Annotated in this window: 58 protein-coding genes (2 of these 58 only partly in view); 2 read left to right on the forward strand and 56 right to left on the reverse strand. The window is 48.7% G+C overall.

Annotation, left to right across the window (positions count from 1 at the left end):
- The 33 genes from WG68_RS03315 to ccmA all read right to left on the reverse strand — a co-directional run.
- On the reverse strand, nucleotides 1-1,295 hold the 5' portion of the coding sequence (locus WG68_RS03315) for a GspE/PulE family protein (RefSeq protein WP_046556223.1). It extends 373 nt beyond the left edge of the window; 1,295 of the gene's 1,668 nt are visible here — the first part of the coding sequence; it begins with the start codon at nucleotides 1,293-1,295; the stop codon falls past the left edge of the window.
- The gene (gene gspG / locus WG68_RS03320; RefSeq protein WP_046556224.1) at nucleotides 1,292-1,693 is read right to left on the reverse strand and encodes a type II secretion system major pseudopilin GspG; all 402 of its coding nucleotides are present in this window, start codon (nucleotides 1,691-1,693) and stop codon (nucleotides 1,292-1,294) included. Before gspG ends, WG68_RS03315 begins: the two co-directional genes overlap by 4 nt.
- 95 nt (nucleotides 1,694-1,788) lie before the next feature.
- Entirely contained in the window at nucleotides 1,789-2,667 is an 879-nt protein-coding gene (locus WG68_RS03325; protein ID WP_046556225.1) for a glycosyltransferase family protein, read from the reverse strand.
- Nucleotides 2,664-3,545: a glycosyltransferase gene (locus tag WG68_RS03330; RefSeq protein ID WP_052748935.1), complete on the reverse strand. Its 882-nt coding sequence runs from the start codon at nucleotides 3,543-3,545 to the stop codon at nucleotides 2,664-2,666. The genes WG68_RS03325 and WG68_RS03330 overlap by 4 nt, the downstream gene beginning before the upstream one ends.
- 177 nt (nucleotides 3,546-3,722) lie before the next feature.
- Nucleotides 3,723-4,280, reverse strand: coding sequence for a sugar transferase (locus WG68_RS03335; RefSeq protein WP_046556226.1), 558 nt, complete (start codon nucleotides 4,278-4,280; stop codon nucleotides 3,723-3,725).
- Complete coding sequence (locus WG68_RS03340; RefSeq protein WP_046556227.1) at nucleotides 4,274-5,230, reverse strand: UDP-glucose 4-epimerase family protein; 957 nt, start codon at nucleotides 5,228-5,230, stop codon at nucleotides 4,274-4,276. Before WG68_RS03340 ends, WG68_RS03335 begins: the two co-directional genes overlap by 7 nt.
- Nucleotides 5,227-6,381: a glycosyltransferase family 4 protein gene (locus tag WG68_RS03345; RefSeq protein WP_161796347.1), complete on the reverse strand. Its 1,155-nt coding sequence runs from the start codon at nucleotides 6,379-6,381 to the stop codon at nucleotides 5,227-5,229. The genes WG68_RS03340 and WG68_RS03345 overlap by 4 nt, the downstream gene beginning before the upstream one ends.
- Before the next feature lie 124 nt (nucleotides 6,382-6,505).
- Nucleotides 6,506-7,627 carry a glycosyltransferase family 4 protein gene (locus tag WG68_RS03350; protein WP_046556229.1) on the reverse strand — a complete coding sequence of 374 codons (1,122 nt, stop codon included), beginning with the start codon at nucleotides 7,625-7,627 and terminating at the stop codon, nucleotides 6,506-6,508.
- Between the two features lie 307 nt (nucleotides 7,628-7,934).
- Entirely contained in the window at nucleotides 7,935-9,890 is a 1,956-nt protein-coding gene (gene asnB / locus WG68_RS03355) for an asparagine synthase (glutamine-hydrolyzing) (protein ID WP_324292072.1), read from the reverse strand.
- A 202-nt stretch (nucleotides 9,891-10,092) separates the two neighbouring features.
- Nucleotides 10,093-11,034, reverse strand: coding sequence for an EpsG family protein (locus WG68_RS03360; protein WP_083981783.1), 942 nt, complete (start codon nucleotides 11,032-11,034; stop codon nucleotides 10,093-10,095).
- 8 nt (nucleotides 11,035-11,042) lie between these two features.
- A complete protein-coding gene (locus WG68_RS03365; protein ID WP_052748937.1) occupies nucleotides 11,043-12,332 on the reverse strand; it encodes a glycosyltransferase family protein in 1,290 nt (429 codons plus the stop codon).
- A 2-nt stretch (nucleotides 12,333-12,334) separates the two neighbouring features.
- Nucleotides 12,335-13,741 carry an oligosaccharide flippase family protein gene (locus tag WG68_RS03370; protein WP_046556231.1) on the reverse strand — a complete coding sequence of 469 codons (1,407 nt, stop codon included), beginning with the start codon at nucleotides 13,739-13,741 and terminating at the stop codon, nucleotides 12,335-12,337.
- The gene (rffA, locus tag WG68_RS03375) at nucleotides 13,738-14,868 is read right to left on the reverse strand and encodes a dTDP-4-amino-4,6-dideoxygalactose transaminase (protein WP_046556232.1); all 1,131 of its coding nucleotides are present in this window, start codon (nucleotides 14,866-14,868) and stop codon (nucleotides 13,738-13,740) included. Before rffA ends, WG68_RS03370 begins: the two co-directional genes overlap by 4 nt.
- Nucleotides 14,855-15,427 carry an acyltransferase gene (locus WG68_RS03380; protein WP_046556233.1) on the reverse strand — a complete coding sequence of 191 codons (573 nt, stop codon included), beginning with the start codon at nucleotides 15,425-15,427 and terminating at the stop codon, nucleotides 14,855-14,857. Before WG68_RS03380 ends, rffA begins: the two co-directional genes overlap by 14 nt.
- 1 nt (nucleotide 15,428) lies before the next feature.
- Nucleotides 15,429-16,304, reverse strand: a complete 876-nt coding sequence (gene rfbA, locus WG68_RS03385) for a glucose-1-phosphate thymidylyltransferase RfbA (RefSeq protein ID WP_046556234.1) — start codon at nucleotides 16,302-16,304, stop codon at nucleotides 15,429-15,431.
- Nucleotides 16,304-17,374, reverse strand: coding sequence for a dTDP-glucose 4,6-dehydratase (rffG, locus tag WG68_RS03390; RefSeq protein ID WP_046556235.1), 1,071 nt, complete (start codon nucleotides 17,372-17,374; stop codon nucleotides 16,304-16,306). The genes rfbA and rffG overlap by 1 nt, the downstream gene beginning before the upstream one ends.
- Nucleotides 17,371-18,336, reverse strand: a complete 966-nt coding sequence (locus WG68_RS03395; RefSeq protein ID WP_052748938.1) for a Wzz/FepE/Etk N-terminal domain-containing protein — start codon at nucleotides 18,334-18,336, stop codon at nucleotides 17,371-17,373. Before WG68_RS03395 ends, rffG begins: the two co-directional genes overlap by 4 nt.
- Nucleotides 18,337-18,351: 15 nt before the next feature.
- Nucleotides 18,352-21,072 carry an SLBB domain-containing protein gene (locus WG68_RS03400; RefSeq protein ID WP_235357660.1) on the reverse strand — a complete coding sequence of 907 codons (2,721 nt, stop codon included), beginning with the start codon at nucleotides 21,070-21,072 and terminating at the stop codon, nucleotides 18,352-18,354.
- A gap of 256 nt (nucleotides 21,073-21,328) precedes the next feature.
- Complete coding sequence (rfbD, locus tag WG68_RS03405; RefSeq protein WP_046556236.1) at nucleotides 21,329-22,240, reverse strand: dTDP-4-dehydrorhamnose reductase; 912 nt, start codon at nucleotides 22,238-22,240, stop codon at nucleotides 21,329-21,331.
- Nucleotides 22,233-22,808, reverse strand: a complete 576-nt coding sequence (rfbC, locus tag WG68_RS03410) for a dTDP-4-dehydrorhamnose 3,5-epimerase (RefSeq protein WP_046556237.1) — start codon at nucleotides 22,806-22,808, stop codon at nucleotides 22,233-22,235. The genes rfbD and rfbC overlap by 8 nt, the downstream gene beginning before the upstream one ends.
- Before the next feature lie 110 nt (nucleotides 22,809-22,918).
- Complete coding sequence (gene tviB / locus WG68_RS03415; RefSeq protein ID WP_046556238.1) at nucleotides 22,919-24,196, reverse strand: Vi polysaccharide biosynthesis UDP-N-acetylglucosamine C-6 dehydrogenase TviB; 1,278 nt, start codon at nucleotides 24,194-24,196, stop codon at nucleotides 22,919-22,921.
- A 19-nt stretch (nucleotides 24,197-24,215) separates the two neighbouring features.
- On the reverse strand, nucleotides 24,216-25,238 hold the full coding sequence (locus tag WG68_RS03420) for an SDR family oxidoreductase (RefSeq protein ID WP_046556239.1): 1,023 nt from the start codon (nucleotides 25,236-25,238) through the stop codon (nucleotides 24,216-24,218).
- Between the two features lie 108 nt (nucleotides 25,239-25,346).
- Nucleotides 25,347-26,483, reverse strand: coding sequence for a non-hydrolyzing UDP-N-acetylglucosamine 2-epimerase (wecB, locus tag WG68_RS03425; RefSeq protein WP_046556240.1), 1,137 nt, complete (start codon nucleotides 26,481-26,483; stop codon nucleotides 25,347-25,349).
- A 93-nt stretch (nucleotides 26,484-26,576) separates the two neighbouring features.
- Nucleotides 26,577-27,410 (reverse strand): MlaA family lipoprotein, encoded by an 834-nt coding sequence (locus tag WG68_RS03430; RefSeq protein ID WP_152663018.1) that lies wholly within the window; start codon nucleotides 27,408-27,410, stop codon nucleotides 26,577-26,579.
- A 1-nt stretch (nucleotide 27,411) separates the two neighbouring features.
- Nucleotides 27,412-28,617, reverse strand: coding sequence for a c-type cytochrome biogenesis protein CcmI (gene ccmI / locus WG68_RS03435; protein ID WP_200897528.1), 1,206 nt, complete (start codon nucleotides 28,615-28,617; stop codon nucleotides 27,412-27,414).
- On the reverse strand, nucleotides 28,614-29,087 hold the full coding sequence (locus WG68_RS03440; RefSeq protein WP_046556241.1) for a cytochrome c-type biogenesis protein: 474 nt from the start codon (nucleotides 29,085-29,087) through the stop codon (nucleotides 28,614-28,616). Before WG68_RS03440 ends, ccmI begins: the two co-directional genes overlap by 4 nt.
- A complete protein-coding gene (locus WG68_RS03445; RefSeq protein ID WP_046556333.1) occupies nucleotides 29,084-29,671 on the reverse strand; it encodes a DsbE family thiol:disulfide interchange protein in 588 nt (195 codons plus the stop codon). Before WG68_RS03445 ends, WG68_RS03440 begins: the two co-directional genes overlap by 4 nt.
- On the reverse strand, nucleotides 29,664-31,655 hold the full coding sequence (locus WG68_RS03450) for a heme lyase CcmF/NrfE family subunit (protein ID WP_046556242.1): 1,992 nt from the start codon (nucleotides 31,653-31,655) through the stop codon (nucleotides 29,664-29,666). The genes WG68_RS03445 and WG68_RS03450 overlap by 8 nt, the downstream gene beginning before the upstream one ends.
- Nucleotides 31,656-31,666: 11 nt before the next feature.
- On the reverse strand, nucleotides 31,667-32,197 hold the full coding sequence (ccmE, locus tag WG68_RS03455) for a cytochrome c maturation protein CcmE (RefSeq protein WP_046556243.1): 531 nt from the start codon (nucleotides 32,195-32,197) through the stop codon (nucleotides 31,667-31,669).
- On the reverse strand, nucleotides 32,197-32,397 hold the full coding sequence (gene ccmD, locus WG68_RS03460) for a heme exporter protein CcmD (protein WP_046556244.1): 201 nt from the start codon (nucleotides 32,395-32,397) through the stop codon (nucleotides 32,197-32,199). Before ccmD ends, ccmE begins: the two co-directional genes overlap by 1 nt.
- Before the next feature lie 2 nt (nucleotides 32,398-32,399).
- On the reverse strand, nucleotides 32,400-33,134 hold the full coding sequence (locus WG68_RS03465; RefSeq protein WP_046556245.1) for a heme ABC transporter permease: 735 nt from the start codon (nucleotides 33,132-33,134) through the stop codon (nucleotides 32,400-32,402).
- Nucleotide 33,135: 1 nt separating this feature from the next.
- Nucleotides 33,136-33,798 (reverse strand): heme exporter protein CcmB, encoded by a 663-nt coding sequence (gene ccmB / locus WG68_RS03470; protein ID WP_046556246.1) that lies wholly within the window; start codon nucleotides 33,796-33,798, stop codon nucleotides 33,136-33,138.
- Nucleotides 33,792-34,451 carry a cytochrome c biogenesis heme-transporting ATPase CcmA gene (ccmA, locus tag WG68_RS03475; RefSeq protein WP_046556247.1) on the reverse strand — a complete coding sequence of 220 codons (660 nt, stop codon included), beginning with the start codon at nucleotides 34,449-34,451 and terminating at the stop codon, nucleotides 33,792-33,794. Before ccmA ends, ccmB begins: the two co-directional genes overlap by 7 nt.
- Nucleotides 34,452-34,554: 103 nt before the next feature.
- Between ccmA and WG68_RS03480 the strand changes: the two genes are divergently transcribed.
- A complete protein-coding gene (locus tag WG68_RS03480) occupies nucleotides 34,555-36,465 on the forward strand; it encodes a flagellar hook-length control protein FliK (protein WP_052748940.1) in 1,911 nt (636 codons plus the stop codon).
- A gap of 12 nt (nucleotides 36,466-36,477) precedes the next feature.
- Entirely contained in the window at nucleotides 36,478-36,801 is a 324-nt protein-coding gene (locus WG68_RS03485; RefSeq protein ID WP_046556248.1) for an EscU/YscU/HrcU family type III secretion system export apparatus switch protein, read from the forward strand.
- A 19-nt stretch (nucleotides 36,802-36,820) separates the two neighbouring features.
- Here WG68_RS03485 and WG68_RS03490 read toward each other — a convergent pair whose 3' ends face one another.
- The 23 genes from WG68_RS03490 to WG68_RS03600 all read right to left on the reverse strand — a co-directional run.
- Nucleotides 36,821-37,267, reverse strand: coding sequence for a DUF2802 domain-containing protein (locus WG68_RS03490; RefSeq protein WP_046556249.1), 447 nt, complete (start codon nucleotides 37,265-37,267; stop codon nucleotides 36,821-36,823).
- Nucleotides 37,268-37,281: 14 nt separating this feature from the next.
- A complete protein-coding gene (locus WG68_RS03495) occupies nucleotides 37,282-37,776 on the reverse strand; it encodes a chemotaxis protein CheW (RefSeq protein WP_046556250.1) in 495 nt (164 codons plus the stop codon).
- 29 nt (nucleotides 37,777-37,805) lie between these two features.
- Nucleotides 37,806-38,588: a chemotaxis protein CheW gene (locus tag WG68_RS03500; protein WP_046556251.1), complete on the reverse strand. Its 783-nt coding sequence runs from the start codon at nucleotides 38,586-38,588 to the stop codon at nucleotides 37,806-37,808.
- Entirely contained in the window at nucleotides 38,588-39,367 is a 780-nt protein-coding gene (locus WG68_RS03505) for a ParA family protein (RefSeq protein ID WP_046556252.1), read from the reverse strand. Before WG68_RS03505 ends, WG68_RS03500 begins: the two co-directional genes overlap by 1 nt.
- A 2-nt stretch (nucleotides 39,368-39,369) precedes the next feature.
- Nucleotides 39,370-40,332, reverse strand: a complete 963-nt coding sequence (locus WG68_RS03510; RefSeq protein WP_046556253.1) for a flagellar motor protein MotB — start codon at nucleotides 40,330-40,332, stop codon at nucleotides 39,370-39,372.
- A 5-nt stretch (nucleotides 40,333-40,337) separates the two neighbouring features.
- On the reverse strand, nucleotides 40,338-41,081 hold the full coding sequence (locus WG68_RS03515) for a flagellar motor protein (protein ID WP_046556254.1): 744 nt from the start codon (nucleotides 41,079-41,081) through the stop codon (nucleotides 40,338-40,340).
- Nucleotides 41,074-42,231 (reverse strand): protein-glutamate methylesterase/protein-glutamine glutaminase, encoded by a 1,158-nt coding sequence (locus WG68_RS03520; protein WP_046556255.1) that lies wholly within the window; start codon nucleotides 42,229-42,231, stop codon nucleotides 41,074-41,076. The genes WG68_RS03515 and WG68_RS03520 overlap by 8 nt, the downstream gene beginning before the upstream one ends.
- An 11-nt stretch (nucleotides 42,232-42,242) precedes the next feature.
- Nucleotides 42,243-44,423: a chemotaxis protein CheA gene (locus tag WG68_RS03525; RefSeq protein WP_046556256.1), complete on the reverse strand. Its 2,181-nt coding sequence runs from the start codon at nucleotides 44,421-44,423 to the stop codon at nucleotides 42,243-42,245.
- A gap of 15 nt (nucleotides 44,424-44,438) precedes the next feature.
- On the reverse strand, nucleotides 44,439-45,197 hold the full coding sequence (locus WG68_RS03530; protein WP_046556257.1) for a protein phosphatase CheZ: 759 nt from the start codon (nucleotides 45,195-45,197) through the stop codon (nucleotides 44,439-44,441).
- 25 nt (nucleotides 45,198-45,222) lie between these two features.
- A complete protein-coding gene (gene cheY, locus WG68_RS03535) occupies nucleotides 45,223-45,594 on the reverse strand; it encodes a chemotaxis response regulator CheY (RefSeq protein WP_008898490.1) in 372 nt (123 codons plus the stop codon).
- A gap of 59 nt (nucleotides 45,595-45,653) precedes the next feature.
- A complete protein-coding gene (locus tag WG68_RS03540; protein WP_046556258.1) occupies nucleotides 45,654-46,373 on the reverse strand; it encodes an RNA polymerase sigma factor FliA in 720 nt (239 codons plus the stop codon).
- Nucleotides 46,370-47,248: a MinD/ParA family protein gene (locus WG68_RS03545; RefSeq protein ID WP_046556259.1), complete on the reverse strand. Its 879-nt coding sequence runs from the start codon at nucleotides 47,246-47,248 to the stop codon at nucleotides 46,370-46,372. The genes WG68_RS03540 and WG68_RS03545 overlap by 4 nt, the downstream gene beginning before the upstream one ends.
- Complete coding sequence (gene flhF / locus WG68_RS03550) at nucleotides 47,241-48,683, reverse strand: flagellar biosynthesis protein FlhF (protein WP_046556260.1); 1,443 nt, start codon at nucleotides 48,681-48,683, stop codon at nucleotides 47,241-47,243. The genes WG68_RS03545 and flhF overlap by 8 nt, the downstream gene beginning before the upstream one ends.
- A 9-nt stretch (nucleotides 48,684-48,692) precedes the next feature.
- A complete protein-coding gene (flhA, locus tag WG68_RS03555; protein ID WP_046556261.1) occupies nucleotides 48,693-50,798 on the reverse strand; it encodes a flagellar biosynthesis protein FlhA in 2,106 nt (701 codons plus the stop codon).
- A 177-nt stretch (nucleotides 50,799-50,975) separates the two neighbouring features.
- Nucleotides 50,976-52,106, reverse strand: a complete 1,131-nt coding sequence (gene flhB / locus WG68_RS03560; protein ID WP_046556262.1) for a flagellar biosynthesis protein FlhB — start codon at nucleotides 52,104-52,106, stop codon at nucleotides 50,976-50,978.
- A gap of 12 nt (nucleotides 52,107-52,118) precedes the next feature.
- On the reverse strand, nucleotides 52,119-52,892 hold the full coding sequence (gene fliR / locus WG68_RS03565; protein WP_046556263.1) for a flagellar biosynthetic protein FliR: 774 nt from the start codon (nucleotides 52,890-52,892) through the stop codon (nucleotides 52,119-52,121).
- Nucleotides 52,892-53,161, reverse strand: coding sequence for a flagellar biosynthesis protein FliQ (gene fliQ, locus WG68_RS03570; protein ID WP_046556264.1), 270 nt, complete (start codon nucleotides 53,159-53,161; stop codon nucleotides 52,892-52,894). The genes fliR and fliQ overlap by 1 nt, the downstream gene beginning before the upstream one ends.
- On the reverse strand, nucleotides 53,158-53,901 hold the full coding sequence (gene fliP / locus WG68_RS03575; protein WP_046556265.1) for a flagellar type III secretion system pore protein FliP: 744 nt from the start codon (nucleotides 53,899-53,901) through the stop codon (nucleotides 53,158-53,160). The genes fliQ and fliP overlap by 4 nt, the downstream gene beginning before the upstream one ends.
- A gap of 7 nt (nucleotides 53,902-53,908) precedes the next feature.
- On the reverse strand, nucleotides 53,909-54,442 hold the full coding sequence (fliO, locus tag WG68_RS03580; protein ID WP_046556266.1) for a flagellar biosynthetic protein FliO: 534 nt from the start codon (nucleotides 54,440-54,442) through the stop codon (nucleotides 53,909-53,911).
- Nucleotides 54,442-54,834, reverse strand: coding sequence for a flagellar motor switch protein FliN (gene fliN, locus WG68_RS03585; RefSeq protein ID WP_046556267.1), 393 nt, complete (start codon nucleotides 54,832-54,834; stop codon nucleotides 54,442-54,444). Before fliN ends, fliO begins: the two co-directional genes overlap by 1 nt.
- Before the next feature lie 4 nt (nucleotides 54,835-54,838).
- Nucleotides 54,839-55,927, reverse strand: a complete 1,089-nt coding sequence (gene fliM, locus WG68_RS03590; protein WP_046556268.1) for a flagellar motor switch protein FliM — start codon at nucleotides 55,925-55,927, stop codon at nucleotides 54,839-54,841.
- Between the two features lie 12 nt (nucleotides 55,928-55,939).
- The gene (gene fliL / locus WG68_RS03595; protein WP_046556269.1) at nucleotides 55,940-56,470 is read right to left on the reverse strand and encodes a flagellar basal body-associated protein FliL; all 531 of its coding nucleotides are present in this window, start codon (nucleotides 56,468-56,470) and stop codon (nucleotides 55,940-55,942) included.
- A gap of 88 nt (nucleotides 56,471-56,558) precedes the next feature.
- Nucleotides 56,559-57,671: the 3' portion of a flagellar hook-length control protein FliK gene (locus tag WG68_RS03600; protein WP_046556270.1), read on the reverse strand. The gene runs 690 nt beyond the window's last position; the window shows 1,113 of its 1,803 coding nt (coding positions 691-1,803); its start codon lies off the right edge, out of view — the gene reads right to left on this strand; the stop codon is at nucleotides 56,559-56,561.

Consider the following 57,671-nt stretch of genomic DNA (forward strand, 5'->3'; position numbering starts at 1 on the left):
ATGGCCGCGTTGAGCAGGTACTCTTCAGCACCTAAATCAAGCAGGCGGGTGTAAGCACTGGGCGCATCGTTGGTATGCACCGTAGAAAACACCAGGTGGCCGGTCAGGGCAGATTGCATAGCAATTTGGGCCGTTTCTTTATCACGAATTTCACCCAGCATAATAATGTCAGGATCCTGGCGCACGATACTGCGCAGCCCAGCCGCAAAATCGAAACCAATAGCCGATTGCACCTGTACCTGATTAACCCCTTCCAGTTGGTATTCAACCGGATCTTCCAGGGTAATAATTTTGACACCTGGCTCGTTAATCGCATTTAAAAAGGTATACAAACTGGTGGTTTTACCGGAGCCGGTGGGGCCGGTTAACAAAATAACGCCAGAGGTTTTTTTAATATCTTCGCGGATAAAGGCTTCGGTATCCGCAGACAGCCCCAGTACATCCATACTGTAATTTATTGAGTCCTGACGCAAAAAACGCATTACGATGCTTTCGCCATCATGTAACGGCAAAGACGACACCCTGATATCCAGATCTTCATTGGAAATTCGCATGGCAATTTTGCCATCCTGCGGCCGGCGTTTCTCGGCGATATCCATACCAGACAGAATTTTTAAACGTGATGCCACAGGTAAGCGCATGCGTGGCGGGATCCAGTCTGCCTCCTGTAATACTCCGTCAATGCGGAACCTTACCCGATAGCGATTGCCCATCGGCTCCAGATGCATATCAGATGCTCTGGCACGCAATGCTCTTGAAATTAATGAGTTGAGCAAATTGACGGTAGGCGCTTCACCTGCCAGTTCACGCAAGCGATCTTCTTCCACGTCGCTCATCAGATCGTCAGTAATATTCAGAGCCGAACTGTTTTGCGCATAATGTTGTCGCAACAGTTGAACCTGCAGTAGAGTGGCAACATAAAAGTCAGCGGCAACATTGCGTTCTGTCAGCTGTTGATTCGCTGCTACTGCCAACGGGTCGAGCATTGCGACACTATACTTACCGCTCGTGTCGTCGTGAGCCAGCACAAAGCAGTCGTGCGGGCTAAGCAAGCAATTTAAATCATGACTTTGCAAACTCTCAGGTGACACCTGTTGCAACATGTCATCGGACAGTAACGGAATATCCAGCAGGTTGGAAAAATAAAGCGGCAAACTATCTTCAGACATCGCCCCCATATTAATCAGAATTTGCTCAAGACGACCACCATACTTTTTTTGAAATACGACAGCTTTTTCAATATCAGTTGTTGATATCTGGAAGTGTTCCTGCAGCAGGATTTGCGGCTCTGTCATTGATAGATAACATCCTCATCTTCACCTTCGCCACCTGGTACGCCATCGCGACCGTATGACATTAAGGAGAAGGGTTCACCATTAGTACCCGGCACAGCATACACATAGGGGTTGTCCCATGGGTCCAGTGGCACATCTCTTGGTAAATAAGGACCGTCCCATTTTGGGTGGGTTGACCTACGCAATTCGCCAAGGGTGGCGGGATACTGGCCAACATCAAGCCGGTAAGTATTAAGTGCGGTGGTAATCATTTCCATTTGCACCGCTGCTACTTTACCTTTATTGGAACTGACTTTAGAAAACATTTGTGGCGCAACTAAAGACATCAGTAAGCCCAAAATAACAATAACTATGAGTAGCTCAATCAGCGTAAAACCGCGAGTGTACTTAACCTTCATCTGTGATCCTGTGTTGTAAACTGCCTGACTACAATGCTGTTGCATATTACCGTATGCCCTTTAGCTGAGCAAGGATGCCGCTGGAGTGTCGGACATTACCCGGGCAAAATAGTTTCAAAGCCAGCATCGGCGATGCGCTGTTGCCAACTCCAGGCGGCCAGCGTTTGCGCACTAATGTTAGCGGCTTGTGGTTGCGGCCAGGCAGTAAGCTGGTGCACATCATGATACTGCATGGGGTGCTGGCTTAAAAAGTGAGTTACCCAGCTATTTTTATTGCCAATAACAGGCAAACCGCACGCGGCGTATTCCAGCAGTTTGGTAGACGTTTGAAAGCTGTAAGGATACACATCTGGTACGTAATTAAGGCCAAAACGGGCCTGATTTAGCAATTGCGGGATCTGGCTGTTAGGTACCGGGCCCATAAAACGGATATTGGCATAGTGCTGATAACGCTGTTGTAAATAGGCCGATGGCTGGCCAACCAGCCAGATACTGGCGTGCGGCCGCAGTTTTAGCACAATGTCCAGCGCTTTTTCCAGCTGACGGCTTTTATCCATGGCGCCAGCGTAAATAACATCGCATTTTTTTTCGCTGTTATGCTGGCTGATAAAGTGGCTGGATAGCCCCATATCACGGTAGCGCACCGGTACATCGTCAGTAAAGCTCAATAGTTCACTCTGGTGAGGGTTTTGAAATACCCGTAAGTCAGGCCGGCTATTTAACCGTTGTTTCAGCTGGTCTTTCAGCCGAGCCAAAGGTGGGGTCGATAACGACGCATATTCGTGCACAATAAACTGGTGTGGCTGTGGTTGATAACGAAAATAGCCCATAAAAAACCAGACTATGTCATACCCCTGCAAATTAGCGTCAGGCGTATTAATTACCACCTGGTAGCGCTGGCGGAAATAGTCGGCATACGCCTGCAGTTCCGGCAACTGGGCTTTGGACTGATGCACAAAGCACAGCGACTTCATCGTGGAAACCCTCTGCTGAATAATACCAGGCTCCAGCCGCGGCGCACCATTAACGTTTTAAGCACCCGCAGGCACTGCGTTAAAGGCAGGCGAAAAAAGGCCCGCCAGGGAAAGGTGGTATTGTTATGCAGCGCATAGTTAACCTGATGACTGGCCAGCTGGGCAGCTGTCATAAACTTGCGGTGCTTTTCCAATAACAGCTGGTAGCCTTGCTCGCGCCGGCTTGAGTCTGAAATGCGGTTGGCCTGATGCTCCTGATGCAGAATATAGCTACAACTGCCAATCCGGTAGCCGTTGCCAAAAGCAGCAGCCAGGCGCAGCCAGGTATCGTAATCCTGGCAACTGGGCAGCGCAGCATCGAAGCCGTCTATCGCGCGCAACGAAGAGGTTAAGGTAAAAAGCTGATTACCCACCACATTGGCATATAGCAGGTGCTGATAATTAATGCGTCTGGGACGGCGGGCATAATTAAACAACCGCTGCTGGCCGGTAATAACGGTATAGCCAGTACATAAAAAAGCGCAATCTGTGCGGCTATACCAGTGTTGTACCAGCTCACTAATACGCTCAGGTTTAAATTCGTCGTCGTCATCCAGGCCGGTAATAAATTCGCCGCTGGCCATTTTAATAGCCGTGTTTCTGGCCACTGGCGCACCGCCGGCTACCGGCAAATACAGGTATTTTATTTGCGGGTACTCCAGCAGTAACTGTTGGTTTAGCTGTGCCTGCTGCGGAGCAGAGCCATCGTCAACCACAATAATTTCCAGATGCGGATAGGTTTGTGCCACGCAGCTGCTGATCGCCCTGGCTAACAGCTCTGGGCGATTATGGGTGGCAATGTATACCGTGACTAACGGCTGCTGTTCCGGCAAAGCCATAGCTTAATTTACCGCTCTGAATAACAAATTAGGGTTTAACACTGGTAGTAACCACGATACCAGCTAACAAACTGCTTTGGAGCCAACTCGAATATGCGCTGACAAACAAACGAGCCGATAAAACCTGCGGCGCCGGTGACCAGAAAATTCATTGCACTCTTTCCAAATAAATTGTGGTTAATCTTTTTTAACCCTGTCGCCACTGCCCTTGCCGGCAACGGTCATCAGAATATACTTAAAATAATTGGCCAGGGTCAGGCTTTGCAACATTTGTGCATCGGTTTGTGCCAGCAACACCGGCGTCGACATATCAATATCATTAACCTGCGCCAGACCGGTAATGCCCGGGCGGGCATTTAACACACCACGCTGCTCGCGCTCATCGATAAGTTCCTGCTGGTTAAATAAGCATGGCCGTGGCCCCACCAGGCTCATATCGCCCCACAGCACATTCCATAGCTGCGGCAATTCATCTAATTTTGTTTTACGCAAAAAGCCGCCAAAAGGCGTAATGGCGCTACTACTGGCCAAATGGCTGGCAACATGGGCAGTATCCGGGCGCATGGTACGAAACTTTACCAGGGTAAAGGGCTTTTTATGCCGGCCTACCCGCTGCTGCCGGAATATTGGCGAGCCGGTGTCGAACAAGCCAATCAGGGTAAGAATAAGCAATACCGGCAAGCCAACTACCAGACCGAAAAAGGCGAAAATAATATCTAATAACCGAATTAACATAGATCCTCTTTAGTAAAACAGCGCTTAATCCCCTCTTCCACCGAAACCGGTGGGCTCCAGCTCAGGGTATTTTTAGTATGCTCAATATCTACCTGCAAATTACCAGATAAGCGATCTATTACCGCTTGCTTACCAGTCAATTTACCCGCCAGTTTTAACCAGCTAACCGGGACAGGCAGTAATCTGGGTTTTTTACCCGCCGCTCGTGTCATCATTTGCAGCAATTCAGTAGTGGAAATATCCTGGTCATCACTAACCAAAAACGTCTGGTTAGCCGCATTAGGATGGCTGATACAGGTAATAATAAGATCAACCAGGTTATCCAGCGCTACCATACTGCGCCTATTGTGGATAGCACCAAACGGCAGCGGTAAGTTTTTCTGTGCCCACTTTAACATAGTGGCGAAGTTAGCTTTTACGCCGGGCCCGTAAACCAAAGGCGGGCGGATAATAACAATTTCCATGCCTGTTTCGGCAGCCAGCTGTTTTAAACCGGCTTCAGCTTCTGCTTTAGATACACCGTAAAAATCTTGCGGCTGGGGCTCATCGTCATGCTTGAATAGTGTGGCTGGCGCAGTAGCTTCACCATTTACTTTTACTGAACTGATAAAAATAAAGCGTTTTACTCCTGACGCCGCAGCCTGCCGGGCAAGATTAAGTGTTCCAGCTACATTTACCTTGCGATATTCAGTTAATGGATCTGTTGAATCATCACGCATGATGTGCGCTCTGCCGGCCATATGTAAAACAACCTGCTTGCCTTCAAGCGCAGAACTCCAATTAGTATTCGTGTCAATAGATCTAATTACAACGGGAAACGGTACATTACTATTCTCGGCCCTCACTGCACAGTTAAAAGTATAAGCCTCAAATTTTGTTAGTTGATTTAGAAGCTGTTTGCCAACGAAACCGGATGCTCCGGAAATAAGCAAAGACACTTTCCCGCTCATGAGCCAAACCCCGCAGATACTTCATACAAGGATAAATAATTATCGGCAATCATCGTATCAGCGAAAAGCATTGTTGCACGCTGTCGCGCAGCATGCCCCATCATCTCGAGTTGTTTCGGGTTTTCTACGAGCTGAACTATGGCAGCAGCTAACGCTGCGCTATCTGCAGCAGGTACAATTAATCCATGAACCAAAGGTTCTATTGCCTCTCTACAACCTGGCACATTGGTGGTAATTATTGCTTTACCACATGCCATAGCTTCGAGTATTACTTTTGGCATGCCCTCCCGATATGAAGGCAAACATACGATATCAGCTTGTTGCAACTGTTCTGGCATATCGTTCCTGTAGCCAAGCCAAGTAATAACACCGCGGTCTACCCATTGCATTATGTCCTCATTTTTAAGGCTGGCTGGATTTGCAGAATCAGTGCCCCCAACAAGGACCATTTCTACAGGAGCTCCTTTATTTTTCAAGATGTCAGCAGCAGCTATAAATTCTAATATACCTTTATCTTTTAACATTCTTGATGGTAATACAACCCTAAACACTTTATCGCTAGCTGCTATGGGATGCTGACTCTTGAATGAAAAACGTTTTAGATCGACACCCGCCCCCCAAACGCGACTTGTCTGCGCGGGCAAAATCACCTTTGACTGTTCGAAAAAACTTTTGTCATCAAGATTCTCAAACACTAACTTTACATCGCGCCTACTGCCGCCAAAAGCAAATCGATATAGAAATAACAGCATATTTTTTCTGATAATCGCTTTTAGTGTACTACCGGAAAAGGTGTAACCGAGTCCAGTAACAGTTCCAACAACTTTAGGAACTTTTAAGAATCTGGCAGCTATACCACCGTATATACAAGGTTTTATTGTAAGCAGTTGCATAATATCGGGATTTTCCGCACGAATAACCTGCCAAATCTGCCGAAAAGCCGCCAATTCCTGCCAAGGGTTAGTACCACTGCGAGAAATATTAAGTTGTATCAGCCTGCAACCTAAACGTTCAACAGAATGCACTGCTTCAGGCGTTGCTCCTCCTGCCAAAACGATAACATCATAGCCTTTTTCATGCGTCCGCCTTGCAAGGGTAGAGAAATGATTTACGAAAAAAGGTAAATCATTGCAAAAGAAAATAATTTTCAAAGTACAGCTCCAAAACATGAGAACACTGCATCAAGCAGCTGCCTCACGCCCAGATAAACAATAGATTTCCAACTGAAACCAGCTATTCTATTTGCAGTTTCGGACAGAGTTGATTTTACATCACCTAGCTAGTCCAAGTTCGCTGGTAAGCAGACACCATCCTATCTAAACTAAAATTAACGACGATTCTGTCACGGCACGCAGCGCTGCGTTTTTGCCACTCAAGTTTGTCGCCGCGCGCGGCAATGGCGGCTATTAGCGCGTTTGATAACTCCGCAGCATTTTCTGCTGGCACCACCCACCCCGTATCAGCAACAATAATAGCGGCATCACCAACATCAGTACTGACACAAGGTGTGCCACAAGCCATCGCTTCACATATTACGTTAGGAAACGCCTCGGCGACAGAAGATAGGATATGGATATCCAGCGCATTCATAATTGCCGGAATATCACTGCGCAGCCCTAGTAGAATAATGTGCTGCTCGAGACCATTTTCTCTTATCCAGGCCATAAGCTGTGAGTTTTCTGTTGTCATCTGATTGCCTACCAGGCAACAACGAAAAGCAATCCCACGCGATTTAACTATTGCCAAAGCATCTAACAGGTTTTTATGATCTTTATTCGGATCAAAACGCCCCACACAACCCAACAAAACGTCGGTTTCAGTGTGCTTTACTTCAGCGAGAAAATCAGTTGCCAAATCAGGATTGTTGCTAAATTTAGACAACACATAACCATTATTAATCACTTCCATTCTCGATTTTCGATAACCGAGCTTAGCATGCACCGTTAGCGCCTTATCGGCGCAGCAGATGATTTTGTACGGAATAACATAACTCAGAACTGAACATATGCGCGAGACGAAAATTGTAGAACGTTTACTTAACTTCGGCGTAAGTATGCTATTTCGGATGCCCCAAAACACTTTTTTTACACCAGCCAAACGCGCTATTACTCCCCCTATCAGGTCTGAATGATACATCCAGGTCTGCACAACATCAGGCTTAATACTCCTGAGTAGTTTATATAAGTGATAAAGCTTAGCTATTAACCAACCTTTTCCTTTTAAATCAATGCAGTGAACCTCGATACCGTGCTCTGTTAATAGCTTATAGTAACGCCCTTCATCAACAAGTGAGATAACAATATGCTTGTTATCTTTGTCATAAGTACACAGATTGAACATGGATGCTTCAGCACCTCCGCTTTCCAATCCATTGATAATATGAACTATTGTTAACATTTCATCCTCATCACAGCACTCATACCGCGATCTTTAATGTGACTTCTCATTAAGCCACAAAACACAATTTTTCTTTAAACATACTGTCGGCAGGTATTTACTCACTTCACTTTAACCATACATCTCAATCAGCACTCTAATTTATTGCTCTGAGTAATGCTCAAACATCGGCATACGAGACAACGACGTAGTGATATTCCAACGCGCATCATAAAAAATACACTGGTAAAAAGAAACATAAAGTTAGTACTAAGCCACTTATTAACCTTCCATCTCCAGGTGAAAATATAACCGCAGTAGCTTTTTTTCATAGATGATGTTTCTTGTACCAGCTTTGGAACATTAAAATTGTCCATAACTGATATTGCCAATTACGCTTACCCGACACGTGTTCTTGCCACAACGTGGTCACTTTTAATGCATCCATTAAGCCTTGACGCTGTAATGTTTCGTAGTCAAGCAACTCACTGGCCCATTCTTTTAAAGGCCCTCGCAACCATTGATCAATTGGTACAGCAAACCCCATTTTAGGACGTTTAATCAATGCCTTGGGTATGTGTCGATATAAAATTTGCTTTAGGCAGTATTTAGTTTGTGTCCGGTGTAACTTGGCTGCCTTCGCTAATGACCAGGCATACTCAAATACTCTATGATCTAAAAAAGGCACTCTGGTCTCCAGTGATGCCGCCATAGCAGCGCGGTCAACTTTTACTAAAATATCGTCTGTTAAGTAGGTAAGGCTATCTAGTGCCATCATCCGCTCTATCGCATCGGGTATTGTTAAGCCGTTTTCAGCGCCATTTAGTAGGGTATGTGGTTCAACAGCATTATGCACAACAGATGCAGGATCATGCCATTGCGATACTAAAGCTAAATACAATTGGTTGACATTGCGAGCCGTCATCACAACCGCAGCCTTGTGTAACTTGTCACCCAAATTCGCCATTTGCCAGCGCCGCAGCAACATGCCATTGCAAAGATTCCACCAGGCTACAGGCACTAACAAAATCAGCCTTGAAGCGGCTTTTCGCAAGAAAAATGGGCATTTTTTCAGTGCCGACCATACTCGCTCTGTCATCAGATAGCGGCTGTAACCACAAAAAAGCTCATCACCACCATCACCAGACAAAGACACTGTAACATGCTGTTTTGCCATTTGTGACACTATATACGTTGGGATTTGTGAAGCATCTGCGAAAGGCTCGTCATATATCTCACTTAGCTGGGAAACAACTGCCAGGGAGTCATCAGCTGAAACATATAATTCTGTATGCTCTGTACCTAAATATTTAGCCACCGCTTTAGCATACTCAGCTTCGTTAAAAGCTTTCTCGTGAAAGCCAATAGAAAACGTTTTTACTGGCCGTTCAGATTGCGACTGCATCAACGCTACAATTAACGATGAGTCGATACCACCGGATAAAAACGCACCTAATGGCACATCGGCCATCATTTGCTGCTTAACAGCCTGTTTAAGCAATAATTCTAATTGTTCACTAACATCACCCTGCAACGAGATCCGCTCTGAAGCAACTGCTTGCTCCATTACTTCTTTAGCAGACCAATAAACTTGTGTTGAACTGGAAAAATCGCCGCTATTTAGAGTGAGAATAGTGCCAGGTAGTAATTTTTTAATACCCTCGTACACTGAATAAGGCGCTGGAATATAGTTATGCCGAAGCAAAAGGGTCAGAGACTGACTGTCAATTTTCGCTTTAAAAAAAGGGTGAGCCCGAAAGCTTTTCAACTCCGAGGCAAAAATAAAATGCTCTTGCTCAGGGCTGTTCCAACCAAAATATAAGGGCTTTTCACCAAATCTGTCTCTGGCCAACATCAACTGCTGCGCAGTGTTATCCCATAAAGCTATGGAAAACATCCCAACCGATTTTTGTAATGCCAGCAACAAACCCCACTGCTCTATCGACGCAAGCAAGGTTTCAGTATCTGAATGTCCGCGCCAGAACCTACCTGGCAGTAGTGCTTCAAGTTCAGCTCTAAGCTCTTCATGGTTATAAATTTCACCATTAAAGGCAATAATATAGCGCCCGGAACATGAGTGCATAGGCTGCTGACCAGCAGCTGACAAATCAACTATCGCTAAACGTCTATGAGATAAGCCAATTCTGAACTGAGCATCGAACCAATGACCACTGCTATCGGGCCCACGATTCTGAATAGCTAATCCCATTTCGACCAGGATTCGCTCCGCTTCCACCGGGAATGCTGCTTTGCTGATAAAACCTGAAAAACCGCAAATTTTTATTTACTCCATAATTACGGTAAAGTGACACGTCAGCACCCGATACTACTCGTTAACGTTAATCTACTCAGTAGCGATAACCCGAAAATCACATGCCGCTGGAGACGAAATATCAATAGGGTAAAAATCAGATCTGCTTTCTAACAAACACCATCATATATAGCAATAGATCAAAATCCATCACTCTAAGTCTTAATTTTTTTTATTAGCTTGCAGAGTAGCCCATCAAAGGTTGGGTGTATTTAACCAGCATCAGCGCCGCATTAAATGCGAGTAATATCGTCAAAACCGCAATCCTGCGCCAACCTGTTGTAGCAAGCACGGCCAGCAACACCAGCAGAATACCACTTTCAAACACGCGCCCGGCGATTGGAGTAAAAAAGTATGACGCCAGATAAAAAATTAATACGCCGGTAGCCACAGTATATTGATGCAAAAACCGCCGGCCTTGCAGCAATAATATAACTAGTATCGCGCTCCAAAATAAAAAACCGATACCAGAAGTGGCCTCATCCATCATCGCAGTGGTATCGGCCTGACGTGCCCCTATCAATGAGGCTAACTGCGTAACCAGCAACGCCAGCGATAACGAGACGAAAAGATACAGTAGCAACTTAATATCAGGCGCGGCTTTTATTTTTTTCAACACCCAACCACCGAGTAAAATGGCGATAATAATAAAAAAGCTGGAATGCACAAATGGCGATATGCCGATAAAGAAAAGCCGTTTTTTGTTCCCCACGCTAAACCAGCCAATCATAAATAACGCTATCGCTAAACCCTGGCGTATATGAACAATAAAATTCTTCATTACGTGCGGGAAAATAAGCACCAGGATCAGCCAGAAAAAGTTTTTGGGATTGTGTCTTAACAGTAAATACGCCACCGAAAAAGCGCTGAAAAACACGATTATTCTGACAACAACCGTATCGGCGAACATTAACCCCAGCGCAGAATTAATTGCCAACCATACCGGCTCGTTGGCGAGCAGTGAATGAATGCCCTGCCCCAAATGACGAGCTAAAATTAGCGGGGATACCCGGGCCATCTCCAGGTAGTTGTCCCTGTCCATTACCCCTTCCATAGGGAATGACGCGAGCAAAGCAGCGTATAGAAAGGCTATACAAAAAATGAGAAACGATTTCATCCCGCTACCTACTCCCTCACAGAGTTCACTCTAACCTGTTCAGAAAGCGAACTCCCCTTTAACTTCGCCAGGACTGATGAAAAAAGAAAGCTGGTCGAATAACGCAACCTGAAAAAAACGCTGTTATAACGATTGCAAATGTCAGTGTTTAAGGTGGAACAAGGTGTACTATCGAAGTTAAGTGAACACTTTGCCATAGAAAAATCTAACGCCTTGTCGACATGCTTGTTTGAAAACTCAATCCTCTCTTGATCGCCCAGGCTGTAAAATTTTTCAATCACATCTATTATCGGCCTTTTATCATACAAACCGTCTTCGTTGTATGAAAAACCGGGCAAATCAGCCAGAAAGCCATAGGTCTCAGCGGCTTCGGCGTTTTCGATACCGACAATCGCACTGACGCCAAGCCCGGCTGCCTGTACTATAGCCGTGCCTGAGCCAATAAAAATATCATAGGAAGAGACAACCTCAGAAAAGCAGCTGTAATTTAGCCGTCCTTTGAGGGTAACCGCTGACGCCAAGCCATAGTCATTTATTTTTCGCTGCATGTCCTGTTGCATTGGGCCATCACCGTAGATATCGTAAATTAGCGGTATACCGCGGTCTCGCAAATTAGCGACAACATCGATCATATGTAGGTTATAAGTTTTAAACGCAACAAGCCTGCCCACTGAAACGAGCCGCAGCACTTTATTCTCAGCACAAAAAGCAGGGATATAAGGTGCTACTTTGTCGATAACGCCAAGCGGAAACAAATTCACATCTTGAAAAGATTGCCCACTAAATTTCTGATAAAACGGAACCATTGATTCATTGAAAAATATGATACTTTTCTTGTCAACTTTATCGAAAAACAGCTCTCTGTTTTTACGTTCAAAATAAGGTAACCTCTCCGCTCCCCAACAAAACTCAAGTGAATGGTAAAGACCAAGCGTAAATTTGACATCTGGTGACATGAATCGCGATAAATGAGTATAAAAAAATGCGCATATACCGCAGGAAACATGCACATGGGAGATCGCTCTCAATTGCGTTTGTATGCCTGCTTTCAACGGCAGCAGCAAAGAAAGATGAAAGGGTATAAACTGCACAAGAAAACCAGGTAAGTAAGTTAGATCTTTCAAAAACAACACTGTTGCATATTGTCTTGCTTCTGCTAACAGACCACTGTCACATTTGCCTTCATTGGAAAGTAGTATAATTAATGTGCGTTTACCTTCGGATGCCCTTTGCTTTGCCATCCTCATAAAAAAAGTTTCAACGCCCCCCATTGCTAACGAGCCGTGGATAAAAAGCATAGTTAACACACCCCGCGCTTTATGATTCTGAGTTGCGGTACAACTTCTCTATATGCCCACACTACCAGCACCGCTAAGACCAACCACATAAGGACAAAATATAGTGAAAATTGTGTGTTTGCTAACCCATGCAGAACGCTACCCGACAACGCGATGAATCCGCACAGATACAACCTAAATCGAGGCAACACCTGCCAAAGCCTTACTGAAAGCTCTGTCTTCAGCAACAAGTATACACCGGTTGCTATGGCGGTGGAGACGGCAGCGCCCGCGGCACCAAATTGAGGGATAAGCCAGATATTAAGGGCAACGTTAAGCAGTAATGATATTAGTGTAATGACAGGTAGAAATTTAGTTGAGCGGGCCACGCTAATGCCGATGCCCGATACCTCAGAGATCATAATAAACAACGGCTGTATTATGCAGGCAACAATTATAAATTCTATTGCGAAGTATTCTGTAGGTAATACATAGGGTATTAACCAGGAAAAACACCCGACCAGCGCGATTAAGACAAATGAGAATAACTGTAAGGCATTAGAAATGATATTTACCCTACTAAGCTGCACGCCCTCAGCGACCCAACGATAGATGGTAGGATGCCACACGGTGGCGAATATTTGCTGAAATAGCATAGCTATGCCAGCAAAGCCTGCAGCCAAGGCATATAAGCCTACCTCAGCAAAAGAGGCGTAATGCGCCAGCATTAGTCTATCAACATAGGTTAGCCCCCAAAATGCCACCCCATTTATAACCAGTGGCAGTCCAAAATGTAACAGAGGTTTTAGATTACTGGCAGCAATTTTTGCCTGCAATGCACTTTTAAGCACTTTGCGCAAATAGGTAGCCATAACAATGACCGCCAACAGCCAGCTAAATGCCTGCATCACTATAAGAATGTTGAATGGTTGGAGTTGGGTGTAAAAATATGTCGACACAACAAACGTAAGAAAAAATGCCTTGGGCAATATTTTCGTTACAGCATATGCAAGAGCCCACTCTTGCATTCTTATAAACACAGAGAAAAACCGCTCGAAATAAAGTACAAAAAAAGAAAATACAGCTATCGCAAAAAAATAGCTATCTGATGTGCCTAGCAAGAGTAGACTCAGAGGCTGCTGAAAAATAATTGCCAGCAAGCAAAACACGACCAGTAAACAGAAGCCAGGTAGCAAACAGGTTTTAGCTAGTGCAGCTTTGTTATCAACTTCATTAAACTCGCGAACATAGGATTGATCTAACCCAAGGCTGAAAATAACGGCAATTAACGAGCAGGCAATTTGCAGCATTACGATCTTGCCGACATCCTCCTGGGAAAAACCCCACGCTAAAGCTGGTAGTGTCATAAAACTAAGTAACGCACCTACGGCTGTGCCTGATGCATAGCCCAAAAGGGTTTTCAATTTCAACGAAAGAATCCCTTAACCTTCGCAATAACGTGGTCAATTTCTTGCTCAGTAATACTGAAATAAAGTGGTAATCGAACTAACCGCTCACTCTCGATGCTGGTATAACTATCTTCACCATGCATTCTTCCAAACTTCTGCCCTGCAATTGCAGAATGAAGCGGTACATAATGAAACACCGCACCAATTTCGTATTGCTTTAAATGTGATAACAAGGCTGTTCTTGTATCTAAATCAGCAACTTTAATGTAATACATATGGGCATTATGCTGGCAATTCTGCGGTGTTACCGGCCTAGTCAGGAAGCCGTTAAGCTCTAGCTCAGCAAAAGCCTGGTGGTACTTTTGCCAGCTAGTCTGCCTTTGCTGACTGATTAATGTTGAATCCAGTAGCTGGCTGTATAAATATGCAGCCTGCAACTCAGATGGCAGATAACTGCTGCCCACATCCATCCAGGTATATTTGTCTACCATGCCCCGGAAAAATAAACTGCGGTTGGTACCTTTTTCTCTGATAATTTCTGCTCGTTGCACAAACCGCTCATCATTGATGATCAGTAAACCGCCTTCGCCACCGCTGGTAAAATTTTTTGTCTCATGAAAACTGAATGCGGCCAGGTGGCCTTTAATGCCAACAGGGGTATCGTTATAGAACGCCAGCATCGCCTGAGCCGCATCTTCAACCACGAACAGCTTATGCCTATCAGCAATAGCCATAATGGCGTCCATATCGCAGCTGACACCAGCATAATGCACAGGCACTATTGCTTTGGTTTTATCAGTAATGGCGGCTTCTATCAGGCTCTCATCAATATTCATGGTATCCGGGCGAATATCGACAAAAACAATATTGGCGCCACGAAGCACAAAGGGGTTAGCGGTGCTGACAAAGGTATAACTGGGCATGATGACTTCATCCCCCGGCTTGATATCAATTAAAATAGCAGCCATTTCGAGCGCATGGGTACACGAAGGCGTCAATAAGGTTTTTTTGCAACCTAATTGTTGCTCAAACCACTTTTGGCACAACACAGTAAACTGGCCATCTCCGCTCATTTTGTCGCTGCGCATCGCCGCCAATACATAGTGATCTTCATTGCCGGTGTATGGCGGTTTGTTAAATGGAATCATCTTTCTGCTCATTTAAAAACTGTTGCTCTAATTTTAGTAAATCACGTTTTCGATCTTTCAAACGCTTTGCCGGAATACCGACATAAATTCCCCAGGGCTGAGTGCTCTGTGTGACTAAAGACATAGCACCAACTGAACAGCCTTCAGCGACTGCTACACCAGGTAGTATGATCGCACCAGCGCCTATGATAGTTTGTCTGGATAACGTTACCGGTGCCAAAAATTCATTCTTAAATTTTTTCGGTATCAGTGAATTAACCATGCTCTGGCCAGAATAATCATCAGATTGAGCAAATACCTTTACGCTATAAGCCAAGGTGCAAAAATCTTCCAGCGTGATGCCAGGCGTGCCTCCAGCTAAAAGACACATAGGCGTAATATGACAATAATCGCCAATAGTGACGCTACCTGACACAATACAAAAATCGTCGATACGGCTATTATTACCTATCGAAATTTGTTCAGGATTATAAATAGCCGCCTTGTCGCTAATTTTGACGTTAGCGCCAACCGATTTAAAACCAGATGCTGATAACTGTTCAGAGGTTAAATATGCCATCTCAGCCCCGATGTTCGTTGGCTATTTGAATAAGATACTCGCCATAAGAGTTCTTTGATAATGCCGCACCCGCCGCCAGCAACTGCTCTTTAGATAACCACTTGTTATAAAAAGCTATCTCTTCCAGCACGGCAATTTTGTAACCTTGCCGATATTCAATGGTCTGAACGAATGTTCCCGCTTCTATCAAACTGTCATAGGTACCGGTGTCTAACCAGGCAAAACCGCGGCCCAACACCTCTACATGCAGTTTATCCTGCAGCAAATACTCGCGATTAACACAGGTAATCTCTAGTTCACCGCGCTCGGAGGGCTTAATATTTTTAGCAATTTCAATAACGCTATTATCATAAAAATATAAACCGGTAACCGCACAATTTGATTTAGGGAACTGAGGTTTCTCCTCAATTGACAGGGCTTTTTGCTGTTCATTAAATTCAACGACACCAAAGCGCTCTGGATCTTTAACCTGATAAGCAAACACCGTAGCACCTTGCTTTCGTGAGACAGCTTGCTTTAATTTTGGGCTAAAACCAGGGCCATAAAAAATATTATCGCCCAGTACCAAACACACACTGTCGTTACCAATAAAGTGTTCGCCAATAATAAATGCCTGCGCCAGGCCGTCCGGGCTTTGTTGTATGGCAAAACTAAGGTTAATACCAAAATCGCTACCGTCGCCCAGTAAACGCTGAAAGGCAGCCTGATCTTCAGGGGTGGTAATAATTAAAATATCGCGAATACCCGCCAGCATTAGTACCGACAGCGGATAGTAAATCATCGGTTTATCGTAAACCGGCAGTAGCTGCTTGGACACGCCGCGGGTTATTGGGTACAAGCGTGTGCCTGAACCACCAGCAAGTATAATACCTTTCATTAATCTGAGCTCCCCTGCCCTAAACGCTGCAGGGCATAACTGCCATCCAGCACCGCCTGCCACCAGCCTTTATTGGCTAAAAACCACTGCACCGTTTTTCGCAGGCCGCTGTCAAAGGTTTCTTGCGGTTGCCAGCCCAGTTCACGTTCAATTTTACTGGCGTCGATGGCGTAGCGTAAATCATGGCCTGGCCGGTCGGTTACGTAGGTAATTAAGTCTTTGTAATGTGCTACGCCAGCAGGCTTTGCTGGCGCTAACTCTTCCAGCAGCGCACAGAGAGTATGTACCACTTCGATGTTTTGTTTTTCGTTATGGCCACCTATATTGTAGGTTTCGCCCACCTTACCTTCGGTAACCACTTTAAACAGGGCATGAGCGTGGTCGTCCACGTACAGCCAGTCACGAATTTGGTTGCCTTTGCCATATACCGGCAACGGCTTACCGGCCAATGCATTTAATATCATCAGCGGAATCAGTTTTTCCGGAAAATGATAGGGGCCATAGTTATTTGAGCAATTGGTTACCAGCACCGGTAAACCATAGGTACGATGCCAGGCCCGCACTAAGTGATCTGAACTGGCCTTACTGGCAGAGTATGGGCTGCTGGGCGCATAGGGGGTGCTTTCAGTGAATAAGTCGTCGGTGCCATGCAAATCGCCAAATACTTCATCAGTGGAAATATGATGAAAACGAAACGCCGCTTTGCGATCAGCGGTTAACCCCTGCCAATAGCTGCGCGCCACTTCCAGCAGAGTGTAAGTACCCACTATATTGGTTTCAATAAAGGCGGCCGGGCCATCAATTGAGCGGTCAACGTGGCTTTCGGCCGCCAGGTGCATGACTACATCGGGCTGGTGCTGGCTAAAAACACGCTCCAGCTCAGAGCGATTGCAAATATCAACCAGCTCAAACACATAGCGAGAATGCTGTGCCACTGATATTAACGAATCAGGGTTACCGGCATAGGTAAGCTTGTCGACATTAACGACTGATGATGGCGTATTATTAATAATATAACGGACAACTGCTGAGCCAATAAAGCCAGCACCACCGGTAATCAGTACTTTCATTGTTCTTTCTTCATAACCAAACGGATCAACACAATACCCACACCCAAAATACCGGTTAATAAGGCCGCACCTATTACCATTAATGCCCGGCCAGGTTTAAGCTTTAATTCTGGCACTACGGCAGAGTCTATCGTTTCAAATATATACTCAGGCTTAACATTGGTTAGCATCAGCGTTTTGGTTTGCTCTTCAATCAGTTGATACAGTACTGTTTGAATTTCACTTATTTTGGTTTGGGCAATTTGTTGTTCGAGGTATGCAATACTGGATTGCGCTTCTTTTATATCAGCCTGGCGCATTTCATCATTAATATCAGCAATTAAAGCAGTTACCCAGTTACGCGCAATCATCGGCGATACATGGTCGAAGCTGATTTTAATCATGCCGCTGGCTTTATCCTGATTAACCGTAAGGTTATCGAGAAATACTTTATGTGCCTCAAGCAAGCTGGGCTGCGCCTGTCGTGGCGCCCTGACTTTTCTTACCCATTGCTGCGACTTTTCGTCATATGCCTTGTTATCGACAATAAACTGGTTGGTTTGCGGGTCCCAGGACTTTGCCGCCATTAATGGCACTAACACACTATGTTTTTGCGCAAAACCAAAGAAAAATTCCCGCGACTTAAGTTTTTCCAAGGCTATATTGGTTTTATTGCTCTCTTTACTGCCAAGGTTGATGCCGGCCAGTGAGGCGATGCCGCCAAACTGCCCTGCTAAACTGGATAATTTACCGCCAGCCCCCTCAGACACCGGAGTAACCAGCGCCTCTGAGCGATAAATATTTGGCAAGGTCAGGCTATAGATAGCCATAGCCACAGCCACAATAAACGATGCCCCCGCCAACCAGAATTTAACCCGCCAGATCTCGGAAAAAAGCTCATGCAGACCGATTTCATCGCTACTGTCTCTGTCAGCACTTTTTGTGTCTGCCATATGCTCAGGTGTTATTAACTCAGTACTCATCGTTATTCCGTCATGTTAAAAACTGTTTAACGCGGCTAAGGCGATAGCAGACTGATAGAAGATTTGGGTAACCTGGCCCCACAATGTCAGGCTATCTTTATATTCAGTGTCTACCGGCACTACAATGGTATCGCCTGGCTGAACCAGGGTACTGCGCCGCAGACTAAAACGACTGGTGCTGGGTAGCGCAACAGAGCCATCTGCCCGCACAATATAAACACGTTCGTTATCCGCACGTTTACGGAAACCGCCGGCCAGATTTAAATAATCTCGCACATCTAAACTGCCGTCATACCGGTGACTACCGGCATGTTGCACTTCACCTACCACGGTAATTGCCCGGTTGTAACGGGGTACGTGCAACATATCACCGTTTTCAACCACCATGTCGTATAGGGGGTTTTGCGCGACAATTTGCTCCAGATTAATCACCAGACGGCCAACAGGTTTAATTTTCGCTAACTCGTTCAGCATAAACATACTATCTTGCGGCGAAGCCTGCGCTTGCTCACTTGATAGCGCACGGGTGGCAATATCTGACTTTAGCTGCTCAAGTAGTTTTGCAACTTGCGTTGCTTCTTTTTCCTGTATTTGTTTTCGGGTAAAGATAGCACCAAAAGCGAAAGCATTGTCGGTTAAGCCACCTGCACGCTGAATAACGTCTGACAGGCGCTCTCCTTGACGCATTTTATAAATGCCGGGAAAGCGCACTTCACCGGCCAGAATCACTTCCCGATTCGTTGTCCAATCTGGTGTAGCAAAAATATTTAAACGGTCACGGCTTTGCAAGGCAATGTTTTCAGCTTCGCCACCGAACACCGCCGCCAGATCGATTGCCTGATGATTTATACTTACCCCGTTAAGTTCGGCATTGCCACTGCTGGAACGGCTAAGCTCAGCCCGGTTAAAATAGGCTGAGTCGTTTAAACCGCCAGCCGCCGCGATTAAGTCAGTTACCCGGCTATTTGCAGCGAGAGGATATTCGCCCGGCACTTTAACATCGCCACCGATAGTCACAATTCGCAAATTATCATTTATGCGTGCTTGCTGTCGCAACTTTTGCAAAACAGGGTAGAGCAGTTCCTGGCGGTTAAAATGGACACTTAATTGCAATGCTTCGTTATCCGTTAACAGCGACTCTAATATGCCTTGCAAGGTAGACTGCAACAGGGCCTGGCGCTCAGGTTCTGTCATAAACAGCACCGGTTCATCTTCCTCACGTGGCTGCTGAACTGCAGGCTCAGGCTCTGTTTCCTGCAGCTTTGCAAAGGCGCTACTGGCCAGATCGCCAATCAGCCAGCGCTGCTCAGGTGGCCACTCTAGCTTTTCAAGAATGGTCTCGCGCACATGTTGGTTTAGTTTTTCGCGCTGGTAAAATTGGTCACCATGGTGAAACACCATTATGCTGTCGCGCGGCTTTAACACAATATTATGTTGGCTGCTGGGGTTATCCAGCGCCTCTGCCAGATTAAACTGAATAACGTCAATATCGCCGGCACTGTTAATTTGCCGCACAATAATAGCGTAGTGTAAATCGGCACTGAGTAGTAAGTCTGACCACAACGAACGGACAATATCTGTCACCTTATAGCCTTCGCGCCAGGCGTAAAAACCAGGCCTTGCTACCGCACCGGCCAGTACCAGCTGGTTTTCAACCCGCTGCGAGCTGGCGGCAATTCGCAGCACATCACCTGCTTTTGCTGATAACGAGCTATCAGCAACTTTGGTCAGATCAATATTGCGAAAATCACGCAAGCGACTTTCGTTAAAACGCTCCAGTACTGCCGCAGAAATATAACCATTGGCTTTGGCACCACCGGCCATCGACAGCAGATTTGCCAGGGTATCGTTCGGTTTTACTTCATAAATTGCCGGGCGCTTTACTTCGCCGCGCACTTCAGCCAGCGCCTTAACCGGCGGGATAAACAACACATCACCGTGTTTAAGGTGTACATCGTTACGGCTGTCTCCACGCAGCAGTAAATCGTACAGGTCAAACTGTGCGACGGTTTTACCTGCACGCTTAACTTCAATTTCGCGCAGGCTACCAATATCCGAAACACCACCGGCAACAAATAATGCCTGCGTAACCGAGGTTAATGCTGACACAGCATAGACACCAGGATACTTGGCTTCACCAGCGACAAAAATATTGATGGTACGGAGTTGCCCCATACTGACCGCGGCATTTAAGCCAATATTGGCACTGCGAATACGCTCTACAATTAACTCGTTGGCTTTGTTAAACGTAAGACCAGCTACACTAACAGGGCCGATATCAGGCAGATTTACATTGCCATCGCGGGCCACTACCAGGGTAAAGGTGTCGTTTTGCTTGCCGAAAAGCTGCAGCAACAGCTGATCATCGGCACCTAATATGTAACTATCAGGTACCGGTTGGTTACTAACGGGTGCAAAGGTACTAATCTCAGCATCAAACAACTTTAAACCAAAACGTTCAACTTGCTGTGGTTTATCTTTAAACCGTTCAGTTTGTTCGCGCAACTTGCCGGGTTGTTGTAACCGCTCTACTTCCTGCGGCATATCGGCAGTGGCGCTATTACCCGCTGACGTAGGCAGCTGATAGCCATACTGGCGGGCCAGCCGCTCTTGCTCAGCCCGTGGCAGCTTTTTAAACTGCTCCAGCATAGCAGGGGAAGGTGTTGCTGCTGTCACATTGCCAATTGGCAAGGCCATTAACAAGCAAACTAAGAGGGTTTTAGTTACTTTATACACCCGTAAACTCCCGTTCTAAGGTTTTTTATTACTTTAAAATGATGTAATTTACCGCGGCAAATTGCTTATGCCTTGGCAGCCAATTCCATGCTACCAGCCTGTTTCAGCTGCATTCAGGCGGCAAATACTAACAGAATTTTTTGTTTAAGACAGCGACCCAGCCCCTTTTCTTTTTTTGCACACAGCCAAAAGCACTTCGCCTAAACCACTGTAATGACTGGCAACCACTTTACAAATCAGTTTCACACTCAATATATTATTCACTGTGACCCTTTACGTTGTGCACTGCCTTTATTTGCTGCAGGCAATTTGCCAGGCTTTGTTGCCATGGTGGCAAACTGAAACCTAACTGCTGCTGTAACTGCTGACTACTCAAGGCGCTATATGCCGGGCGTACAACATTTGAAGGCCATTGCTGGCTGCTAACCGCGCTAAGGTTAATCTGTCTGATGCTATGCTTTAGCATTTCCTGTGTCAGCTGATACCAGCTGCAAAAGCCCTGCCCTGCACAATGCAGCAACTGCGTGGTTGCAAAACGGCTAGCAAAGCGTTCTGCCGTAACCAGCCGAATACACAATGCTGCCAGCTCTCTGGCATAAGTAGGGCTGCCAATTTGATCAACCACCACTTTTAACGGCTCGCCCCGTTGGATTTTTTGCCAGATACTACGCACAAAATTATGACCAAATTCACTGTACAGCCAACTGGTACGCAGAATTAACCCAGCGGGCGCAATACTGAGCATCGCCTGCTCGCCTGCCAGTTTACTTTTACCATAGTGATTAAGCGGTGCCGTACTATCTGTTTCAGTATAGGGCTGCTGCTTAACACCATTAAAAACATAGTCGGTACTAAAATGCAGCAGTGCTGCGCCAGTGGCTTTAGCATAGTGACTGAGCACAGTCACTAACTGCTGGTTAACCTGATATGCCTGTGCAGGGTGCTGCTCGGCCTGCTCAACAGCGGTATAGCCACAGGCGTTAATAATGATAGCCGGATCATGCTGCCGCAGGCAGCGCCCTAATGCTGTCTGGTCAGTAACATCCAGTGCAGCACGCGGTATAAAGCTAAAGCGCTGGCGCTGCATCATGGGCAAAGCCATGGCTTCAGTTTGCAGGGCCTGCCCTAATTGCCCCGAAGCACCGAGCACCAGAATAGGCTCAGACATTTAAATCGGCAATATATTGAAAATGTGCAGCTAGCTCGCTTAGCATTGGCTGAGATAAATCTTTGGCAGATAGTCGCAGTTGTGCTGGTGCCAGAAGCCAGTTAATAGCCAGGGCCGGGTCAGCATAATGCAGACCGCAATCATCAACCGGGCTGTAATAATTATCAACCTTGTACTGCACCAGAGCCTGCTCACTTAAGGTGATATAGCCATGAGCAAAGCCACGCGGTACAAAAAGTTGCCTGGCTGAATTGGCAGATAATTCAGTTGTAACATGTTGACCAAAAGTCGGGCTGCCGAAGCGAATATCAACAATAATATCCAGCACTGAGCCTTGCACTACCCGCACCAGTTTTGCCTGGGCACAGGGCGGCTTTTGATAATGCAGGCCGCGTAATACGCCAAATTGTGATAAGGCTTCATTATCCTGGACAAAGCGCACACGGTAACCCAGTGCGTTGTCCAGCTGCTGTTGATGATAAGTTTCGGCAAAGTAGCCGCGCTGATCGGTATGTGCTTCCAGCTCCAGCAGCACAGCACCCGGTAACGCCAGTTTGCTGATTTTCATAGTGTGCCGTTAATGATGTTCACCCTGCCTATCTTACGCTAACACGCAGCAAACGAAAAAGGGCCAGTGTGATTTTTAACGTCACCCTGGCCCTTTTTTGTTCGGCTGAATTACAGCCTTAAATCTGCTTCATCGGCACTAAGCAGGTATTTCAGGTCGTACAGAATATGTGCGGGCTTAGCCAGGGCTTTGATACCCACCGCGCCCATCTCCCGGAATTGCTGATGCGCTACCGCCAGGATAATGGCATCGTAACTGCCTGGCTGCGGCGACTTGATTGGCGTAATGCCATACTCGTGCTCGGCCTGGCTGGCATCCACCCAGGGGTCGTATACGTCCGGGCTTACGCCGTATTCTTTTAACTCATTGACAATATCAATTACTTTGGTATTGCGAATGTCAGGACAGTTTTCTTTAAAGGTCAGGCCCATCAGTAACACTTTGGCACCCGCAACCTGGATGCGCTTTTTCACCATGGCTTTTACCAGTTCACTGACCACATAACGGCCCATGCTGTCGTTAATCCGCCGGCCGGCCAGAATCACTTCCGGATGGTAACCTATCGACTGGGCTTTATGGGTTAAGTAGTAAGGATCAACCCCGATACAATGTCCACCCACTAAACCGGGCCGAAATGGTAAAAAGTTCCACTTGGTGCCCGCGGCCAGTAATACCTCTTCGGTGTCGATGCCCAGTTTATTAAAAATAACCGCCAACTCATTAATCAGCGCAATATTTAAGTCACGCTGGGTGTTTTCAATCACCTTGGCCGCTTCAGCTACCCGGATACTGCTGGCTTTATAGGTACCGGCGGTAATGATACTGGCGTATAACGCATCAACCGTGGCGGCGATGGCAGGCGTTGAACCTGATGTCACTTTTTTAATGGTGGTAACCCGGTGCTCTTTATCGCCCGGGTTAATCCGCTCCGGGCTGTAGCCGGCATAAAAGTCGATATTGTATTGCAGGCCACTGACCCGCTCGATCACCGGTATGCAATCTTCTTCGGTGGCACCGGGGTATACCGTTGACTCATATATCACAATATCGCCGGGGCTGATGACTTTGCCCAGGGTTTCTGAGGCCTTGATTAACGGCGTTAAGTCCGGCCGGCGATGTTCGTCTATCGGCGTGGGTACCGTCACAATATAAATATTGGCACTTTTTAAATCGTCCAGCTGATGACTGAATTGCAGTTGACTGGCACTGGCCAGCTCTTCACTGCTGACTTCAAGCGTATGGTCGCTGCCGTTCTGCAGTTCGGCTACCCGCGCCTGATTAATATCAAAGCCCAGGGTCTGATAATGTTTACCGAACTCTACCGCCAGCGGCAGGCCGACATACCCCAGACCAATAATGGCCAGTTTTGCTTCTGTTAACGCTGTCATATCATTCCTTTTGCCATAATTATGCTGGTTGGGCAATGTACCAGGGCATAGCGACCGCTAAACCTTCGTTAATAGTGTGGCTGGGCAAATACCCCAGCATCAGCCTTGCTTTGCTGACATCAGCCTGTGAATGGCGTACATCCCCGGCCCGGAAATCGACATACTGCGGGCAGTGCGGGTAAGCAACACCATTGCTGGCCAGCGCGTTTTGAATCGCGCTGAACAGCTCATTCAGGGTGGTTCTGTCACCAACAGCTACGTTAAAAACTTCACTTTGCTCAATATTAGCTAAGGCAGCACGCAGGTTCGCCTGCACGGCATTGTCGACAAAGCAAAAATCACGGCTGGTTTCACCGTCGCCGTTGATCACCACTTTATCGCCGGCAATCATCGCAGCGGTCCATTTTGGTATAACTGCCGCATAAGCGCCATTTGGATCCTGCCGTGGCCCGAACACATTGAAATACCGCAAACCCACGCTATGAAAACCATAGCTGCGGCTGAAAACATCGGCATACAGCTCGTTGACATATTTGGTGATGGCATAGGGCGAAAGGGGTTTGCCAATATTGGCCTCTACCTTGGGCAGCGCCGGATGGTCACCATAAGTTGAACTGGAAGCAGCATAAACAAAACGCTTTACCCCCTCATCGCGGGCAGCAACCAACATATTCAGAAAACCGTCAATGTTTACTTCGTTAGTGGTAACCGGATCAGCCAGTGAGCGCGGTACTGACCCCAATGCAGCCTGATGCAGCACATAGTCAACGCCGCTAACGGCTTGCTGGCAATCTGCCGGATTGCGGATATCGCCTTTAATAAAGTGAAAACCTTGCCATTGCTCTGGGCTGACCAGGCGTTGCACTTCATCCAGATTGCGTTGGTGGCCGGTAGCAAAATTATCTAAGCCGGTAACGCGCTGGTTAGCGCTTAAAAGCGCCTGTAATAAATTCGAACCGATAAAACCGGCACAACCGGTAACCAGCCAATGCTGCGTTGCATTACCAGTATCAAAGTCGCTGATAACTTTGCCAAAATCCATTTTATCTCCATTTGAACACTTGTTTCTTAACCTGAAAGCGACTTTATCATACCATGGCTACCAAGCGGTTTTAAACTACTGTTTAGTCAGGCAGATCGCTGCTTATAGCTATGAATTTAGCGCCAGCTGCTGCTTAATTGCCGCAACAATACGCTGGCACGCCTGGCCATCACCATAGGGGTTATGAGCAAAACTCATGCTTTGATAATAATCGTTATCGGTCAGTAACCGGCTAACCTGCTCCACAATTTTCTGCCGATCAGTCCCCACCAGTTTTACCGTACCGGCAGTGACAGCTTCAGGCCGCTCTGTGGTATCGCGCATTACCAGCACCGGTTTGCCAAGCGATGGCGCTTCTTCCTGGATGCCACCTGAGTCAGTTAATACGATGGTGGCATTACTCATTAAATAGACAAATGGCAGGTAATCTTGTGGCGGAATAAGATGCACATTACTGACATCACTTAATAGCCGGTAAACTGGTTCGCGCACATTAGGATTTAAATGCACCGGATAAACAATATCGCAATCCGGGAAGGTTTTGGCCAAATCAGCCAGGGCCGCACAAATTTGCTCAAAACCATCGCCAAAACTTTCGCGGCGGTGGCCGGTAACCAGAATTAAACGCCGGCCATGCTGGCCATAAGGAAACTGGCTGGCAAAGGCGCGGTTTAGCTTGTCATCCTGGCCAATTTTGCTGACAACCTGCAACAAGGCATCGATTACCGTGTTACCGGTAACGATAATGCTGGCAGCAGCAACGTTTTCGGCCCGTAAATTAGCGGCAGAGGTTGCAGTAGGCGCAAAATGTAAGCGCGTCAGAGCACCGGTTAATTTGCGGTTTGCTTCTTCCGGCCAGGGGCTGTATATATTGCCGGTTCTAAGCCCTGCTTCGACATGGCCCACCGCAATTTTTTCATAGTAACAGGCCAGCGCCGCAGCAAAAGTAGTACTGGTATCACCGTGCACCAGCACAATGTCGGGCTGAAAATCACGCAATACCGGCTTAATTTTCAGTAAAATGCTGGTGGTAACGTCATACAAGTCCTGGCCGGCTTTCATAATCGCCAGATCATATTCCGGTTCTATGGCAAACAGGCTAAGCACCTGATCCAGCATCTCGCGATGTTGGCCGGTAACACATACCCGGCTGTCTATTGTGCTGTCGGCTTTTAGTAAATTGACCAGCGGCGCCATTTTAATGGCCTCGGGCCGGGTACCAAATACGCTGAGTACTTTAATCATAAAAGTCCTTTTAAAGTACTCCGCCCCCTTTTCAGACCCTGTTTACTTTTTAAACAAAGCAATAACGCTAAAAAGGCGGCAGAGTTAAGTTATTCACTGAAATTCGTCAAGGAAGTCGAGCATATCATCATCTAACTCCTCTTCCTCGGGCTTAGGTGGATTGCCATCGTAAATTTTGAACTGCTGGCGCTGAAAGTAAGACTCTTTGATAAAGGCATAGGGGTCAAGGGAATCGTCCAGCATTTGCTCCAGGTTCATTAATTGCTCACGGCTATCCAACGCATTAATAGCATAACGGGTAATGGTTAGCGGTGTATTCAGTAAGCCCAGTGGAAAATACAAACCATCTACAATGCCACCTGCAGTGCCGCGCACTGTGGTTGGCCCTCTGGCCGGGATCATCAGAAAGGCACCATCGCCGACGCCCCATACCGCCAGGGTCTGGTTAAAATCTTCATCAGCTTGTGCCAAACCAATTTGCGTGGCGACATCAAACAAGCCCAATACCCCTACCGTAGAATTCACTAAAAAACGCCCGGCGCTAACCGCCGCTTTACCAGGTTTGCCTTGCAGTAAACCATTAACAAAACTGGCCGGCTCATTCAGGTTTTCCACCACGTTAATCAAGCCCTTACGAGCGGGTTTAGGTACCACTGTCATATAACCGACGGTTGCAGGTCGCAGCAGGTATTTATCCAGCACATCGTAGTTAAAATCCCATAATGGCCGGTTAATTCGTTCCAGCGGATCGCGTGGGTCGACGTAAGGCACTGCCTGTACCGTAGCGGCTTCTGCCGCCTCACGATAGTCGTTGTCCTGGCTGACCTGCAGCCAGGGTTCAGGCTTGCTGGCGCAGCCAGTTAGCAGCAACAGTACCGCGATCAACAAGCTTGATAACAAACAGCGCTGGGGTTTAAATACGACCATGTCAGGGTTCCAAAGTCAGCGCGACGCTGAGTTTTATGTCAGTAAAGGTAAGTACGTCTGATTCTACCTGCACATCGCCTGGCATTTGCTCCACAGTGCCGGACTGTGACATTCTGGCCACCACGACTACTTGCTCAGCGTTACTCAGATTCCAGTCAGCTTGCATTGCCATTTTTTCTGTTAGCTGTAATTCCACCTCGCCACTGGGTAAGGGGATCCGCTGCACGGCTAACGGCAGACCAGACCCACCAATTGCCCTGGCAAACAAGAACAGGCTGGCATCCGGATTCGCCGCCGCCAGTGCCGGGTCGACGGTCAGATGGACCCGGATTTGCCGTCCCAGACTGCCGTTGCCATCCACACCCAGCTCGGTTAGCTTTGTCAGTACCAGCGGGTAGCGTGGGTCGGTTGGTTCCAGCTGCTCAGCCAGCAGACTCCAGGCTTTTATCGCTTCGCTGTTATCGCCTTTTTCATGGGCTATCAGTGCCATTAGTGACAAGGCATCCAGGTTTTCAGGCTCTGTCAGCAGCACTCTGGCGACGGCCCGCCCGGCACGCGCCAGGTTGTCATCTCCCCCGACCACAATCAGCGCCTGTGAAAAATTCAGCAGCAGCGGAATGCGGTTGGGGCTGAGCGCCAGTGCTTTTTCGAAAGCATCAATGGCATCTTCCATCAAGCCCAGTGACATCCAGATCCGCCCCAGCAGCATCCAGGCAATAGCATCATCACCATCAGATGCCAGCTTAGTGCGAAGTGCCAGCGCGAATAAACGGGTTTCATGTTCGGATAATGGTTCGCCCTGCCCCAGCAAAGAGCGTTCACCGTAACTGGTTAAATCAATTTTGGCTTGCTGCCAGTCTGCCAACTCGCTGTAATGGCCGTTAAAACGGTAGATTAACGCCACCAGGATCAAAACAACCAGCGCCAGGCCCAGATGCCACAACCGTTGCCGTTTGGGTTGGTGATAACGCACCGTTTGCTGCTGTTGCTGGTTAAACTGCTGCTTTAACTCGGCTGCGGCAGCAGCAAAATCCTGCTCAGCCAGCTCACCGCTATCACGTGCCAGCGCCAGTAATTGCAAACGTTCTTCAAATAATTGTAATGGTGTCTGGTTATTGGCCGCACTGGCCCGGCGCGGCCAGCTGATAATAATGGCGCTAAATGCCAGCATCAGCAGGGCGGCAAACAACAACGGCCATAACATCATTTTTTACTCCGGTATTGATCGATCAATTTATCCAGCTCAGCGTCAAGTTGTGCAGCGGGTTCAGCAGCCTCATTACTATCAGTGCTTAACTGCATGCGTCGGCGCTTAAACTGCAGCCAGCCTAAACCCAGCAACATCAGCAGCGGTGCCAGCCACAACAACAAGGTGTAACGGTTAAGCGGTGGCTGATAATGTACAAAGTAACCATAGCGGTCCACCATATAATCCAGCACCTCGGTCCGGCTGCTGCCCTGCATTACCATGTCGTAGGTTTTCTGGCGCATATCAACTGATACCACGGCATTGGAATCCGCAATATTCTGATTCTGACACTGCGGACAGCGCAGCTCGGCGGTCAGCTGTAAATACAAACGACGCTGCGTCTCATTGTCAAAGCTCAGCACCTCTTCCGTGGCCTGCACCGGCAAGGCTAGCAATAACAGTGCGAGCAAACCGCTTAGCATTCTCATGGGTTAGCTCCGTCTTGCTGACGCCATTGCTGGTAAACCGGTGCCAGTTTATTGCGCCATACCTGCGGATTAATATCGCCAATATGATGCGAGCGCACCATGCCGTTGCTATCAATGATAAAGGTTTCGGGGGCACCGCTTACCCCTAAATCTAACGCCAGGCTGCGCTTAACATCCAGAATATTAAACTGATACGGGTTGCCATGCTGTTGTAATTTGTTACTCACATCGGCTTGCAGTTCAGCTAAATCGAAGTGTTCGCCCAGCACTGGATCGGCAGGTAACACATAATATAAACCAACAATTTTTACACCCTGCTGGCTGAGCTCTGTCATATAGCTCAGCTCAGCATTACAGGTTGGGCACCAGGTGCCCCAGACATTCAGCAAAAAGGTTTCACCACGAAGCAGCTCAGGTTGCCACTGGTGATCGGGCTGCATCAGATCGGGCAAACTAAAGGCCGGCAATGCCCTATTAATGGTAACCGACTCACGTTCCATCGGGTTGGAAAATAACCCACTTAACAAAAACAATGCCAGGGTAAGAAACAACACCAACGGCAGGTAAAACAGCACTTTACGCATTGGCAGCTCCGGTTTTGTCTGTTGCTGCGGCTTGGCCGGCGCTGCCGGCATTGCTGCGCCTATAACGTTTATCAAGCAGTGCCACCAGCGCACCCAGTGCCATTAATAAGCCACCGAGCCATATCCAGCGCACAAAAGGTTTAACATATAAGCGCAGCGCCCACGCCTCGCCCGGCAACGCCTCGCCCAGTGACACGTAAAGGTCGCGGCTTAACCTGGCATGCACGGCCGATTCAGTCATCACTGTACGTTGTATAGTATAAAAGCGCTTCTCAGCATGTAGCTGGGTAAGCAACTGCCCCTTATCGTTATGCACTGTAATTTCTGCTGCTTCACCACCATAGTTTGGGCCAGTTAACGGGTACACCTCCAACAAGGTAAACTTGTACCCCGCCAGCGAAATACTGTCGTTAATTTGCATCCGCACGTCACGCTCAACGCTGTAAGTTTTGGTCATCGCCACACCGACCACCAACACGGCAAAGCCAATATGGGCAATGGTCATACCGTAATGACTGGCGTGCAGTTTAAAGGCGCCTTTGCTGACTGAGCCAAACTGGCTCATCCGCTGGTACAGCTCGTACAGCGCAGACAACCCCACCCAGGCCCCCAGTAACAGCCCCAGCAACGCCAGATTGGCCTGTACCGTTTGCATTGCGGCCAGGGTGCCAACTGCCAGGATCAGGCTGGCCACCGCGATTAAGCTGAACGGTCCCAGTAACGGCTTTACTGGTTGCTGTTTCCAACGCACCCAGGGGCCAAGCCCCAGCAACAAGGCAAACGGAATGGTCAGGTAATAGAACATCTGGTTAAAAAACGGCTCGCCAATAGAGATAGTGCCAAGCCCCAGCTCTTTATGAAACAGTGGAAACAAGGTACCTAAAAACACCACGAGAGTGGCCGTTAATAAAAAGACGTTATTGCCCCACAGCATGACTTCTCGCGAAAACAGCTGATAACGCGCCTGGCTGCGTACTGAGGTCATCCGGCTGGCATACAGCGCCAGCGAGCCACCAATAACCAGCAGCAAAAACACCAGTAAGAAAATACCGCGATCGGGGTCGGCGGCAAAGGAATGTACCGACACCAACACGCCGGAGCGCACTAAAAATGCTCCGACCAGGCTTAACGAAAAGGCGCCCAGCGCCAGCAATACCGTCCACGATTTAAAGGTGCCGCGTTTTTCCGTCACTGCCAGGCTATGCAGTAAGGCAGTACCCACTAACCAGGGCAGAAACGACGCATTTTCAACCGGATCCCAGAACCACCATCCGCCCCAGCCTAACTCGTGATAAGCCCACCAGCTGCCAAACATAATTCCCAGAGTTAAAAACAGCCAGGCCGCCAGGGTCCAGGGCCGGGCCCAACGCGCCCAGGTGCTGTCAAACTTACCGCCAATCAGTGCAGCGATGGCAAAGGCAAACGACACGGCAAAGCCGACATAGCCCATATACAGCAGCGGCGGATGGATAATCATGCCAAAATCCTGCAGTAATGGGTTTAAGTCCATGCCCTCTACCGGATAAAATGGCAAGCTGCGGGCAAAGGGGTTAGACATAAATAACGAGAAGGCAATAAAGCCAATGTTAATCAGCCCCAATACGCCCAGAATGCGCCCCTGCATTAGCAGCGGTAACCCTTTGGAAAATATCGCCACCAATGCAGTCCAGCCGGCCAGCATTAATATCCAAAGCAGCATTGAGCCCTCGTGCGAGCCAAAGCTGGCGGTAATTTGGTAATACCAGGGCAAAATAGAACTGGAGTTAGTCGCTACGTTAATCACGGTGAAATCGCTGGTTAAAAAGGCATGAACCAGCGCCAGTTTAGCCAGCAAACAAAATATAAACAGGCCTATTGCCAGTGGTTTAGCTTGCAACAAGGCCCGCTGGTTACCACTGAAACTGCCATACAAGGGTACGACTGCCAACAACACCGACAGTGCGAGGGCGAAGGTCAGCGCCAGCTGGCCATATTCAGCTATCATTGCTCTGCCCCTTAATACGTTGGTTTATCGGTTGGTTTGCTGTAGCTGCTGCCAGACGAACTGTCACCAGAAGCGAAGTTGGCCTGTGACGGCGGTATATGGCGGATCCCTTTCATCGCTTCCGCCACCTCAGCCGGCATATATTCCTCATCATGCTTGGCCAGCACTTCGCTGGCCTGAATTAAATCGGGCGCCAGTAAAGTGCCCTGGGCAACAATGCCCTGACCTTCCCGGAATAAATCAGGCAATATGCCCTCAAACTCCACCCAGACTGTAGGCCCTATATCAACCAGCTGAAAACGCACCTTTAAACTTACTGCGTCCCGCGAGACACTGCCCGGCACTACCATGCCGCCAATGCGCAGGCGCTGGCCCACTACTGGCTTAACTTTGTCTTTGCCCAGGCCTTCTACTAACTGGGTAGGGGTGTAAAATAAATCAATATTTTGCTGTAATGCATACAGCATGGCGCCAACGGCACCAGCAATCAGGCTGATAATCAGTAAGATCGAAAAAAGGCGTTTCTGGCGTCTTGGTTGCATTAGACTTGTTGCTCCTGATACTGCTTAACTCGTTGTTCACGGGCAATGCTGGCGGTAAGCTGCTGTTTAAATTGCTTTTGCTGGTATGCGCTGACCGCAATCAGGCCCAAAAGCAGCAGATAGGTCACTCCAAATGATAACCAGACAAAAAAGCCATAGCCACCCATGGCCAGAAAATCGCTAAACGACTGAAAATACATAGTTAACCTCCCACCAGCTTTCTGACCCATGGCCGGTGCTGCTCGTTCACTAAAATTGCGGTGCGCAACCGCAAACAGGTTAATGCCAGCAGTAACAGCGCAAAAGCCAGAATACTAATTAACAGCGGCCACAGCATACTGGGGTCTATTGACGGCTTGGCAAATTTGGTAATGCTGGCGCCCTGGTGCAGAGTATTCCACCATTCCACTGAAAAATGAATAATGGGTAAGTTGATCACCCCCACCAACGCCAGTAAACTAGCCACTTTATTGCCAACCTGGCGGTCACTGAAGGCGCCGTGTAAGGCAATAACACCTAAGTACAAAAATAACAGAATAAGTTCCGAGGTTAAGCGGGCATCCCATACCCACCAGGCCCCCCACATCGGTTTGCCCCAGGCCATGCCGGTGATCAGCGCAATAGCGGTATACACAGCCCCTATCGGCGCAATGGCCAGCACAGCCCAGTGCGCTACCTTAATCTGCCATACCAGCGCCACAAAAGCCGCACTGGCCATGGCAGCGTATGCTCCCATTGACATAATGGCCGATGGCACATGAATATGAATAATCCGGTAGCTGTCGCCCTGCTGATAATCGGCCGGGGTAAACGCCAGGCCCCAGATATTACCAAGCAGCAACAAGGCCAGCGCACTGACCATCAGGTAAGGTAATAGCTTGCCGCATAAATGGTACAGCGTTTCACTTTTTGCGTAGGGATCTAACCACTTAAACATATCAACTCACATTAATTCGCAAAGCACTGGTAACGGCCATCGGCACCAGGGCTAACGCCAATAATAACATGGCCAGCAAAATGGCCAACTGTCCCTGATAGTTCAGCCCCATACTGGCAGCTTCAATAGCACTGCTGGCAAAAATTAATAGCGGAATATACAGTGGCAGGATTAATAGTGCCAGTAAAATGCCGCCTTTATCCGCTGCCATGGTAAGTGCAGAACCCAGCACGCTAAGCAAACTGAGTAAGGGCGTTCCCAGCAGCAAGGTTAATGCCATAGCCAGCAATGCAGCTTGTTCCAGGCCGAGCAACAAGGCCACTACTGGTGATAACAGGATTAACGGTAAGCCAGTGCTGAGCCAGTTAGCAAAGGTTTTTGCCAGTACAAATGCCAGTAAACTCTGTCGTCCGGCGACCAGTTGCTCTATAACACCATTGCGATAGTCATCCTTAAACAAGCGTTCGGCCGCCAGCAAGACACTTAACAAGGCGGCAATCCATACCACTCCCGGAGCAATAATACGTAGCATATTGGGCTCTGGCCCAACCCCTAACGGAAACAAGCTAAGCACGATAATAAAAAACAAAATAGGGTTTAACCAGTCCGCTTTTTGCCTGGCCAGCAGGCGCAACTCGCGTTGCAGAAATATCCGGCTTACCATCGGTACGCTAACTCCAGCTGGATTAATGACGGAAATGGCAATGTCAGTGTTTGGTGTGTGGTCAGAATAATTGCGCCACCCTGTTGCAGATGATAAAGCATATGCTGCTGCAACAGGCTAATCGCACCTTGGTCGAGCGCGGTAAAGGGCTCATCCAGGATCCAGATTTGCGCCGGAGTTAACCACAACCTGGCCAGCGATACCCGTCGTTGCTGCCCGGCAGATAACATCCGGCACGGCACATCTTCCAGCCCGGCCAAACCAAGCTGTGCCAATAAGGCCCAGTCATCACCCCGCTTCAGATTAGCGGCTGAGCGCCAGAAACTTAAATTTTCCAGCGCTGTTAATTGTTCATGTATGCCGCTTTGATGGCCGATATAACACAGATTAGCGCAATAAGCTGGCAAGCTTTGCGCCAATGGCTTAGCCTGATAGCAAAGCTCGCCATCATCTGGCTGGGCTAAACCGGCTAAAATACGCAACAATGAGCTTTTACCAGCACCATTTTTGCCCTGGATTTGCAGTAACTGACCGGCGTTCAGTTGCAAAGATAACTGGGTAAATAACACCCGCTCTTGCCGAACGCAACTTAAGTGGTTGCCTTGCAATAAAAGCTGGCCGGTATTTGCTGGAAATGGCTGCGTTATGTTCACTGGCCTCGGTATCGACTGCAGTTAAAATTGGGCGCATAGTAGCATAGTGCAACCGGAATACGAATCAGATCCACGGTCTGTACCGTGACTAACCAGGGAAATTATGAACCAGATCAATCTGGACAAGTTATTAAAAAGCCCGGTAGCGGGAGCTGGCAGCAATGCGGCTCTCAACACGGGCGACGTTAAACTACTGGTGGGAGAAATGTACAGCGCCCGCTTACAAACCTTAGCTGACGCCGGAAGATTGCAGCTGCAAACGCCGCAAGGCCGACTGAACATCAGCTTGCCACTGCAGCTTGGCCAGCAAATCAGCCAGCAGTTTGGCCTGCAAATGCAGGTAAGCCTGAGCCCTGCAGCCAATAACCAGTTAAACCTGAGCTTGCAAAGCCTGCCTGGCGCCACCAGCAGTATTCCACTTAACCCCACCCAGCTGCAGCCGGTACTGAGCCAGTGGCTGAGCCAGCAACTGCCGCAACTTACTAAAGCCATACCCAGCGCTCCAGGCACAGCAGCTGGCAATACGCTGACCCTGGCAGTGCAACTGCTGCAGAACAGTGGCCAGTTGCAACTGGCCGGTGCAGGCCAGAACAGCGGCATGTTACTCACCTTAAGTCAGCAAGAGCTGCTGGCCGTGACCAAGCTTATCCAGCAGCTGGCGGGCGGGCCAACCCAGCACAATACGCAGCGCCAACCACTGCTGCTGCGCTTTGAATTTACGCAAAGTGCGCAACCACTGCAGCTAAGCTTACAAACAACGGTATCCGCGCAAACGTCAACCCCAGGCGCCGCACTGTTACTAAGTGCTGCCAGCCAGCAGCAGCTGTTGCAGGCCCTGCTGGGCCAGCTTGCCCCGGTTAAACAGCTAACCTTACCGGGAGCTGAAAAAATCAGCCTGGGCCAGCTTAGCATCAGTATCCCGCCACAACTTGCGGCAAACCTTGCCGATACCTTTAGTGCCAGAGCGCAAACCAGTATTAATGCTAATGGTTTACCTTTGCTGCTGCAGTTGCAAGCCCCGACGACGATCAACGGCCAGTGGCAACTGCTGATCCAGCCTGCGCCGCAAAGCCAGCAGTTAAACCTGCCAGCTAACCTGCTTGAGCGATCTGTGCAGTGGCAACCCAGCAATAGCAAAATGGCTGCCACACCACAGCCTGCTGTTAACGTCGGCAGCACAATACTCAATAGCCCGGCAGCAGAGAGCAGACAGCAGGCCTGGCGCAACCTGCTGCCGCTGTTATCCCAACCTATGTTACAGCCGAATAACCTGCCCAATTTACCCGAGCCATTACAACGGCTGTTTAGCCAAATTCAGCAAAGCCTGCCAGACATCAGCAAGCCGCTGGCGCCGCCGGTGTTAGCTGCGCAGATTAATGCCCTGCTGCAATTTCAGCCACTGCAAAGCCAGCCCAATATGCAAACGGCCGGCGGGACTCTGGCCTTAGCCATTCAGTTATTGTTAGGCCATTTAAGCCAGAAACAGCTAAGCCCCGCCAATACTGCGCCTGCCAACCGGCTCAGCCAGCTGGTTTCGCAGCTGGATACCACTCAGGCAGGCACCGCGCTGCGTCAGTTGGCCAGTTTAAGCAGCCCCTTGCAGCAGAGCCAGTTAGCCACCCTGGATGCCCAAAGCCAGCTTCAACAGTGGTTATTGCAATTACCATTGCAGCAGCAAGGCCAAACCATTTTGCCGCAACTATTACTGGAGCAACGCGAAGCCGACGGCAAAAGCAGCGGCGACAAACAAAAGCAGTGGCAACTGACCATGAAATTTGACTTGCAGCAATATGGTAACCTGCTGGCCGTAGCGAAGTTGCAGCAGCAGGATTTACAACTGCAGTTTTATACCGACCATAACCAGGCGCTGCATCTGGCAGAAAAATTTCTGCCACTGCTAAAAGACCGCTGTGCTGCACAAGGGTTAACCATTAGCAAAGCCGAGTGTCAGCTGGGCAAAATTCCCGACAGCCTGCTGCCACGTCACAATAGCCTGCTCACCGTGAAAGTATAAGGACCAAACAGTATGTCGGATCCTGACAAGCAACGCAGTAACGCCCAGAAAAGTGCCACGGCGCTAAAGTACGATGGCAAGTCAGCGCCCACTATCGTTGCTAAAGGCCATGGCGAGCTGGCCGACGATATTATTGCCCTGGCCAGAGAGCATGGGGTACTGGTTCACCAGGATGATGAACTAAACCGGTTGCTAAGCCAGTTACAGCTGGGCGATAACATTCCCAAAGAGCTATATATTGTGATCGCTGAGCTGATTGCCTTTTCCTATGTGCTGCAGGGTAAATTCCCCGAGCAGTGGCACAACATTCACCAGCGGATAGATTTAAAAACCTGAAAAGGAGGAGTGAAAATAATTAGGATTTTGCCTGATGCAGATTGAGCAGCAGTTCGGCCTCGGCACGGGGGAGCTCGCATTCGCGCATAATTTCGTCTAAATCCGCACCCAACTGGACCATTTTCATCGCCCGGGTATAAATTTTACTTTCAGGATCGGTTAACGACATGGCTTGTTGCTGCTCAGCCAGTTCGCTGTAGGCGCCCTGCAGTTGCTGCAGTTCATGCTCCAGCTGCTGCACCCGCTGATCGAGGGTTAGCACTCGCTGCCCAACGCCAATAATGCCGGCACGTAACTCTTCGGTTTCGCTTTGCGAGGCAGACAATTGCTGCTGGCTGAGCTCCAGTTGCTGGTTTAGTACCGCCAGCTGACTATCACTGGCTTTACGTTGCCGCTGCAGCTGGCTGTATAATACGGCAAACAGCAGAACAACAACGATAGCCTGGCCCAGCATCCATGCGCTCATGGTGAATTCTCCACTCACAGGCTGTTAACTTCTTCCCACTCTTCATCGTTGAGCAGTTTGTTTAAATCAACCAGGATCAGCAGCTCGCCCTCGCGATTCGATACCCCCTGAATAAAGCGGGCACTTTCATCGGTACCAACATTCGGCGCCGTATCCACTTCGGATTGTTTCAGGTATACCACTTCAGCCACGCTATCAACCAGAATGCCGATAACCTGCCGCTCGGCTTCAATGATCACGATGCGGCTATTATCAGTGACATCGCCAGGGGCCAGGCCAAAACGGGCTCGGGTATCTATTACTGTCACCACATTACCACGCAGGTTAATAATGCCCATGACATATTCAGGAGCGCCCGGCACCGGTGCTATTTCGGTATAGCGCAGAACTTCCTGCACCTGCATTACATTGATACCATAAGTTTCCTCCTGCAAGCGGAAGGTAACCCACTGTAATACCAAATCGGTATTTTCTTTTTTGCTGGTTGTCTTTGCCTGACTATTGCTCATATACCGCTCCTGTAATTTGTGCTGCCTGCTCAGGCATGAATGTCCTGACCGCGATTAAGTAAGTTAATCATAGCTTCGACATCAACTAAAACACACATATGCTTTTTAATTAATCCTGCCATCCAGGGTCTTTTGCCATCGGTTTCACGCCACTTTACCTCATCCTGCTCCAGGCTGACGGTATTGATCAGGGTTTCACAGCTCAGGCCCCAATTGCTGGTACCCAGCATAATAACATACTGATAGTTTAGCTTTTGCTGTAAGTTCTGATCATATTTTTCTGGCATAACCCAGCGGGCACTGTCTACCACATTGATTTTTTGTTGCCGATACAGCATCACACCCTTAAACCAGGCCGGCTTGCCAAACAAACTGTTTATGTCACCCAGTTGATGGATACCACCCAATTCCTTCAGTGGCACGGCCAGTTTTAAACCGGCCACATTGAAAAACAGCGCCTGAAACCGTCCTTGCCGATAGTCTTTTTCAGCACGTTGCACTGCTGGCTCAGCCGCTCCGGGCACCCCCAGCCGCTGCGCTATCGGGATATCCCGGCTTTGCACCACAGGTTGTTGTGCTGGCATGGTTTGCTGAACCACTGGCTGTGACACCGCCGGCGCCGGTTTCATCTCTGTTGCCTGGCGAACCTTTGGCTCAGCTACTTTCGCCACTGGGCTTGCCTGCGCCAGCAGACGGTTAAGCTCCTGGGTTTTCGCATCTTCAACCAGACTGGTTTCGGTGGCACCATCATCGGTTAATAATGCTGACAAATAGTGCTGCATCACCTTCTGGCTGGCAATTAAACTGCTCATTATGCCTCCGGCGCCAGCTGCAGCAAGTAAGTTAACAAGGTATTGTAAGCAAACACGCCGCGGGAGGCCGGTGCAAACACATTCGGCGGGGTTTGCGCTTCACTGGCATCACGAAACTTGGTATCGACTGGCACTACCGCCGACCAGACTTTATCCTGGTAAGTCGCTTTTAATGCCTTGTAAGCTTCCAGTGATGCTTTGGTTCTTTTGTCATACATGGTGGGAATTATAGTAAAGGCATAGTCTTTTTGCTGCGAGCTGCGCATTAATGCCATGGTGGCAATCATCCGCTCTAAGCCTTTTAATGCCAGAAACTCGGTTTGTACCGGAATAAGGATACGATTACAGGCAGCAATGGCATTCACCATCAGCACCCCCATTACGGGCGGGCAGTCAAGCAGCACATAGTCGTATTCCTGTTTCACTTTTTGCAGGGCTTTCTTTAAGATTAAGCCCATGCCCCCTTTGTTACCGAGCGAGCGGTCCAGCGTAGCCAGGGCCATTGAGGATGGCAAAATGTCGAGATTATTAACGCCACTGGGACATAACGACTGCAGAATTTCTTCGCGGGTGATGTCTTTACCCCGGATAAAAATATCGTACACACTGTTTTCCAGCTCTTCGGCATCAATACCAAAATAGTAGGTCAGCGAGGCGTGCGGATCAGTATCGACTAACAATACCCTAAAACCACGTTCTGCCAGCAGCCCGCCTAAAGTAACCGTAGTAGTGGTTTTACCCACCCCGCCTTTTTGATTTGCAATAGTCCAAATTACCACATTCAGGGTTCCTGTTGTTCGGGCAGTGCATCTGGATTGTCCTGACGGGTGGTAATTCTTACCCCACCACCTGGCAACGCTATCACTCTGATACTGCCATCATCCTGAGTAAGCGGTTGCAACTGTTGTTGCCGCTCGTCACCCTCATACTGCTCGGGCTCACTGGGCATATAGCCATAGCGCGACAAAGCAATCACCACTTTCCGGTTTGCTGCCCGCCCCTCTGCCGTTGTGTTGCTGCTGGCAGGATAATGCTGTCCAAAACCTTCAATGGCCATCCGGTGTGACGGCGTATCCAGACTCTCTAACACCCGTAATACCGAAGTGGCACGGGCCACTGACAACTCCCAGTTGGACGAAAATAACTCGTTATTAATCGGCTGGTCGTCGGTATAACCCCGAATACGGATAAAATTATTGATGGGGTTAATAATGTCGGTAATTTCAGTTAACAAGGTGCGGGCTGAGCTGGTTGCCGTGGCACTGCCACTGGCAAACAGTAAACCGCTGCTCAGCTCAATAATCAACCAGTTTTCATCCCGTTGAATATCCACCACACCCTGTTCTATTAAATTTGCCAGTGCCTGGGTCAGCTCCTGCTCCAGCGATACTAACGGGCTGCCAAGATGTTGCTGGCGTACATCGGACAGGGTGCTGGCATCGGCAACCAGCTCCGGCCCTTTGGCGCTTTCCAGCGAACTGCCGTACTGGCTGAAATCACTTTGCGGTGCCGCTTGCGGCAACACACCACTGCCACTCACCCCACTACCCTGCCTGGCTGGCCGTTCAAACACATTGGTCAGGGTATCAGCTAAGGCGCTATATTCTTCATCTTTCACCACCGACATCGCATACAGCACCACAAACAAAGCAAACATCAATGTCATATAGTCAGCATACGACACTAGCCAGCGATCAAGCTGCTCTGGTTCAACGTGTTGATGTTGTTGCTTATGCCGGTACATAACGATTAGCTCAACCGATATGCGGCGAGCTTACGCTCAATATTACGCGGGTTTTCACCCTGGGCAATTGATACCAGGCCTTCAACAATGAGTTCATGATACAAAGTGTGCTGGTGTACCAGGCTCTTTAACTTATTACCTACCGGAATAAACACCAGATTGGCAAATCCAACGCCATAAATGGTTGCAACAAAAGCCGTAGCCACCCCCATTCCCAGTAATTTCGGTTCAGAAATATTAGACATTGCCTGAATTAAACCCAGCACTGCCCCCACAATACCGATAGTTGGGCTATAACCGCCCATCGCCTCAAAAATCCGGGCACCACGCAATAAGCGTTCACGCTCCAGGGTAAGCTCGGCATCCAGCGTATCTTGCAGTACTTTGGCTTCGACCCCGTCTACCAGTAAATTTAAACCACGATGCAAAAACGGATCACTTTCTTCTACTGCGGCTGATTCAAGCGACAAGAAGCCATTGGTTCTGGCTGACGTGCCCCAGCTGACAATTCGCTCAACCGTGTTTTGCATCGGCAGGCTTTGTGGCCGTAATACCCAGGGTAGCATCCCCAGCCCCAGCTGAAACTGCGGCCATGGCGTTTGCAACATCACGGCACCAACGGTACCGCCCACTACAATGATAAAAGCAGGTAAATGCAGTAAGGTTGTCAGACTTCCGCCCTCGAGCATAAAGCCACCAGCTACCGCCAGCACCGCCAGTAAAAAACCACTGATTGCCAGTTTATCCATGTTTCACTTCCGTTGTCAGTCGGCTGGCCACCTCATTTAAGCTGACCTCAAGATCCATTAAACCCGCCGCTGCTATTGCCTGCGGCATGCCATAAACCACACAACTGGCTTCATCCTGGGCCCACACCCGCGAACCCGCTTGTTTTAACATTCTGGCCCCTTCCCGGCCATCTGAGCCCATACCGGTTAGCACCACAGCAAGTACCTTATCCTGAAATACCCGTGCAGCGGTGGCGAAAGTGACATCAACGCTGGGTTTAAAGGTAATGCGTGGTGAGTCATCTTCTTTAATTCGCAACCGGGCCTGGTTGTCACTGCCTTCAACTAACATTTGTTTACCACCAGGTGCCAGATAAGCTACGCCGGGACGCAACACATCGTTATCCTCGGCTTCTTTAATTTCAATTTTTGACAAGCTATTCAGGCGCTGGGCAAAAGCGCCGGTAAAGGCCGCAGGCATATGTTGAATTAAAATAATTGGTAGTGGGAAATCGGCCGGTAAGTTTGTCAGGATGCGTTGCAGTGCCACCGGTCCTCCGGTAGAGGTACCAATAGCCACCAACTTATAACTTTTGCCGCTGGCTTTAAAACTGGCGCCAGCCAGGGTTTTACTACCAAGGCGCTCGGTCAGCTGTGGCCGGCCAAGGGCGCCACGGGTCAGGCTGCCCTGGCTTACAGGCGTAACAGGTCTGTTCATATCGCTGCTGGCGGTGTTACTGACAGTGTTACTGAAGGTGCTGCGTCCCAGCGGCCTTTTGCGGGCAACAGCTTTTACTCTTTCCCGCAACACATTACCCGCTTCTTCTTTGTCACGGGCAATATCTTCAAACTTCTTCGGCAGAAAATCAACCGCGCCAGCATCCAGCGCATCGAAAGTGGCTTTGGCGCCTTCATGCGTTAACGATGAAAACATTAAGATGGGTATACGCTGGGTTTTTAGTATTTCCCGCACCGCACTGATACCGTCCAGCACCGGCATTTCGATATCCATGGTGATGACATCAGGTTTCAGCGCCAGCGCTTTGCTAACCGCATCACGACCATCACTGGCGGTATCAATAACCTCCAGTTGTGGGTCTGAATTCAGAATTTCCGTCAGGCGACGGCGAAAAAAACTGGAATCATCTACAATCAGCACCCTGATCGTCATGCGGCACTCTCTTAAGCGTTTAGCTTATTAAAACGATCAAATTTAATCTTGGATTTTTTCGCATAATTTTTCAGTAAGTTTGGTACATCCAGGATTAACGCAATACCGCCATCAGAGGTAATAGTGGCGCCAGCCATACCCGGCGTCCCCTGCAACAAAGCATCCAGCGGTTTGATGACGACTTCTTCCTGGCCGATTAACGAATCGACCACGAAACCCACCTGCTGGGTACCAATTTGCACAATAACCACATGGCCTTGTTCGCGACGCAATTGTTTATTAGAACCTTTAACCAGCCAATGCTCGAGGTAAAACAGCGGGATAGCTTTATTGCGCACTACTATGGTTAGCTGCCCGTCCACAATATTGGTTTTAGCCAGATCAAGATGGAAAATTTCATTCACCCCAGCCAGCGGTAACGCGAAGGTTTGGCTGCCAACCATCACCATCAGCGTGGGCAGTATCGCCAGGGTCAGCGGGACTTTAATTTCCAGTAAGGTGCCTTCACCCAACTTAGAATGAATTTGCACCGTGCCGTTTAGCTGGGTAATTTTGGTTTTCACCACATCCATACCAACACCGCGGCCGGAAATGTCGGATATTTGTTCCTTGGTAGAGAAGCCCGGCGCAAAAATCAAATTGAAGGCATCGTTATCTGACATTCTGGCGGCAGCATCAACATCAAGAATACCGCGTTTGATGGCAATGCCTTTAAGTTTTTCCGGATCCATGCCGGCGCCATCATCCTGAATGGTCAGCAGAATATGATCGCCAGCCTGAGTCGCCGCTAACTTAACTAAACCTACTTTAGGTTTGTTCGCTTTTAAGCGGACATCGGGCATTTCAATACCGTGGTCAACCGAGTTGCGCACTAAATGCACTAAGGGATCAGCCAGGGCTTCCACCAGATTTTTATCTAAATCTGTTTCTTCACCCTCCAGAACCAGATTAATATCTTTTTGTAAGGAACGCGCCAAGTCTCTAACTACCCGGGGGAAGCGACCAAATACTTTTTTAATCGGCTGCATCCGGGTTTTCATTACTGCACCCTGAATATCAGCAGTAACCACGTCCAGATTAGAAATGGCCTTGGTCATTTCTTCATCCTGAGTGCTGGTAGATAGACTGACCAGCCGGTTCCTCACCAATACTAACTCGCCTACCATATTCATGATTTGATCAAGCCGTTTGGTATCAACCCGGACAGTGGTTTCAGCAGCCGGCGCCGCATTAGTGGCAGCCGCTTTATCGGCTGCAGGGGCCGGTGCGGCAGCTGCCGCTGCCGGTGCTTTTACCGCAGGCGTGGCGGCAGGTGTTGCCGCTACTACCGGTGCAGGTTTGCGCTCTACCGGTGGAGGTACCTCTACCGGGGCATTCCCTTTACCATGCAATTGGTCGAGTAAAGCTTCAAACTCATCATCACTGATTTCATCATCACTGGCTGGCGCAGCAGCTTTAGCAACCGGCTTGCTGGCAGCGGCTGCAGTCGCTTTTTTATTCGTATCGGGCACAAATGAGCCCTTACCATGCAGCTGGTCCAGGATTTTTTCAAATTCATCATCGGTAATATCACCGTTGTCGCCTGTAGCCTGCTCACTGGCTGGGACTGTCGCAGCTGACGGCTCAGTTCGCCCTGGCGCGCCCTTACCATGCAGCTCATCAAGCATTTTTTCAAAATCATCTTCACTGATGTCGTCAATATCACCTGCCGCATCATCCGCCACGGCATTGGCGCTTGCTGGCGCTGTCGGCGCAACGACGGCAGCAGGCTGGCTTACCACCGGTGGTGGCTCCTCTGCTCTGGCCGGCTCGCTATAGTGATGCAAAGCGTCAAGGATGGCCGGATCGGCAGGCGTTAAAGGCTGGCGTGCCTGAACGGCGACAAACATGCCGTTGATAGCGTCCAGCGTTTGTAAAATAACGTCCATCAATTCTGGAGTAACCCGGCGCTTACCGGTACGCAGAATATCAAAAACGTTTTCAGCACCATGGCAGGCATCGACCAGTTCTGTTAAGGATAGAAAACCTGCGCCACCTTTTACAGTATGAAAACCCCGGAAAATAGCATTGAGCAGATTGGCATCGTCCGGATTATTTTCCAGCTCCACCAGCTGTTCTTGTAATAACTCAAGGATCTCGCCAGCTTCGACCAGAAAGTCTTGTAAAATGTCTTCATCCATATCAAAGCTCATGCGCAGACACCTCTGTTAAAAACCCAAACTGGACAGTAAATCGTCAACATCATCCTGACCAGACACCACATCATCGCGTTCAGCTGCATCAATAATTGGTCCTTCTGCTTCATGTGCTGCTTTCGCCTTTGCTTTGGCCGGTTTGGCTTTCATTTCCGGCATATCAGGATTTGTCTGACCGAATGCAGTTAACAAGCCAATCAGGCTGTCTTCAACTTCACGCACTAACTCAATAACCCGACGTAAAATCTGGCCGGTAAGATCCTGATAATCCTGGGCCATCAGCACGTCAGTCAATAATGCATTTAAAGTTGCTGAATCAACACTGGCCTGCTGCATAAAACCATCAACACCATGGCAGAGTTGTTTAAACTCACCCAGCTTGATTTGACGTTGCATTAAGCGTTGCCACTGCGGCAACAACTGATTAAGCTTTTGACTGATTTGATCGGCAATTGGTAAGCAGGATTCAACCGCATCCATCGTTTTATTGGCAGCTTGCTCTGTCATATCAATAACATGATTAAGCCGCTTCTTTGCATCAGGAATATCTTCTTCCAGCAAATTATTCAGCGATGGATCGATATGAAAGTTTTTTAATGAATCGTGAAGTTGCCGGGTAAGTTTGCCCACCTCAGCGAATAATTCAGAAGAACCAGGTACGGTGATCGATTGCACTAACTGGTTGGCCAGTTGTTGCTCTCCCATCTCCAGTAATTGCACCAGTTCTTTTGCTTGCTCCAGCGTAATATCAGCAGCCGTAGTGTCAGACATCGTGTCACTCCTTGTCAGTTACGGCTTAACCTAAACGCTCAAACACCTTTGCCAGCTTCTCTTGCAACGTAGCAGCAGTAAAAGGTTTAACAATGTAGCCATTCACACCGGCCTGTGCAGCAGCAATGATTTGTTCTTTTTTGGCTTCTGCCGTTACCATCAGCACCGGAATGTGTTTTAACTTGGCATCAGCCCGGATAGCACGCAATAAATCGATACCCTGCATGCCTGGCATATTCCAGTCGGTTACCACAAAATCAAAGTCGCCGTTTTGTAACATAGGCAAGGCAGTGCTACCGTCGTCTGCTTCTGAGACGTTGGTAAAGCCTAAGTCACGTAGCAAGTTTTTAATAATGCGTCTCATGGTTGAAAAATCATCGACCACAAGAATTTTCATATTTTTATCCAAAGTCCCCTCCGACGAGATAATACGCCTGGTATCTCAACTGCTTTAATTTATACCCAAGCCTGCATTCTGGCTTTTAAGCGCACAAGTGCCTGGCTGTGGATCTGACTTATCCGGGATTCGCTGACGTCCAGCACAGCCCCAATTTCTTTTAAATTTAATTCTTCATTGTAATACAGTGAGAGTACCAGAGCTTCACGCTCCGGCAAACTGCTAATGGTTGTTACCAGTGCCTGATTAAATGCTTCATTTGCTTGCTGTTCATATAACAGATCGCCGCCTCTATCTTCAGAAGTCACCAGCACATCTTCCGATACACCGAGATCTTCTATACCGATAATTCTGCCTGAGCTGACATCGGTTAACATATGATGGTACTCATCGAGGGATATATCAAGTTTTTCAGCAACTTCACTGTCTTTAATATCGCGGCCAAATTCGGCTTCGAGTTCAGCAATAGTATCAGCAATCAGGCGGGCATTGCGGTGTACCGAGCGCGGAGTCCAATCACCCCGGCGCATTTCATCCAGCATAGAGCCACGAATGCGGATACCGGCAAAGGTTTCAAAGCTGGCGCCTTTACTACCGTCAAAGTTTTTGGCAGCTTCAATCAGACCAATCATACCCGACTGAATTAAATCGTCTACCAACACACTGGCTGGCAGGCGTGCCATTAAATGATAAGCAATCCGTTTTACTAATGGGGCATGACGTTCAACCAGCTGTTGCATCTGGTCGACTCCACCATATGCGGCCAGTTTACTGTTCACACGACCCCCTGATTAGCATGCGGCTGTAGCAGCTGCTCCAGAAAAAACTCCAGATGACCCGAAGCATTGGCCGGCAGCGGCCACTTAATCGCTTTTAAAGCCAGACCTTTGACAGCCATACTGGCCGGGCTTTTCGGGAACACATCAATAAAGGCCTTTTGCTTACGTGCCGCTTTGCGGACATTTTCATCGTAAGGCACGGTAGCAACCAGCTCAAGACTAACATCCAGAAAACGATCGGTTACCCGGCTAAGCTTGGCAAACAGCTCCTGACCTTCTTTTAAATTACGCACCATATTGGCGACAATTTTAAACTTTTCGACACCATGATCGCGGCTGAGGATTTTCATCAAGGCATAGGCATCGGTAATAGAGCTGGGTTCATCGCACACCACTACTACCACATCCTGCGATGCTCTGGAAAAACTTAATACCATGTCAGAAATACCTGCTGCAGTATCAACCAGCAGCACATCAACCGGGGTTTTCAATTCACTGAAAGCGCGGATAAGGCCAGCATGCTCTACCGTAGAAAGCTCGGTCATACTTTGCGAGCCTGAGGTGGCTGGCACAATTTTTATGCCAAAGGGGCCATCAATAATAATATCGTCCAGCTCGCATTCGCCCGAAAGAACGTGGGAAAGGTTTTTCTCAACCCGCAAGCCCAACATCACATCACAATTTGCCAGGCCAAGATCAGCATCCAGCACCAGCACTTTTTTGCCTAGCTGGGCCATAGCCATAGCTAAATTCAGGCTGACGTTAGTTTTACCAACGCCACCTTTACCACCTGTTATTGAAATTACTTTTACCATCTGCTTATTCATTCTTCTCAGGCCAGAGGCTTGATCGTCAATTAATTCGTGACTATGCATAGGTTGTTTCCACTGTGGACATCTCATCCTGATACCACTGATGTCCAGCACTACTATGGGTTAGCCTTAATACTTCGGCCCGTTGCACTAAATCGGCCGATTCGGCCACGACCAAGTCTTCCGGTACCCGCTGGCCGTTGGTTAAATAGCTTACCGGCAGTGCATTTTGAATGGCCACGTTAATTACTTCACCTAAACTTAAGCATTCATCAAGTTTAGTAAAAATACAACCTGCCAGGGAAATCCGTTTGAATTGCGCTACCGTTTCCTGCATTACTCTGGCTTGCGCTGTGGCAGACAATACCAGATAACTTTTTATTTTGACACGTGAATTATGCACTAAGCTTGCAAGTTTTTCGGCCAGACGCACATCGCGCTGACTCATACCGGCGGTATCAATCAAAATAAGCTTACGTTGTGCTAACTGATTTAACAACATTGCCAACTCGTCACTGTCTTTAGCCTGCTTCACCGGACAGCCAATGATCCGGCCGAAGGTTGCCAGTTGCTCAAAGGCACCTATCCGGTAAGAGTCAGTGGTTATCAGGGCAACCTGATCAGCGCCATGGCGTTTGGCAAAACCGGCCGCCAGCTTAGCAACAGTAGTGGTTTTACCGACACCGGTCGGGCCAACTAAAGCAACAATACCACCACGGCGCAAAATATCATCGTTGGTAGTGGTTAACTGGCCAGTTAACAACTCCATGGCCGTATCCCAGGCATCACTGGCGCTGATATCCTCTGGCATAAAACACGCCAGCTGGTCGGCTATCTGCTCAGATAAACCCAGTTGCTGCAGATGCTCAATAACCATAGCCCGAACCGGCTCACGCCGGGCTAAATCCTGCCACATTAAACCCGACACCTGATGCTGCAACAACTGACGCATTGACAACATTTCGTTACGCATGGCCTCAACCTGGCTGGCCATGGCCTGGCTTTGCTGTTGCTGCAATTTGCTTAACTCCTGCCACTGACTGGCAGCAACGCCCTGGTTGGTGCCAGAAGTTTGACGCTCAAAGGCTGCCGCCGGATTAACCGGCTGGCTGGCAACTGCCGGACGTTTTGGCGAGTGGCCTGCTGGCTCACGGCTTTGCTGTTTAATCATTTGCCGGGCCAACAGCTCACGCAGCGAATCTGCCGGAGCTGCTGGCATATCGTTATCATTGGTACGACTGCCATGCCCTGGCTCGCTATCATCGATGCCGGCACTAAAGCGCGGCTCGGTGCGCGTTACCTGACGAGGACTGGCTGGCGCAGCTTCAACCGGCGCTGGCGCTGGTTTACTTTGGCTTTCCGGGTCAATCGCCGCCACGATTTCAACCCCTTCAGCCACTTTTTTATTGGATAAAATAATCGCGTCTGGTCCCAGGAACTCTTTAACTTCCGTCAGAGCGGTACGCATATCTTTAGCGACAAAGCGTTTTATTTTCATGAGTTACTCCTAGTTTTGCTGACCAATAACGCTGACAATTCGAATTTGTTTATCATCGGGAATTTCCTGATATGACAATACCCGTAAACCTGGAATAGTGTATTTCACGAATCGTGCCATAACTGTTCGTAAAATTCCTGACGTTAGCATTACCGCACTCTCGCCATTTAACTCCTGGTTCTGATGCGCTTCCTGCAGCGATTGCTGGATGCGGTCGGCCAGGCCTGGCTCTATGCCAGCGCCATCATTCCCTGCCGCCTGCATGGACTGATGCAGCATTTGTTCAAGCTCTGGCGCAAAAGTAATCACCGGTATTTCGCTCTTGCTGCCCACCACTTCCTGTACAATTAATCGACGCAGCGCTATCCGGCAAGCCGCCGTCAGCACATCCACATCCTGGCTTTTACTGCCATATTCCACCAGCGTCTGCACTATGGTGCGCATATCACGGATCGGCACCCCTTCCTGCAGCAGGTTTTGCAACACTTTCACCACTGTGGTCAGCTGCAGCATATCTGGCACCAGGCCCTCCACCAGTTTCGGCGAGTGCTTGGCCAGCATATCCAGCAGATTCTGTACTTCTTCGTGGCCCAGTAAATTGGCTGCATTATTAGTTAAAATCTGGCTTAAATGGGTCGCGACCACCGTGGCAGCGTCTACCACCGTATAGCCCAGGGTTTGCGCATGCTCCCGCTGATCTTTGGTTATCCACACCGCATCCAGGCCAAATGCCGGATCTTTAGTGGCAACCCCTTTAACCTGACCAAACACCTGGCCCGGGTTAATCGCCAGTTCGTTATCATGGCGCAGCTCCCCCTCACCGCTGGTCACCCCCATCAAGGCTACCCGGTAGCTGTTTGGTTCTAAATCCAGGTTATCCCGGATATGTACCGGTGGCACCAGAAAACCCAGCTCTTGCGACAGCTTTTTGCGCACGCCTTTGATCCGGTTCAGCAGCTCACCGCCCTGAGCCTTGTCCACCAGCGGAATTAAACGGTAGCCTACTTCCAGGCCAATGGTATCGACCCCTTGCACATCGTCCCAGCCAATTTCTTTCACCGGTTGTATTTGGTTATCGCTGGCCGGTGCCGTGTTGCGGGTAACCAGCTCACTTTGCACCAATAAGGCTTTACGACGCATAAACCAGGCGGTAGTGCCAATCAGCAGCGCCAGGCTTAGAAACGCAAAATGCGGCATACCCGGCACCACGCCCATTAGGGTTAACACACCGGCAGCAATAAACAACACATGGGTGTTGTCGCTCAGCTGTGCAGTCATTTGCTCGCCTAAGTCGCCCGATTTATTCTGACGGGTAACAATAATAGCGGTGCCGATAGATAACAATAACGAAGGAATTTGCGCCACCAAACCATCACCTATGGTTAGCAGAGTATAAATTTCCATAGCATCGCCGAAGCTTAAATTGTGCTGCAGCATGCCAATAAACAAACCACCAATTAAGTTGATCACCAGAATCACGATACCAGCGATAGCATCGCCTTTAACGAATTTACTGGCACCGTCCATTGAACCGTAAAAATCTGCCTCACTGGTCACTTCTTCCCGCCGGGTGCGGGCGTCATCCTGGGTAATCAGGCCAGAGTTTAAATCAGCATCAATCGCCATTTGTTTACCGGGCATCGCATCTAAAGTAAAACGGGCTGATACTTCGGCGATGCGGCCGGCACCTTTGGTCACCACCACAAAGTTGATAATGATCAGAATTAAAAACACCACGATACCCACCGCATAGTTACCGCCGATCACCACCGAGCCAAAAGCCTCAATCACTTTACCGGCGGCATCACCGCCGTTATGGCCTTCCAGTAACACCACCCGGGTACTGGCCACATTCAGCGCCAGCCGCATAATGGTTGCTACCAGTAACACACTAGGGAAAATACCGAAATCAAGCGGGCGCAGGGCATAAATAGTGACCAGCAACACTACCAAAGACAGGGCAATATTAAAGGAAAATAAGGTATCCAGCAGAATAGGTGGCAGCGGTAACACCACCATCGCCAACGCTGCCAGAATAAGCAGCGGCGTACCAAGCCCTTTCATAAAAGACAATTTTGATTTATCAAAGTTGTTGAAATACTGAATAAACTGCATGGCGTACCTAACAAATTATTGGCGCAAAATGCGGACTCTGGGCAATAACAGCAAAAACCATTCCATAACTGAGATATAAAAAGGGGTCGGAGCTATTTATCTGTTTTACTCGATAAATAGCTCCGACCCCTTTTTACTTAACTGAATATTGCAAAGGGATAGCGGCTAAAGAGAGTGTTAGTGGCGGTAATCTGCGGGGATAGGTAGCTCTTTAGCCAGGGTTTTCGGCCGGCTGCCTTTGCCTTTTTTGTACATTTTCAGTTGATACACATACGCCAATACCTGGGCAACGGCAGCAAACAGTTGCTCGGGAATGGGATGATCCAGTTCAGTGGTATAAAAAATAGACCGCGCCAATGCCGGTGATTCAATTACCGGCACTTTATGTTCATTACCAATTTTACGAATATGCATCGCTACTTCATCCACGCCCTTGGCAACCACCACTGGCGCCCGGAATTTGCCCTGGTCGTATTTTAACGCCACAGCAAAGTGAGTGGGGTTGGTGACGATAACATCGGCGGTGGGTACTTCCTGCATCATCCGTTTCATCGACATCTGCATTTGAGTGCGTCGAATACGGGCTTTTATTTCCGGACTACCCTCAGAGTTTTTATGTTCGTCTTTAATTTCCTGCAGGCTCATTTTCAGCTGCTTAATGTGGTTCCACTTTTGGTAAGGCGCATCCACCAAGGCAATAATAGAAATGCTGCTGCAAAGCCCCAGAAAAAGCCAGGCCAGCACATAGAGTGCAGATTCGATATTGTTTGGCTCGCTCATTAGCGACAGCGCCATAATGTCCATAAAAAACAGTTTTAACAACAAATAAGCCACGGTTACCACCACGGCCACTTTTAAAATACTTTTGCCCAGCTCTACCAGTGCCTGCAGGCCAAACATCCGCTTAAAGCCTTTTAGCGGACTCATTTTACTGGCTTTGGGCCCCGCAGCCTGCCAACTGAAATTAAACCCGCCCAGTAAACAGTTACCCACAAAAGCGGCCACCAGAATAAAACCAAAGATAGCGGCCAATGGCGGTATCAGCTCTTTGCCGACTTCGCTCCAGGCGGTAAACATGGAGTTGGTTTCAAACATATCTTTCTGATCCAGCCGCAACATCCGCTGACCAACGTTCAGCACGCCAACGGCCAGCATTTTGCCAAACATCAGCATCGCCGCTGCGCTTGAGATCAAAACAAAAGCCGTGCCAAGGTCTTTTGAGCGGGCGATCTGACCCTTTTCCGCTGCGTCTTGCAGCTTCTTGGGCGTGGGCTGTTCGGTCTTTTCGGCGCCGGAATCTTCTGCCATGCTCAGCCTCCTTTAACAACCAATCAGCCGGCAGCTGTAATCTATTGCGTGCTGCCATTGCTTTTCGTAGTGGAATAAAAAAGTGTCCAGGGTCAGCCACAAAATCAGCAAACCTGACAACATGGTAATGGGGAAACCTATTGAGAATATATTAAGCTGGGGTGCGGCCCGGGTCATGATACCGAAAGATAAATTCACTACCAGCATTGACACTATTGGCGCCAACGCAATGGCCAGGGCGGTGGCAAACATCCAGCCACCGAACTCAATTATGGTCCAGTAACTGGTAACTTCCCACCACTGGCCATTTATCGGCAAGGTGTCGAAGCTGAACACCAGCATCTGCATCATGATCAAATGCCCATTAAAAACAAAAAATAATAAGGTGGCTAAAATCAGATAAAACTGGCCAATGGCCGGCACACTAACTCCACTGGACGGGTCAGCCATTGACGCAAAAGCCAGGCCGGTTTGCGTCGCCAGTAGCTGGCCGGCCAGCACAAAGGTGGTAATAAACATCTGCGAAATAAAACCCAGCGCAAAACCAATCATGATCTGGAAAAACACTTCCATAACCATGGCAGCCGACATCAGATCCGGTGGCGTAACCGGCGGGATCATCGGCATTATCACCAAGGTTATCATCACCACCAGGCCGGTTTTAATGCGCATTGGAATATTACGGGCACCGAGGCCTGCCATAATCATCAGCATGCCGGTTACCCGACACAGCGGCAGCAGAAAATCTGCGATGCCCTGCATTAAGGTCGCCAGCGGGAATTCCATTAACTCACCACTGTCGGAATGCTAAGAATAAGTTCCTGGGTGTAATCCATAATGACCCGCACCAGCCAGTGACCGCCAAAAATCAGTGCCAGTAAAGTAACAATTAACCGTGGTAAAAAGCTTAAGGTTTGTTCGTTAATCGAGGTAGCCGCCTGAAACACCGCCACAATTAAACCGACAAACAACGAGGGCAGGATTATCGCGCTCACCAGCAGGATGACGATAAACAGCGCATCACGCAATACATCGACAAAAACCTCCGGGCTCATGTTCCTACCCCATAACTGGTGGCCAGGGTGCCCATCACTAAAATCCAGCCGTCAACCAGTACAAACATCATTAACTTAAACGGCAACGAGATTATCATCGGCGACAACATCATCATCCCCATCGCCATCAGGACGCTGGCTACCACCAGGTCAATGATCAGAAAAGGAATAAACAACATAAAACCAATTTGAAAAGCAGTTTTCAGTTCACTGGTGATAAAGGCTGGGATCACTACCGTAAGCGGATAATCCTGCGGTTGTTCCAGTACTTCAATGCCGGCGATCTGGGCAAAGGTATCTAAATCTTTGATCCGGGTATGGTGCAGCATAAAGCCTTTAATGGGCACTATGGCAGCGTCAAACGCCTGCACCGGGGTAATCGATTCATCCAGATAGGGTTGAATAGCCTGCTCATGAACCGTTTTGAATACCGGCGCCATGATAAAGAAAGTCAGAAACAGGGTAATACCGATTAATATCTGATTTGATGGCGTTTGCTGTAAGCCAATGGCCTGGCGCAAAATGGCCAGCACCACGATGATCCGGGTGAAGCTGGTCATCATAATAACCATAGCCGGAATAAAACTCAGCATGGTCATCAACGCCAGTACCTGCAGCGTGACACTGTATTGCTGCGAACCGTCCGGGCCGGTGGTAACGGTCAGTGCCGACATTACAGTATTGTCGGCCAGCACCGGGGAGCTGAGCAACAGCAACAACAAACACAGCAATCGCAACATAAAAAACTTACTTTTTCAGGAATGATTGCAACTGTGTATGAAAGTCTGATGCCAACTTTGTTTCAGGAAGGGAACTTTCTAACTCAAACAACATATTGATGCTTTGTGGTGTCACCCCCAGCACCCGTTGTTTACCTTGTATTTCAATAACTAACAGGCGTTCTCGCTGGCCTAGTGGCACCGAGCAAATAACTTTCACATGCTGGCTGCCTGGCAGGCGCATTGTCAATTTTTTGAATATCCAGCCAAGCACCAGCACCAATAACAGCACTGACGCCAGAGAAATGGCGATTTTACCCAGGCTGATACCACTGCTATTACTTCGCTGGGCAGCGGCTTCTGTGCGCTGAAACGGCACAGCCGGCCGCGGTTCCGCTTTTAACTCAGGCTCAGGCTCAACAGCAAGCTCGCTTTGTGACGCAGCGGCAACACCCTGCTCAGCCACTGCGGGCTCTGCAGCGCTGCCAGTTTGCTCAGCCTGCAACGGCGCGGTCAGTGACAACAGCAGGGTCATCACCACTATGTTTAATAATGGCTGCATTAGCGTAACTTTTTAATCCGTTCAATCTGGCTGATAACATCGGTTAAACGAATACCAAACTTATCATTCACCACCACCACTTCGCCATGGGCGATTAAGGTACCATTGACCAGCACATCCAGGGGTTCACCGGCTACCCGCTCCAGCTCAACCACGGATCCCTGATTTAGCTGCAGCAGATTGCGGATACTGATTTTTGCCCGGCCCACTTCCATTGAGATCGTAACCGGAATATCCAAAATGGTATCCAGCTTACGCTGTTCATCAACGGTGATACTGGCTTTTTCATCCTTTAATTCTTCCAAATCAACGGCTTTTGCCGCATCATCTTCGCCTTCTGCCTCCGCCATGGCCGCGGCCCATTCGTCCATTGTGTCTTTATCATCTGCCATTATGTTACCCTCTGTCCCGCTCTGTTAAATTAAGATCGGCTTCTAATTCTGAAATATCTGCATCGCTGTCTAAGCGACGGCCACCTTTGGTAAAGACATGCAACTCTGATTTAGCCGATTCTGGCCGCCGGATTTTTTCGGTAATTTTCAATGCCACACTGTCACGTGAGCGGCCCAGTTTCGCCCGGTAGGTTGGTAAGTCTTCGATTAGCACGGTAATATGCTCTGGAATTTCTACCGGGATAATATCGCCGGCTTTCAGCTCCATCACTTCCCGTAATGTTAAATCCACATCGAGCATTTTGGTCGACAAATCGACCTTAACATCCATAATTTCGTCGCGCAGTGCCTTACTCCAGCGTAAATCGGTGTCTTCTTTATCACTCTGTACGCCGGCATCCAGTAACTCACGAATAGGCTCCAGCATGGAATAGGGCAATGCCACATGAAAATCGCCGCCGCCACCATCCAGTTCAATATGAAACGAGCTAATCACGACCACTTCGGTCGGGCTGACAATATTGGCCATGGCCGGGTTAACTTCAGAATCCAGATATTCAAATGAGACGTCCATCACCGGCGCCCAGGCTTCTTTATAATCCTCAAATATCAGCTTAAGCAGCATTTGAATGATCCGACGCTCGGTCGGGGTAAACTCGCGGCCTTCAATTTTGGCATGGTAGCGCCCATCACCACCAAAAAAGTTATCCACCAGAATAAACACTAACCGTGCTTCCATGGTAATAAGACCTGTGCCTTTTAGCGGCCGGAAACGCACCATATTCAAACTGGTTGGCACAAACAAGGTATGCACATACTCGCCAAACTTAATCATCTGTACGCCGTTTATCGACACCTCAGCAGTACGGCGCATCATATTAAACAGGCTAATTCGCATATGACGGGCAAACCTTTCGTTCACCATCTCCAGAGTGGGCATGCGGCCACGGACAATCCGATCCTGCGATGAGAAATCGTATTCCATGGTTGAGCGGCCACGGCCGTCTCCACCGTCGTCTATTTCTTCTTCTTCGACGTCGTCAACACCATGTAACAGCGCATCTATTTCATCTTGCGACAATAAATCGGTCACGATTGCTCACTCTTATTGCATAACAAAACTGGTGAAAAGCACTTCTTCCACCACCACTGTGCCACTCACTTCCAGCAAAGCTTGTTGTAAGTCACTTAACGCTTTGTTTTTTACAGCATCTTTGCCCGTTGTCGTAACCAGCTCGTCCGCGTTGGCACTACTGAATGATGCCAGCAGGCTGGCTTCAATTAACGGAATATGCCTAAGCGCCAGCGTCTCATTGTTTTTGCCACGTACCAGTAGCTGGACTTTAATTTGTACCAGACGATCACGCGATGAGCCGGGTACGTTAAAAACAAAAGGTCTTGGTAATGCGACATACAGGGCGTTACCTTCTGGCCCAGTGGGCCGGCCACTATCCGCTGCCGGGTTGACCCCTGAGCCTTGAAAATCAGTCTCAGCCTGAGAGCTGTCAGCGCCCAGAAAATAGAAAAAGGCACCGCCTGCCAGTATCAGCACAACTAACACGGCCCCTGCCAGCAGCAGAATTTTTTTTATGCCGCCTGTTTTTTCACCGAGCTTTAAATCGCCGTCAGCTGCCATCTGTACTCCGTTATCTTGCTAAGTTGGGCTATTATGCTCACTGGCCCATACTAATGTAAATTGTTAATCTGCCAGGCGAGGCCGTATATCAGGCATAATAGTCTACCAGTCGCTCACTAAGCTTAACCTCTAACTGGACAGCTGTCGCCTGCTCATCAGCATGGGGCTGCCCATCCTGACCATGGCGACCATTACCTGCAGCCTGCCCCTGGCTTTCCCCCTGGCGTTGCTGCTGTACCTGGCCTTCACCTAACTGAATTCCCTGCTGCTGCAGCATTTCCCGCAGCCTGGGCATCTGTTGCTCTAATAACTCTTTGGCGTGCTGTTGCTGCACAATAAACTGCACAGATGCCTGTTCCTGCTGCAGATTCACCCGGATTTGCATCTGGCCCAAATCTGCCGGGTCAAGCCTGATCTCAGCAATCTGAATATTTTGTCGCACCATCAGGTTAATGCGCTCTTTCAGTTGTCCGGCGGCATGTTGCTCCAGCAAGTTAACCTGCTTTAACTGCTCCGTTAGTGTTTTAGCCGCCCCCTGAGTTTTTGCCCTTTCTGCCGACTGCTGTGCAGTCGCTATAGTCGCCGCATCAAGCCTGGCTGCAACCACGTCGGCCTGAGCCTGAGCTGGCACACTAAAACTGCTGTTAAACGCGGTGAGCGTCACATCAGACCGGGTTATGCCTGACAAAGCAGCATCAATCCTGGCAGCGGGCTCGCTTTGCTCAGTATTGGCTGGCGAGGTTTGTTTGGCCTGAGCAGCCGCTGTTAGTGATCCACCAGCTTGCTGCTGTTTTGCTTTAGCCGCATCAGACAGCAGCGCCAGAGTAGCCTGCGCACTGGCTGGCAGGTCATCACTGCCAGGTTTTGCGGCCAGTCTGGCCTCAACCCCGTCAAAAATGGTGGTGGCGGGGCGCAATGAACCGGCAACGGCAACCTGCTGCGTTGCCTGCTCGGCAGGGTGTTGCAGACCAGCAACCTTTTGCTGTGGCAGATCAGTCGATTGCCTTGCCAGCAGCATATTATCAACCGCCGCTGCCAGATTAGCAGTATCCGCGTTATCTGTTGCCAATGCCTGTTTGGGCATACTGCCCTGCAGCTGAGCAGACATTTGTTGTGCCTTAGCAGCTTCACTGCCAGTGGCAGGCTGAGCAAGTTTTTCACCGCCCTCTGGCCTACCTGCAGCTGAAATAAGGGTAGCGCT

Source organism: Arsukibacterium ikkense, from assembly GCF_000987775.1.
Lineage (GTDB): Bacteria > Pseudomonadota > Gammaproteobacteria > Enterobacterales > Alteromonadaceae > Alishewanella > Alishewanella ikkense.

Excerpts from the sequence above, each read along its gene's own strand:
- WG68_RS03545 (WP_046556259.1), bottom strand. The coding sequence starts at position 47,248 with ATGCATAGTCACGAATTAATTGACGATCAAGCCTCTGGCCTGAGAAGA.
- WG68_RS03440 (WP_046556241.1), bottom strand. The coding sequence starts at position 29,087 with ATGAGAATGCTAAGCGGTTTGCTCGCACTGTTATTGCTAGCCTTGCCG.
- gspG (WP_046556224.1), bottom strand. The coding sequence starts at position 1,693 with ATGAAGGTTAAGTACACTCGCGGTTTTACGCTGATTGAGCTACTCATA.
- WG68_RS03365 (WP_052748937.1), bottom strand. The coding sequence starts at position 12,332 with ATGCTTTTTATCCACGGCTCGTTAGCAATGGGGGGCGTTGAAACTTTT.
- WG68_RS03340 (WP_046556227.1), bottom strand. The coding sequence starts at position 5,230 with ATGAGCGGGAAAGTGTCTTTGCTTATTTCCGGAGCATCCGGTTTCGTT.
- ccmD (WP_046556244.1), bottom strand. The coding sequence starts at position 32,397 with ATGTATTTTCAGTCGTTTAGCGATTTTCTGGCCATGGGTGGCTATGGC.
- WG68_RS03430 (WP_152663018.1), bottom strand. The coding sequence starts at position 27,410 with ATGGTCGTATTTAAACCCCAGCGCTGTTTGTTATCAAGCTTGTTGATC.
- WG68_RS03380 (WP_046556233.1), bottom strand. The coding sequence starts at position 15,427 with ATGGCATATTTAACCTCTGAACAGTTATCAGCATCTGGTTTTAAATCG.
- WG68_RS03530 (WP_046556257.1), bottom strand. The coding sequence starts at position 45,197 with ATGTCTGACACTACGGCTGCTGATATTACGCTGGAGCAAGCAAAAGAA.
- flhF (WP_046556260.1), bottom strand. The coding sequence starts at position 48,683 with ATGAAAATAAAACGCTTTGTCGCTAAAGATATGCGTACCGCTCTGACG.
- WG68_RS03465 (WP_046556245.1), bottom strand. The coding sequence starts at position 33,134 with ATGTTTAAGTGGTTAGATCCCTACGCAAAAAGTGAAACGCTGTACCAT.
- ccmI (WP_200897528.1), bottom strand. The coding sequence starts at position 28,617 with ATGATGTTATGGCCGTTGTTGTTTGCCGCCCTGCTGATGCTGGCATTT.
- flhA (WP_046556261.1), bottom strand. The coding sequence starts at position 50,798 with ATGCAGTTTATTCAGTATTTCAACAACTTTGATAAATCAAAATTGTCT.
- fliQ (WP_046556264.1), bottom strand. The coding sequence starts at position 53,161 with ATGAGCCCGGAGGTTTTTGTCGATGTATTGCGTGATGCGCTGTTTATC.
- WG68_RS03525 (WP_046556256.1), bottom strand. The coding sequence starts at position 44,423 with ATGAGCTTTGATATGGATGAAGACATTTTACAAGACTTTCTGGTCGAA.
- fliL (WP_046556269.1), bottom strand. The coding sequence starts at position 56,470 with ATGGCAGCTGACGGCGATTTAAAGCTCGGTGAAAAAACAGGCGGCATA.
- cheY (WP_008898490.1), bottom strand. The coding sequence starts at position 45,594 with ATGAAAATTCTTGTGGTCGATGATTTTTCAACCATGAGACGCATTATT.
- rfbC (WP_046556237.1), bottom strand. The coding sequence starts at position 22,808 with ATGAAAATCAGCAAACTGGCGTTACCGGGTGCTGTGCTGCTGGAGCTG.
- ccmB (WP_046556246.1), bottom strand. The coding sequence starts at position 33,798 with ATGGTAAGCCGGATATTTCTGCAACGCGAGTTGCGCCTGCTGGCCAGG.
- WG68_RS03510 (WP_046556253.1), bottom strand. The coding sequence starts at position 40,332 with ATGTACCGGCATAAGCAACAACATCAACACGTTGAACCAGAGCAGCTT.
- WG68_RS03515 (WP_046556254.1), bottom strand. The coding sequence starts at position 41,081 with ATGGATAAACTGGCAATCAGTGGTTTTTTACTGGCGGTGCTGGCGGTA.
- WG68_RS03495 (WP_046556250.1), bottom strand. The coding sequence starts at position 37,776 with ATGAGCAATAGTCAGGCAAAGACAACCAGCAAAAAAGAAAATACCGAT.
- WG68_RS03395 (WP_052748938.1), bottom strand. The coding sequence starts at position 18,336 with ATGAGTACTGAGTTAATAACACCTGAGCATATGGCAGACACAAAAAGT.
- rffG (WP_046556235.1), bottom strand. The coding sequence starts at position 17,374 with ATGAAAGTACTGATTACCGGTGGTGCTGGCTTTATTGGCTCAGCAGTT.
- WG68_RS03335 (WP_046556226.1), bottom strand. The coding sequence starts at position 4,280 with ATGTTAATTCGGTTATTAGATATTATTTTCGCCTTTTTCGGTCTGGTA.
- WG68_RS03520 (WP_046556255.1), bottom strand. The coding sequence starts at position 42,231 with ATGACGATCAGGGTGCTGATTGTAGATGATTCCAGTTTTTTTCGCCGT.
- WG68_RS03420 (WP_046556239.1), bottom strand. The coding sequence starts at position 25,238 with ATGGATTTTGGCAAAGTTATCAGCGACTTTGATACTGGTAATGCAACG.
- WG68_RS03485 (WP_046556248.1), top strand. The coding sequence starts at position 36,478 with ATGTCGGATCCTGACAAGCAACGCAGTAACGCCCAGAAAAGTGCCACG.
- fliN (WP_046556267.1), bottom strand. The coding sequence starts at position 54,834 with ATGGCAGATGATAAAGACACAATGGACGAATGGGCCGCGGCCATGGCG.
- wecB (WP_046556240.1), bottom strand. The coding sequence starts at position 26,483 with ATGATTAAAGTACTCAGCGTATTTGGTACCCGGCCCGAGGCCATTAAA.
- fliR (WP_046556263.1), bottom strand. The coding sequence starts at position 52,892 with ATGGAATTCCCGCTGGCGACCTTAATGCAGGGCATCGCAGATTTTCTG.
- fliP (WP_046556265.1), bottom strand. The coding sequence starts at position 53,901 with ATGTTGCGATTGCTGTGTTTGTTGTTGCTGTTGCTCAGCTCCCCGGTG.
- WG68_RS03330 (WP_052748935.1), bottom strand. The coding sequence starts at position 3,545 with ATGGCTTTGCCGGAACAGCAGCCGTTAGTCACGGTATACATTGCCACC.
- tviB (WP_046556238.1), bottom strand. The coding sequence starts at position 24,196 with ATGACAGCGTTAACAGAAGCAAAACTGGCCATTATTGGTCTGGGGTAT.
- ccmE (WP_046556243.1), bottom strand. The coding sequence starts at position 32,197 with ATGCAACCAAGACGCCAGAAACGCCTTTTTTCGATCTTACTGATTATC.
- fliO (WP_046556266.1), bottom strand. The coding sequence starts at position 54,442 with ATGCAGCCATTATTAAACATAGTGGTGATGACCCTGCTGTTGTCACTG.
- WG68_RS03490 (WP_046556249.1), bottom strand. The coding sequence starts at position 37,267 with ATGAGCGCATGGATGCTGGGCCAGGCTATCGTTGTTGTTCTGCTGTTT.
- WG68_RS03360 (WP_083981783.1), bottom strand. The coding sequence starts at position 11,034 with ATGAAATCGTTTCTCATTTTTTGTATAGCCTTTCTATACGCTGCTTTG.
- rfbD (WP_046556236.1), bottom strand. The coding sequence starts at position 22,240 with ATGTCTGAGCCTATTCTGGTGCTCGGTGCTTCGGGGCAATTAGGGCAG.
- rfbA (WP_046556234.1), bottom strand. The coding sequence starts at position 16,304 with ATGAAAGGTATTATACTTGCTGGTGGTTCAGGCACACGCTTGTACCCA.
- WG68_RS03480 (WP_052748940.1), top strand. The coding sequence starts at position 34,555 with ATGAACCAGATCAATCTGGACAAGTTATTAAAAAGCCCGGTAGCGGGA.
- WG68_RS03450 (WP_046556242.1), bottom strand. The coding sequence starts at position 31,655 with ATGATAGCTGAATATGGCCAGCTGGCGCTGACCTTCGCCCTCGCACTG.
- WG68_RS03500 (WP_046556251.1), bottom strand. The coding sequence starts at position 38,588 with ATGAGCAGTTTAATTGCCAGCCAGAAGGTGATGCAGCACTATTTGTCA.
- WG68_RS03445 (WP_046556333.1), bottom strand. The coding sequence starts at position 29,671 with ATGCGTAAAGTGCTGTTTTACCTGCCGTTGGTGTTGTTTCTTACCCTG.
- WG68_RS03350 (WP_046556229.1), bottom strand. The coding sequence starts at position 7,627 with ATGTTAACAATAGTTCATATTATCAATGGATTGGAAAGCGGAGGTGCT.
- WG68_RS03325 (WP_046556225.1), bottom strand. The coding sequence starts at position 2,667 with ATGAAGTCGCTGTGCTTTGTGCATCAGTCCAAAGCCCAGTTGCCGGAA.
- flhB (WP_046556262.1), bottom strand. The coding sequence starts at position 52,106 with ATGGCAGAAGATTCCGGCGCCGAAAAGACCGAACAGCCCACGCCCAAG.
- rffA (WP_046556232.1), bottom strand. The coding sequence starts at position 14,868 with ATGATTCCATTTAACAAACCGCCATACACCGGCAATGAAGATCACTAT.